This window comes from Streptomyces sp. NPDC056987 (genome assembly GCF_042673865.1).
Classification (GTDB): domain Bacteria; phylum Actinomycetota; class Actinomycetes; order Streptomycetales; family Streptomycetaceae; genus Streptomyces.
Genome location: NZ_JBHURV010000023.1, coordinates 1 through 57,671, shown reverse-complemented (window position 1 = coordinate 57,671; position 57,671 = coordinate 1). Strand labels below are relative to the sequence as shown.

Here is a 57,671-nt window from a genome sequence, read left to right as displayed (position 1 = left end):
CGGCGTGCGCCGTACCCACCGGCGCGCGCTGTCGCGTCCGGCGCACCCGCCGGTGGGTACGGCGCACGCCCGGTGCGTCCGGCCCCTCCCGCCCGGCGTGCCCGGCGCCCGTCCGGTGTCGGGCGCCGCCCGGTGTGTCCCGCACGCCCCACGGTGTGTCCGGCGCAGGGGTGTTGTGTCCGGCCCGCCCGCCGGCGTGTCCGGCGCGCACCACGGTTCCGGCGCGCACGGTGTTTCCGGCGCGCGGTGTGTGTCCGGCGCGCCCGCCCAATGCGTCAGGGGCGCGCCTGTCGTGTCCGGACCCCGGTCAGTCCGCGCGGGCCTTCGCGTCCTCGCTCACGGCGCCGCCGTCCTCGCCGTCCCGCAGGATCCGCGCCTTGAACCGGCAGACGGAGCCCGTGGTGCGCTGGCACTCGACGCAGCTGTCGCGCACCGGGACCCGCAGCCCCTCGAACCATCCGGCCCGCAGTTCGAGGCACGGGCACTCGTACCCCTCCAGCGTCCCGGCGGCCCGCAGCATGAGCAGCGGGAAGCTCTTGCCGACGACGGTCTCCCACTCGTCGTCGTCCAGCACCTGCTGGGCGACCTCCGAGCGGCCGTTCGACCCCATCAGCGCCAGCAGGTCGGCCACCTTCGCGGCCAGTTCGGCGGCCGACGGCTCCTCCTTCGCAGGGCGCGACCGGCTGTACCAGGAGGCGACCCGGCGGCCCACGAACCGGACGGCCTCGGCGTTGATCTCGTTCGCCGCCTCCTGCCCGAAGCGGTTCAGCACGCCCTGGTACCAGCGCGCGTCATGCAGCCACCAGAACTGCTGGATCTCAGCACCGGTCGGCTCGACGGCCTCGTACGCCGGGGCGCCGGCGTCAGGAATGGCTTCCACGGTCAACGGGCTCCTCGCGATCGGATGAATAAAACTAAACGCACGGTCGTTTATATAACATCTCCGAGTCCACCGAAACCCGTCCGGAATACCTCCCTTGCACCCCTTGCGCTCACCAGGCACGCGGTGTTTCATGGGGCAGGCACAAAACTGCACGATCGTTCGTCCATCCAGCGCGGCGCACCTCGCCGGCCGCCGCGGTCCCCACACGGAAGGAATCCACGGATGACGGCCACCCCATCCCCGTCGCCCGTCGACGAGGCGGCGGGCGCTCCGCCCGGCGACACGGCGGGCAAGGCCGCACGGCTCGCCCTGGTGGCCGCGTCCGGTGCCGCCTTCCTCTCGATCCTCGACACCACGATCGTCAACATCGCCTTCGCGGATCTGCAGGAGAGCTTCCCGGACGCATCGTTGCCCAACCTGACCTGGGTCATCACCGGGTACGCCGTGGTCTTCGCCGCGCTGCTCGCGGTGGCCGGCCGGATCGCGGACGTCATCGGACAGCGGCGGCTGTTCCTCTGGTCCACCTCGCTGTTCGTCCTCGCCTCCGTGGTGAGCGGGCTCGCGCCCAACCTGAACACACTGATCGCCGCCCGCGCCCTGCAAGGTGTCGCCGCCGCCGGGATGACACCGTCGGCCCTCGGACTGGTGCTGACCCACACCCCGCCCGCCCGGCGGGCCGTCGCGGTGGGCGTGTGGGGCGCGGTCGGCAGCATGGCCGCCGCCGTGGGCCCCAGCCTCGGTGGGCTGCTGGTCGACGTGTGGGGCTGGCGCAGTGTGTTCCTGATCAATCTGCCCATCGGGCTCGCCATCGTCCTGGTCGGCGCCCTCGGCCTGGCCACCGACCCGCCGAGCGGACGCACCCTGCCCGACCCGGTGGGTACGGTGTGCCTCGGCCTCGGCCTGGGCGGCGTCGTCTTCGGTGTGACCCAGGGCAGCGACTGGGGCTGGGGCAGCGGGTCGGTACTCGGTCTGCTGATCGGTGGCGCCGTGCTGAGCGCCGTGGCCCTGCTGCTCTCCCTGCGGCACCCCTCCCCCGCGGTGGAGTGGCAGCTCTGGCGCAGCCGGCCCTTCGCTGCGACCAATGTGACCGTGCTGTTCTTCGGCGCCGCGATGTACGCGTACCTGCTCAGCACCCTGCTGTTCCTCAACGCCGTCTGGGGCTACTCGGAGCTGAAGGCCGGACTCGCGGTCTCGCCCGGGGCCTTCAGCGCGGCGGCGGGCGCCGTGGTCGTCGGCCGCCGCGTCGGACCGGCCAGGCAGTGGGCGGCCGCGCTGACCGGCGCCGCACTGTTCGCCGGATCCTGCGCGGCGATGTTCTTCCTGCTCGACAGCGAGCGCCACTACCTCTCGCTCTGGCTGCCGATCGGCATCGTCGCGGGCGCGGGCATCGGCATGGCGCTCACCGGGATCTCCAACGCGGCGGCGGCCTCGCTGCCGGAGGACCGCTTCGCCTCCGGTACGGGGCTGCTGATGACGGCCCGTCAGGTCGGCGGGGCGTTCGGCATCGCCGCGCTCGCCGCGATCCTGGCCCGGCACAGCGTGCTGGCGGACACCGGCTACCTCCAGGTCTTCCTGGCCTGCGCGGCGGGCTCCGCGGTCGCCGCCGTGGCGGCGGTGGGCATCCGCGGCCGCGCCGCCTGAACAGCCTTCCGGCGTCCCCCGCCCCGCACAGGGACGGCGAGCGGGGGACGCGGAAACAGACAGATCCGACACGCAAGTGAAAGAACATGAAGGGTAGCGAGACCTGTGCCTCCACGCCTGTCCGACCGATCCGCCGAGCGCGCCGAATCGGCACTGCTGTACGAGCTCCAGCCCGTGGTGGAGGCCAACCTCCACCGGCACCTCGCGGTGGCCAAGGAGTGGTTCCCGCACGAGTACGTGCCGTGGAGCCGGGCGCGTGACTTCGAGGGCCCGATGGGAGGTGAGGCCTGGACCGAGGAGGAGGCGACGCTCCCCGAGGTGGCCCGTACCTCCCTCATCGTCAACCTGCTGACCGAGGACAACCTGCCCGGCTACCACTTCGCCATCGCGCAGTTCGGCAAGGACGGCGCCTGGGGCACCTGGGTCAACCGCTGGACCGCCGAGGAGGCCCGCCACGGCATCGCGCTGCGCGACTACCTCCTCGCCACCAGGGCGGTCGACCCGCGTGCCCTCGAACGGGCCAGGATGGTCCACATGTCGGCCGGGTACGACCGGCCCGACGGCTTCAGCGCGCTCCACGCCATCACCTACGCGGCGTTCCAGGAACTGGCCACCCGGATCTCGCACCGCAACACGGGCCGGGTCAGCACCGATCCGGTGTGCGACACACTGCTGGCCCGGATCGCCGCAGACGAGAACCTGCACATGGTCTTCTACCGCTCTCTCGTCGACGCCGCGTTCGAACTGGCCCCGGACACCACGATGCGCGCCGTCGCCGATGTCGTCACCGGCTTCGAGATGCCCGGCTCCACCATCAAGGACTTCGGCCGGAAGTCCGCGCAGATCGCCCTCGCGGGCATCTACGACCTGCGGCTCCACCACGACAGTGTGCTGATGCCGATCCTGCGCACCCTGCGGGTCTTCGAACGCGAGGGGTTCGGCCCCGAGGGCGAGGCCGCCCGCGAGGAACTCGCCGCCTTCACCGGCCGGTTGGACACCAAGGCGACGGCCTTCACGGACCGGCGCGCGGCCATCAGGGCCGCACGCGCCAAGCAGGCGGCCACGGCGGCCGGCTGAGCGGCCCCGGCGCGGCCGCCTCGGTCCGGTCACGCCGAGCCCACCGCCGCGCGGCCGGACTCCGCCTCCCGTCCGGCCGCGCGGCACACCGGCCGAAGCGGTACGACCGAGCCCGCGCAGCCGCCAGGGGCGCCAACCACACCGGCCCTGACGGCTGTCGATGTCACACGCGGCCGGCGTACTCGTAACCGGCCTCGTCGAGCGCCTTGGCGATCAGGTCGTCCTCGACCACGCCACCGGTGGTGACGGTGACCAGGCCGGTGCCGATCTCGGTCTCGACCGAGAGCACTCCGTCGACCCCGGCGATCGCCTGGGTGACCAGACCCTGGCAGTGGGCGCTGCCCACCCCGTTGACCTGGTGGACCACGGTCCGGCTCTCCGGGGCGGCCGCGGTCTTTGCCTCCGAACCGGTGTGGCAGCTTCCCTCGGGTGTACAGCACGACGACGACATGGGTTTCCTCCTGGAGGGATCCATACCCCTGAGGGGTATGTCTGGGGCGCCTCCATGTATACCCCCATGCCGTATCTCCTCACAAGGGGCGGCCTCCTCCGCGTGCGGCCAGGCGGAGAACCGGCGCAGCCCGTAGAGCAGGGGCGGCTGCCGCGGGACCGTGCGCACCGCCGTGACCTCGCCCAGGACCACGGCATGGTCGCCGACGACCTGCTCGCCGACGACGGAGCAGTCCGCGACGGCGCGGGCGTCCTCGGTCAGATGCGGTCCCGCGGTGCCGGCGCCGCCCCGCCAGGTGACGCGGTCGAACCGGTCGGGCGCGCCGGACGCGAACAGTTCGGCGGTCCGGCGGCCCTGCGTGTGCAGCAGGTTGACGGCGAAGGACCCGCTGCTCCGTACCGCCTTCAGGGTGTGACTCGCGGTTCCCAGACACACCAGCACGACGGGTGGGTCCAGGGAGACACCGCACAGGGAGGTGCAGGTCATCCCCCAGGGTGAGCCGTCCTCGGCGTACGCGGTGACCACACCGACGCCACTGGGGAAGCTCGCCATGAGCGGCCGGATGTCGGCGCCGTGGTCACGCGCGGGGCAGGTGTTCTCCGGTGACTGAACGGGCGAGGGCTGAACGGGCGGGGAGGGAACGGGCACGGACAGGGCGGACGGAGAACGGACGGGCACGGGCTCCTGGCTCACGGCGGGTGACCTCCTGACGTCGGCGGGCCGGTGTACGGGCGGGCGCGGGGAGCATCGGGCGCCGCCCGGGCAGCGGCGGCCCGCGCCGCCGCCCGGGTCTCACCTCACGACAGCCGCGCCCGCAGGACCGACTCGCTGTCGGGGAAGTTCGACCAGCCGGTCACCTCCAGATCCACCTGCGCGAACAGGTCCTGGTACTCCTCGTACGACCGGAGACGGGCCCCCAGCAGGGCGAACATGTACAGGTCGAGCTGCTGGGGGTAGTGCGTGCGGTCGTTCTCGCTCGGCATCTGTCCCACCACGACCAACTGGCTGTCCGCGCGCATCGCGGTGCGCACCGTCCGCAGGATGCGCAGCGAGTCCTCGTCGTTCCAGTTCCCGATCACTCGGGAGAGCAGGTAGACGTCCGCGTCCCCGGGGATCGGCTCGAAGAAGCTGCCCGGCTGCAGCGTGACCCGGTCCGCCACGCCGGCGGCGGCGAAGGTCTTGCGCGCGTTGCCCACGACGTGCGGCAGATCGACCAGGGTCCCCCGCAGGGTCGGGTACCGCTTGAGCACGGCCGCCAGCATGGTGCCGCGACCGCCGCCGACATCCACCACGTGGCCGACCTCGGGGAAGTCGAATCCGGCCAGCAGGTTGTCCACGGCGGCGGAGGACTGCATCGCCTTGTCGAACAGGGTCGCGAACTCCTGGTGGGACGCCATGTACTCGAAGAAGGACGAGCCGTGGGAGACGGCGAAGCTGGGCCCGCCCGTACGGGCCGTGTGGAGGGAGTCCGACCAGGTGCGGCTGAACTCGTCCCGGCAGGTCAGGGAGCACATGGCCTTGATGCTGTGCGGGTCGTCGGCCCGCAGCACCTGGCCCAGCTCGGTCAGTTCGAAGCTCCTGCGGGACGGCTCGGCCAGCACGCCCGCCGCGCAGGCCGCCCGCAGGAACGGCAGCAGGCCCTCCGGGTCGGCGTTCACCTCCTTGGCGAGTTCCACGTGCGAACGCGGGGTCTCCAGGACATCGGGTACGCCCAGATCGCACAGGACCGAGATGGCGTGCGACAGCAGGCCCGCGGTCATCAGCTCCCGGACGCGCAGTACGGCCGGAACGGGCTCGACGGGAATCTGCGAGGTCACTGTGTTCTCTCCTTCAGCACGGTGGCTATCCCGGAAACAGTCAGACGGTCGTTGATGTACAGCTGCCGGATGGACATGTTGACGGCGAACTGTTCGCGCAGTTCGGCGATGACGCGCATGAGCAGCAGGGACTCACCGCCGAGTTCGAAGAAGTTGTCGTCCACTCCGATGTCGTCGAGGCCCAGTGCCGTGCGCCAGATCTCGGCCACGCGCCGTTCCACGTCGTTGCGCGGCTTCGCGTACCGGGTGCCGAGCGCAGGACGTGCCCGCCCGTTGTCCCGGGACGGAAGTGTCCGGTCGTCCGCCCGCGGTGGTACGGGGGCGGTGGCGCCGGTGGCGGGAGCGCGCCCCCCCGCCGTCGTGCCGGGGACGGTGACCGTGACGGTGAGGACGGGGTGGCCGCCGGTGCCCAGCGCGGCCGCCAGGGCCGCGGCACCCCGGCGGACGGCGGCCTCGGCCGGCTCGCCGTCCGGCTGCCCGGCCCCGGGCCGGTGCCGCCAGCGCACCAGCCGCCAGGGCAGCCCCTCGGCCGCCGCCGCCTCCACACACGCCTCGGCGAAGGAACTCAAGCCGGCGCGCTCGACCGACGGCCGGTCCTCCGGCGGATCGATGAACACGACGGCGCTGAACGGCTCGTCGGCGCGCCGCTGCCACAGCTCGGTCAGCCACGCCAGGGTGGCCGACGCGTCGGAGCCCGCCACGGGGCCGAGCGAGCGGAGCAGACCGGGGCGGTCGCCGTCGGCCGCGACGACCGACTCGCTGACGGTGACCGCGCCGTCGAAGGCGGCGGACAGGTAGGACGCGTAGGGCAGCGCGGGCATCCGCAGCCCGCCGGGGACGACCCAGGCGCGCGGCAGCGACGCCAGGCCGGCCGGTGTCCCCGTCACCTCCGCGGTGCCGGCGACCCATCGGCGCCCGCCCCGGTAGGCCACCGTCACGGGGGGCTCGGCGGCCCGCAGTTCGCCGAGGAGCAGCGGCCACAGGGCGTCGTCGGTGTCCGGGGAGAACGGGGCGTCGAGATCGACGGCGGTGGCGACGACCCGGGCGCCTTCCTCCCGCCAGTGGCCGACCAGGCCGTGGACCAGCCGGTGTTCCGGCGAGGAGTGCGGGCCCGTCAGGGCGAAGGCACCGTGACCGACCACGACCACCCTCGGCGGCCGCACCCCTTCGCCGAGTCCGGTGAGCAGGGCGTCGATGAACCGCCCCGACTCGGTGACCTGCCGCAGCGGTCCTGGCTCGCCGCCCGCCGAGCCGAGGTCGAGCACCTGGATCCTGGCGTCGTCGGCGCCCCCGGGCCACAGGCGCTCGCGGAGCGCGCGCACCTCGTCCGCGGCCGCCGGGTCGAGATGGTACGAGCCGGTCCCCGAGGTGCCGAACCCGTCCGCGAAACGGATCGTCACGCACCGGGCGCCGTCCGCGTCGAGGAGCCCGGCGGGCGGATCCGGGAGCTCGGAGCGTCCCAGGACGACGAGTACGGTGTCCGAGGGCGTCCCGGGCTCCGCGCCGACCGGCGGCCGGGGCTGCCCGGAACCGCTCCAGACGCACGAGGTGAGCGACACCTCGTCGGCCCGCTCCGGCGGGGGCGGCGCCGACCGGTCCATCCGCTCCACCCAGAAGCGCCGGCGCTGGAACGGATACCCGGGCAGCGGAACGGTCCGTCCGGGGCGGCCTTCCCGTACCGCCTCCCAGTCGACCTCCACGCCGTGCGTCCACAGCCGCGCCACCGCGTTGAGCAGCACCCGGTCGTCGGGCTCCTCGGCGTAGGCGTGGCGGATGCCGGTGGCGGTGACCACGGTGTCCCCGAGTGTGTACTGGGCCAGTTTGGCCAGTCCCCCGCTGGGCCCCGCTTCGAGCAGGACCGGCGGACGGTCCGTCGGCAACGCCTCCAGGCAGGCCCGGAACCGTACGGTGCCCCGCGTGTGCCGGACCCAGTACTCGGGGTCGCGGGCCTGTTCGGGGGTGAGCGGCTCACCGGTGAGGCCGGACAGGACGGGAAGGGTCGGCTCGCGCAGCGTCACCCGGCCCACCAGCTCACGGAATTCGTCCAGTACCGGGTCGAGCGCCTCGGAGTGGGCGGCCCCGGGGATGCGCAGCCGGTGCTGGTCGATGCCCTTCTCCGTGAGGTTCTTCTCCAGTTCGAGAATGGCCGCGGGGACACCGGAGACCGTGCACATGCCGGGGGCGTTGACAGCCGCCAGGGAGGTGCCCGGGAGGAGGTGGCCGACGATGTCCGCCTCGTCCAGCAGGACGCTGAGCGTCATCCCGCCGGCCTCCCGCATCAGCCGCTCCCGTTCCATGACGAGCGGGAGGGCCTCCTCCAGATCCATCACCCCGGCGACACAGGCGGCGGTGTATTCGCCGAGGCTGTGCCCGATCATGACGGAAGGACGGATTCCCCAGGAGGCGAGCAGGGCCGTCAGGGACCACTCGGTGGCGACGATCGCCGCGTACCGGCCCCGGGGCACGTCGATGTTCTCCCGGTTGGGAGCGGTGTCGCCCGGAGGGTAGAGCGCCTCGAACAGGTCCAGCCCGCAGGCCGATTCGAGGATCCGCGCGCAGCGGTCCATCTCGCGCCGGTAGACCGGATGGATCCGGTGGAGCCGCTGTCCCATGCGCTGGTACTGGGAACCGCCGCCGGGGTACATGAAGACGACGTCGCGCGGGGCTCCGCCGGCCTCGCCGTAGGCGCCGGACGTGGCGTCCTGGAGTGCCTCGGCGAGTTCGGCGGTGCCGCTCGCGACGAGTGCCCGCCGGGCCCGCAGGGGGCGGCGGCCCCGCTGGAGGGTGTGCGCGACGTCGGCGACATCGGTGCCGGGGTCCTGCAAGATCCCCTCGCGGAGCTGTTCGCCGAGGTCGGCGAGGGCGCCGGGGGTGGCCGCCGAGAGCAGGACCACTTCGGGCCGGCGCTGCGGCTCGGCCGGGGTACGCGGCGGGGCCTCGGCGAGCACCACGTGCGCGTTGGTGCCGCCGACGCCGAACGAACTCACGCCCGCCAGCCGGGGGGTGGCCGACCGTGGCCAGGCGCGCGCCGTGCCGGCGACCACGAACGGAGAGGCCTCGAAGTCGATCAGTTCGTTCGGTCCGGCGTAGTGGAGCGTCGCCGGGATCATCTCGTTCTCCAGCGCCAGTACGGTCTTGATCAGACCGGCGATCCCGGCCGCGGCGTCGAGGTGCCCGAGGTTGGACTTGACCGATCCGAGTGCGCAGAACCCGGTCCGGTCCGTGCTCGACGCGAACGCCTTCGTCAGCGCGCTCACCTCGATCGGGTCGCCCACCGGGGTGGCGGTGCCGTGGCCCTCGACGTAGCTGATGGCGTCCGCGCTCACCCCGGCCATCGCCTGGGCCGCCACGATGACGTCCCGCTGGCCCTGCACGCTGGGCGCGGTGAAGCCGATCTTCCTGGCTCCGTCGTTGTTGACCGCCGATCCCTTGATGACGGCGCGGATGTGATCGCCGTCGGCGACGGCGTCGGCCAGGCGCTTCAGCAGGATGACGCCGACCCCGTCGCCGGGCGACATGCCGGCCGCGTCGGAGGAGTAGGGACGGCAGTGCCCGTCCGGGGAGAAGGGGCCGTCCGGTACGTACTGGTAGCCGAGTCCCGCGGCGGGGTTGACGGTCGAGCCGCCCGCCAGGGCCAGGTCGCACTGGTGGTTGAGCAGGTCCTGGCAGGCGAGGTGCACCGCGACCAGGGAGGTGGAGCAGGCGGTCTGCACCGCCACGCTCGGACCGGTCAGGTTGAGCAGATACGAGACACGCGTGGCGAGCGCGCTGGTGGCGTTGGCGACCGAACCGATGAAACCGTCGACGGACCCCGGTCGGACGGCGAGCGCCGGATAGACGTGGTCGAGGTAGTACTGGCTGGTGGAGGCCCCGGCGTAGACGCCGACCGTGCCCTCGTCGCCGCCAGGGACGTACCCGGCCTGTTCCAGCAGGTGGTAGGCGCATTCGATGAAGATCCGGTGCTGCGGGTCGAGCAGTTCGGCCTCGGCGGGCTGGATGCCGAAGAACTCCGCGTCGAAGAGGTCCGCGCCCTCCAGCGTGCACGCGACCCTGACGTGGTTCGGGTCGCTCAGCTTGCCCGGGGCGCCCCCGGCGGCGAGGAAGTCGCTGTCGGCGACCGGGCGGATGGAGTCCCGCCCGCTGCTCAGCAGCGACCAGAAGTCCCGCAGCGAGGGGGCTCCCGGGAACCTTCCGTCCATGGCGATCACCGCGATGTCGCAGTCGCCTTCGCCGGTGTCCGGGCCGGTGCCGGGGTCCGGGCCGGTGCCGGCGACCGGTCCGCTGTCGGCGCTCATGTCGTCTCCCTCGCGTTGTCCGCTCGGCCGCGTCCGGCCCGGATGCGTCGCTGCCGGGCGGCACGGTCCCGGACGCGTCTCAGCTCCCGTGCCTCCTCGTCGCCGGCGGCCGGGCCCCGCTCCAGGAAGCGGGCCACCGACGCGACGGTGGGGTTCTCGAAGAGGGCGACGACGGAGACGTCGTACCCCAGCGTCCGGTGGATCTCGTTCTGCACCTTCACGACCAGGAGGGAGTGCCCGCCCAGATCGAAGAAGTTCTCCTCGGCGCCCACCTGTGCGACGCCGAGGGTGCGGGCCCAGATGTCGGCGATCGACCGCTGGAGCACGCCCGTCGGCGGCGCCACGGCCGCGGTGGCGCGCGGGGCCTCGGGGACCGGGGCGGCTGCCAGGGCCGTCCGGTCGAGCTTGCCCGAACTGCGCAGGGGCAGCTCGTCCAGGAGGACGACGGTGGGCGGCACCATGGCGGACGGGAGGCGCTCGCCCAGCCAGGTCCGCAGCTCGTCCGGGGTGACCGCGGCCTCCCGCGCGGCGACGAAGGCCACGAGCCGGGGGCCCCTGGGGCCCTCGTTCCGGATGAGGACGGCGGCCTGCCGGACCTCGGGGTGGGCGGCGAGCTTGGCCTCGATCTCCTCCAGCTCGACACGCCTGCCGTTGATCTTGACCTGGTTGTCCGTCCTGCCGACGAACTCGATCTGCCCGTCCGCGCGGTAGCGGGCGAGATCGCCGGTCCGGTAGAGCCGCTCGCCGGTCCGGAACGGGTCGCGCACGAACAGTTCGGCCGTCCGTTCCGGGTCGTTGAGGTATCCCCGGGCCAGGGGCAGCCCACCGATGTGGATCTCCCCGGCGACCCCGGCCGGAACCGGGTTCCCGTGGCGGTCCAGCAGATGGATCCGGGTGTTCGGATTGGGCCTGCCGATGGTGATGTCCCGGACGTGGTCGGCGCTCTCGTAGACCCGGCAGGTGACCCCGACGGTCGCCTCGGCGGGCCCGTAACCGTGGTACATACGGGCGTCGGACCGCTGCCGGAACCGGGTGTAGAGGTCGGCGGTGAGCACCTCGCCACCGCACCAGACATGGCGGAGGCGGCGCAGCGCGGGTTCCGCGTCGTTCCGTTCGACCATCAGATCGAGCATGGAGGAGACCAGGTAGACGAAGGTCACCTCCTGTTCGGCGATCACCGAGAGGAGGTACGAGACGTCTCCCTCGCCGCCCGGTCTGGCGAGGACGAGGCGGGCGCCGCTGGTCAGTGGCAGGAAGATCTCGTTGATGGAGATGTCGAAGCTGAGCGGGGCCTTGTGCAGCACGGCGTCCGACGGGGAGAACTTCAGCAGGTCGGCCTGCCAGGGAAGGCGGTTGACGATCCCCTGGTGGATGATCATCGCGCCCTTGGGCACACCGGTGGAGCCGGAGGTGTGGATGACGTACGCGATGTCGTCGAGCGCGGTCGCGACCTCGACCGCCTCGCGGCTGTGGCCCGCGATGGTGGCGGCGTCGGCGGTCAGGTCCACGTGCGCGGTCCGCGGGGAGACGGCCGCCAGATCGCTCCGGGTCAGCAGCGTCGCGGTGGTGACGCAGGCGGCGAGGCCTGCCGCCGAGATCAGTTCGCCGGTGCGCAGCGCGGGCCAGGCCGGGTCCAGCGGGACGAAGGCGGCTCCCGCCTTGAGGACCGCCAGCATGGCGACGACGAGTTCCGCCGACCGTTCCAGCAGCACTCCGACGTAGTCGCCACCGCGGACTCCGTCCGCGATCAGCTGCCGGGCGAGCTGGTTGGCCCGGCCGTCCAGTTCGCGGTAGTCGAGCCGTCGGTCCCCGTCGACGAGCGCGCAGGCGTCCGGCCGCAGCCGTACCTGTTCGGCGAAGAGTCCGGGGAGCGTGGTCCTGGGCAGGTACTCCGGCCGGTCGGTCGCGTTCCACTCGTGGACGACGCGCGCGTACTCGTGGGCGGGCATCAGCGGCAGTTCGCCGAGGCGCCGCTCGGGGGCGGTGGCCACCGCGTCCATCAGGGTGGCCACATGGCCCAGCAGCCGGTCGAGGCTCTCGGCGCCGAAGAGCCGGTCGGATCCCGTCGCGGTCACCGTGAGTCCGTCGGGGCCGGACACGACCTCGACCGCGAGGTCGAAGCGCGTACTGCCGTTGAACACCGGGTATTCCCGCCACTGCTGGCCCGGGAAGACCACATCGGACGGCAGGGTCTGTCCCCGCTGGGTGAACATCACGTTGAACAGACCGGCCCCGTCGCGCCGGCGGGGTGGCCGGCCGGCCTCCACCACCTGGTCGAAGGGGACTTCCTGCTGTCCGAAGGCGTCGAGGCACACCCTGCGGACCTCGGCCAGCAGGTCGAGGAAGCGGGGATTTTCGCGGGCGGGGATCCGCAGCATGACGGTGTTGCCGAAGTTGCCGATCAGGGGTTCGAGTTCGGGCCGTGACCGGTTCACGGTGACCGTGCCGACCGCGATGTCCTCGGCTCCGGAGTACCGGCCGAGGACGGCGGTCACACAGGCCAGCGTCGTCATGAACAGGGAGGTGCCGGAGTCCTTCGCGAGCGCGGCGATCCCCGCGCTGGTCCGGGGGGACAGCGGTACGCTCCGCCGTACGCCCTCCCCGTGCGGACCGTCCGCCGCGGCCTCGCCCGCGTCCGGCAGGGGGACCGGCTGCGGCCAGGGGGTGAGGGTGCGCCGCCAGTACTCCAGCGAGTCCCCGAAGTACCCGGACGACGCGCGTTCCTGCTCCCGGCGGGCGAACTGCGCGTACCGCACCCGGGGTGCCGGGGCCAGAGGCCCGGGGGCGTCCGCGCGGTAGTGGGCGGACACCGCGTGGAAGAGCGGAGCCCAGCTCAGATCGTCGACGGCGATGTGATGGACGACGAGGACCAGCACATGCTCGTCGGGGGCCGAGGAGATGAGCAGCAGCCGCAGGGGGCAGTCGACGGCCAGGTCGAAGGTCTCCCGGCCGAACCGCGACGCCAGCCGGTCGACCTCGTCCCAGAGGATGTCGCCGCCGGCGCCCCGGCAGTCACCGTTCGGGATTCCCCCGCAGTCGGCGGTCTCCCAGGGCAACTCGACCGAGGGAAGGACGAGTTGTACGGGCATGCTGTCGGCGTCCGTGCGGTAGACGGTGCGCAGGATGTCCTGTTCCGCCACGACCGTCTCGAAGGCCCGGCGGAGCCGGTGCGGGTCCAGGTCGCCGCTGATGACGAATCCGGCGCAGATGTTGTACGCGGCGCTCTTCGGGTCGCGCTGCTGCGCGAACCACATCCGCCGCTGGGCCGGGGAGAGCGGGTGGGGTCCGGGCCCGAGCGGCGGGAAGTCCTCCGCCGTGGCGGTACCGCTCGTGGGTCCGAAGCCCCGTGCCTCCAGTGCCCGGCGGATACGTTCCTGCCTGGCCGAGGCCGCCGCCGCGGCCGTGTCGGCCGGCCGGCGGGACCCGGCCCCGTCCCCGTTTTCCTCAGTCACCGCTACCCTCGCCTCGCGCCGCCGGGGCAGGGTCGGCCGTCTCCGGGCGGAAGGGACAGCGCCCGAGCTTCTCCGCGTTGTCGTCGAGGAGGAAGTACTGACGCCACTCCCGGTTGTCCGGGTCCCCGTAACTCCCCAGCTCCGGTGAGGGTTCCTCGCTGTCGAAGGCGCGCAGACGCTTCCGGATCACCCGCCTGGCCGCCGCGCCCCGGGCGGTGTTGGAGTCCAGTTCCTCGAAGACCCAGCGCGGCTGAAAGGTGATCATGAATCCGGGATTCGACCGGCTCGCCCGCCTCTTGTGCGCGGGGGTGTTGCACACGACGAAGATGGGCGTGCCGGCGAAGCTGAACTCCCAGCGGCTGTCGTCGGGGTTCTCGGGGATGCCGGCCGGCCAGGACCGGGGGTCGTTCTCGTGCAGGAACCGCAGGACGTCCCAGAACTTCCCTTGGTAGTGCGCGACATCGCCGGTCTCCCGGTCGGGGCGGAAGAGAATGATGAGGGAGGTCTCCCTGGCGATCGTCCGGTAGATCTCCAGGTACGACGCGACGATCCCGGGCAGTGCCGCCCAGCTGTGCTCGTCGTTCAGATCGTCGATGAAACCGAACCGCAGCGAGGCCTTCTTTGCCGCGGAGACCGCGAAGGTACAGGGGAATGGCATGGTGGAGGAGGTCAGTTTGCCGATCAACTCCCTCGCGCTGAGAATTCCCCACTCGGGAAGATCACCTATCACCTGGGAGGTCAGACTCCCATCGGCTGGCAGAGTGTCCGCCGACAGCATACGAAAGCTCCATCTCTCGCCCGGAATTCGACTCGGAGGACTCAGAGGATTCTGGCGAGCAGGTCGTCAGGAATGATCGGCTGGTGGTATGTGCACTCCCCGGACAGCACGGTGGATCCATGGAGCCGGGAGACCGGAATCAGCAGCTTTTCGCCCTGATTGAGTTCGATCTTGTGCGTCACGTTGTTCCAGAAGTGCATCTGCCCGGACTCGATCATGACGAGCCGGTGTTCGTCGTGGACATGCGTGGTGGAGGTCTCCTCGTTCGACTCCACGAAGGTGTCGAGATCGACCTCGATGTTCTCGTCCGTGAGGTACTTGTCGATCCTGACGGCCCTGTCCTGGTATTCCTGGATGCTGTCCGCCCAGGTCACCTGCGTCTCCAGGTCGGTCTCCCAGAGTTCGGCGTAGCGCGCCGCGTCCGTGAACCCCCGGTGGAATTCCTGTACGACGCGGTCCCCGTGGACGGCGGCCAACGGCGTGAGCAGACGCTCGACGAGTTCCCTGAGGCCGTCCTCCGCGACGGCGCCGACGCCGTCGAAGTAACCGGTGTCAGCGGTCAGCGAAGTGGCGAAGACCTCTGCGAACCCTTCGCGGGTAAGGCTTTCGTCTATCTTCTTGTGGACGAGGGCGCCGAGGAAAGCGAACAGATTCTCACGGTTCACCGCGAGATGGTGGAGGTGATTTCCGCGTGCCAGCGACGTGTTCAGGTACAGCTGCCAATAGGCCGCTGCGGACGTCTTCAGGCCGGCACCGGCGAGCAGTTTCCCGTAGGCCGCCGAGGAATTCACCCAGGAGCGGTACTCGTCGAGCAGGAACGGCCGCAGCGAGGTGGAGGCCAGCTCGTACTCACCGAGTGCGGCCCGGCCCACCGCCGTGTTCATGGCCGGGAGAAAGGCGCTCAGCTGGAGCATCAGGAAGGTGCCGGCCTCCCGCTTTCCGGCGGTTTTCGCAACGGCGTCGAGCGCCCTGTTCGGCGCTGCCGCCCGCTGCTCGAAGGAACTGAGTACGTGGCCGGTCGCGGCGGCGACGGTCGGCCGTTCCAGCGGCGTGCGCCCCTCCTCCAGGAAGGTGAAGAGATGGTGCTCCAGGACCGGCTTCGCGAGGGCGCTCAGCACCCTGTTCTCCTGCGAGTAGAACGCTTCCTGGTCCGCCGTGACCGCCGGTTTCGGGGCGGGCGCGACATAGAGCGCGTCGAGGTCGTACACGTTGCGCAGCATGCGGTGGCCGAGGAGGCCGCTCAGCTTCAGGGCGTCGGCCGCCGGCAGGGCGCCGGAGTAGTCGAGCCAGGCCAGGTCGTCGGGGCGGACCGGCCGTCGGTAGGGGTTGTCCTCGGTCGTCAGCTCGGCCCATTCGGCGGCCCGGAAGGCCCGGTTGGCCGCGAACGCCTTCACGACGGCGTTGGGATCGTCCCCGGGGAGAGCGGGGACGGCGGATCGACTCGGAGAAGTCACCTGGACATGTCCTTCCAGTCGGGAGGGGGGAGTGAAAGCCGGGCTCACCGCTCGGGGGGCGGGCTCGGGGGCCGGCGCCCGGTCATGATTCGGCCAGCAGTTCCGCCTCGGACATCGAGGCGACTTCGCGGTAGATCTGTGCCGCCTGTTCGATGCGGCCCGGAACGCTCTGCCGCTCGGCCAGGCGTACGGCCAGTTCCCGCACCGTCCGGGCGGCGAAGAGGTCCGTCACGGTGGGCTCGGAGGTGTCCAGCCACTGCCTGATCTGGGCCATCACCTTGGTGGCCAGGACCGAGTCGCCGCCCAGGGCGAAGAAGTCGTCCTCGGCACCGACCCCGCCGGTGCGGAGCACCGCGCCCATGAGGTCGGCGAGCACGGTCTCCAGGTCGCCGCTCGGCGGTGTGTGGGGCCGCTCGCCGGGGGCTCCCGCCTCGAAAACGGCCCGGACGGCCTTGCGGTCGAGCTTTCCGTTGGGGGTCAGGGGGAAGGCGTCGAGCGTCTCGATCCTCTCGGGGATCATGTGCGGGGGCAGGTGCGCCGCCAGAGCCTCGCGCACTCCCGTCTCCTCGGAGCCGTCCGTGAGCGTGACCGCCGCGACGAGCTGCCGCGTCGTGCGCCCCACCACGTCCGCCACGGCGCGCCGCACGGTGGGCAGGGCGCGCAGGGCGGCCTCCACCTCGCCGAGTTCGATGCGGTAGCCCCGGAGCTTGATCTGGCTGTCGCGCCGGCCAAGGAATTCGAGGGTGCCGTCCGGCCGGTAGCGGGCCATGTCCCCGGTGCGGTACCAGCGTTCCCCGTCGTGGGTGACGAACCGGTCGGCGGTCCGTTCGGGATCGTTCCGGTAGCCGCGCGCGACACCGCGGCCGCCGATCCAGAGTTCACCGGGGACCCAGTCGGGGCAGTCCGCCCCCGCGTCGTTGACCACCCGGCACCGGACATTGCCCAGCGGTACGCCGTACGGCACGGCCTTCCACTCCGGCGGAACGGGGCCCGTCACCTCGCAGACGGTGGAATGGATCGCGGCCTCCGTCGTGCCGCCGAGCCCGGCGAACCGGCACTCCGGCACCAGTTGCCGCAGCCGTCCGGGCAGGTCGGCGCCGACCCAGTCGCCGCCGAGGACGACCACGCGCAGGCTGTCGCCGAGCCCCTCCGGCCCGCTTCCCGCGAGGATGGCGTCGAGCAGGCTCGGCACGCAGTTGAGGACGGTCACACCCCGCGTGCGGACGAGTTCGGCGGCCCGCTGTCCGTCCCGGCGGCTCTCGTCGTCGGGCAGGACCACGCACCCGCCGACGGAGAGCAGGCCGAAGATGTCGTACACGGAGAGGTCGAACTCGAACGGGGACACCCCGAGCGACCGGTCACCGGTGGAGATCCCGAAGTGCTCGTTCAGGCAGTCGACCGTGTTCATCGCCGCCGCGTGGGCCACTTCGACGCCCTTGGGCAGTCCGGTCGAGCCCGAGGTGAAGATGACGTACGCGATGCCCTCCGCGTCGACGGTGACCGGGCTCTCCAGCGGCTCGGCCCCGTGCTGGGCCGCGTCGAGGCCGAGGACGGTGATCCCGTCCGCGCCCGGCGCGCTCCCCTCACCGCGCAGGGCCAGCACCACATCGCCGGTCCGCTCGATCCGGTCGCGCCGGGCGTCGGGCTGCTCGACGCCGATCGGTACGTAACTCGCCCCCGCGGCGAGCACCCCGAGTGCGGCGACGACCTGGCCGGGCCCCTTGGGCAACTGGACGGAGACGGCGTCACCGGGCCGCACTCCCCGGGCGACGAGTGCGCCCGCGACGCGCAGCGCCCGGTCACGCAGCCCGCCGTAGCTCATCAGCCCGTCGGTGCCCCACTCCAGGGCGGGCAGGTCCGGCTCCGCCCCGGCGATGTCGAAGAAACCCTCGTGCAGCAGCCGTCCGGAGACCGGCCGGTCCGTGGCGTTGGCCCGGGCGCGGACGGCGGCCTGGGCCGGCGGCAGGCTCCTGGACGCGGCGCGGTCCCAGTCGGCGTCGTCGGCGAGCAGTTCCTCCAGCAGCTCGCGGTTGCGCCGGAACATCGTGTCCATCATTCCGGCGGGGAACGCCTGCTCCCGTACGTCCCAGTTGAACAGCAGACCGCCGCGTAACTCCACGACCTGGGCGTCGAGTACGACCTGCGGACCCTGCGAGATGATCCACACCGGCTCGCCGAACGCGTCGACGACGGTGTCCCTGAAGAGTTCCCCCAGGTTCAGCCCGCTGGTGTAGACGACGGACGCCAGCACCGGCTCGCCGCGCAGACGCCCGAGGTCCCGCAGTACGTCGAGGCCCGGAAAGGCCCCGTGCGACGCCTTGGTGTGCAGGTTCCGCTGGAACTGCCGGGCGCGGTCGAGCACCGACAGGGGCTCGGTGACGTCCACGTCCAGCAGTACGGAACTGCTGAAGTCGCCGACGAGCCTCTCCACATCGGGGTGGAGGGGTTCCCGGTTGAACAGGGGCAGGTTGAGAAGGAACCTCTGCTCGCTCGACCACCTGCCGACGACTTCGGCGAAGACCGAGGCCAGGACCGTGGCGGGGGTGACGCCCCGCTCGTGGGCACGGTCGATCAGCCGTCGCTTGTGCTCGGGGTCGAGCCAGTGCTCGTAGCGGACCGTACGGAGCGGATCCTCCCGCTCCGACTCGGGTACCAGCGGCAGGGCGGGCGCGTCCGGCAGTTCGGGAAGGACCTCCTGCCACCACGCCCGCTGCTCCTCGCGTGCCGAGGCGTTCATCGTGTCGTAGTCGGCGAGATAGCTCCGGTAGTCGTACGAGAGCGGTGCGGGACCAGACCCGTCCCCGGCGTAGAAGTCGGCGAGATCCGCCAGCAGCAGCCGGTAGCTCAGGGCGTCGGCGGCGAGCATGTCCACATCCACGTGCAGCCTGGTCCGGCCCTCGGGCAGCAGCGTCAGCGAGATGTCGAGGACCTGCCCGAGATCCGCGCGCATGCGCTGGTGCGTCTTCCGCTCGCGGATCTCGTCCAGCCGGCCCGCCAGGTCCGGCGCGGCCACCTCGCGGAGATCGGTCAGCGACCACACCGGCACGCCGGGCCGGCCGAGGACCCGCTGGGTTCCGTCGTCGAGGAACTGGCTGCGCAGCATGGCGTGCCGGTTCACCAGCTCCGCGACCGCGCGTTCCAGCCGCCCCGGATCGACGCCGTGGCCGTCGAACTCCGCGTACAGGTGGGCCGCGACGCCGCCGAGGGCCTGACCGTCCGCGCGGCCGATCCAGTAGCCGTGCTGCATGGTCGCCAGCCCGAACGGCTCCCCGGCGGCGCCGGGGTCGCGCTCCTCCCGCGTCACGGGGCCGGGCGGGCGGCCCGTCTCCCCGCCGAGGCGCTCCGCGATGAGTTCGGACCATGCCCGGACCGTGGGCCGCAGCGCGAGGTCCGAGAAGTTCACCCGGACCCCCCGCCGCCGCAGACTCGCGGCGATCTTGATCATCCGCATCGAGTGGAGCCCCAGCGTGACCAGGTCGTCGCCGGGACCGATGGCGGCCGGGTCCATGTCGAGCTGGCCGGCCACCAGGGTGCGGACTTCTTCCTGCCCCAACACGACATCTCCCACGGATCCTCCACGATTCGCACGGTGTTCCCGGAACATGGGCACCCAGGCCCGAAGCTCGGAGCTATATCCGCTGATCACCGGTGCCGGAATTTCCCTCCCGCGACAGGGAGGTCGGCAACTTGCTTTATGAGAAGGGTGACAGCGATCCGGCCGCCTGAACGTACGACAGCGCCTTTCATGGTGTCAACAGGCTACCCGTCAGCCCCATGGGAAAGCGTGCGGAGTTTCCCTTAGGTGTTTACCGGCAAGGGTTTTCTCTGCAGTGTTTTCTCTGCACTTCACTCTCAACCCGCCACCACAGGGACGTCGTTGACCTCGGCTTGCGGCGTGCGCTACGGTCGGCCGGCGGAACAGTCCGCGTGACTTGGTCCTGGCGCACACCTGGCGCCGTCCGAGATTTCCGCCGATTGACGGCCGAAGCGGCAGAACGAACAGGTGCCGTAAATTCACCGTCCCCGCGCACTCGACACCGATAAGGACGCGGCATCGCCTCCCGCTCCACGGAGAGTTGTCCACGAATGAATGCACCGCCGAAATGACGCCCCGAAAGGAGTTTCATTCATGACCGCCGATGTGGTGGGCTGGCCGGCCGCAGACGCCGAGAAATACCGGAACGCCGGGTACTGGCGAGGGGAGACCTTCGCCCGGTTCCTGGGCGTACGGGCCCGTGCGCACGGTGACCGGCTCGCCGTCGTCGACGACCGGACCCGGCTCAGCTACGCCGAACTGGACGACCGGTCGGACCGGGTGGCGCGCGGACTCACGGAGCTCGGAATCACCTCCGGAGACCGCGTCCTGGTCCAGCTCCCCAACCGGGTGGAGTTCCTGCTGCTCTGGTTCGCCCTGATGAAGACGGGCGCGGTGCCGGTCCATACGCAGCCGGGCCACCGCAGCAGCGAGATGACCCATCTGGCGCGGCTCTCGGAGGCGGTTGCCTATGTCATCCCCGACGTCCACGCCGAATTCGATCACCGGCTGCTGGCCCAGGCCGTACGGAGCGAGAGCCCGGCCCTCAAACACATCGTCGTGGTCGGCGATCCGGGCCCGGGAACCGGGTTCACCTCCTTCGCGGACCTGCTGACGACCGGTCCGGCACCCGCGGCGCCGGCCTCCCGCGCACGGGGCGGGGACCTGGCGCTCCTGCTGCTCTCCGGCGGCACCACCGGACTGCCCAAACTGATCCCGCGGACCCATGACGACTACCTCTACAACGGGCGCGCCGCGGGCGAGGTCTGCGCGCTGGCAGCGGACTCGGTCTATCTCGCGGCGCTGCCGGTGGCGTTCAACTACACGATGAACTGCCCGGGGGTCCTGGGGACGCTCGGAGTCGGCGGCACCGTCGTCCTGGCGAGCGACCCCGACCCCGACTACTGCTTCGGGCTGATCGAGCGCGAAGGCGTCACCATCGCCGCCATCAACCCGCAGATGGCGTCGGTCTGGCTGGACGAGGTGTCGATGACCGACGCCGACCTGTCCACCCTGCGGGTCCTCCAGGTGGGCAGCGCGCGGCTGGCCGACGACATGGCCGAGCGGATGATCGACGGGTTCGGCTGCACGATCCAGCAGGTGTTCGGGATGGCCGAGGGGCTGCTCTGTCTGACCAGGCTGACCGATCCGCCCGAGATCATCGCGACGGCGCAGGGCAGGCCCATCTCCCCCGCGGACGAGGTACGGGTGGCCGGCCCGGACGACCAGGAGGTGGCCGAGGGGGAGGAGGGCGAACTGCTCACGCGTGGCCCGTACACACTGCGGGGCTACTACCGCGCGCCCGAGCACAACACCAAGAGCTTCACCGCGGACGGGTTCTACCGCAGCGGCGATCTGGTGCGGCGGCTGCCGTCCGGGCATCTCGTCGTGGTGGGACGGTCGAAGGACCAGATCAACCGGGGCGGCGAGAAGATACCGGCGACCGAGGTCGAGGGCCACCTGCTGGCCCACCCCGGGATCCGGTCCGTCGCCCTGGTGGCCGCGCCCGACGAGGACTTCGGCGAGCGGTCCGTCGCCTTCCTCGTGCCGACCGGCACCCGCGCCCCGGACCGCGCCGAACTCGCCGTGTTCCTCGCGGACCGGGGGCTGGCCGCCTACAAGGCGCCGGACGAGGTGCGGGTGCTCGACGTGATGCCGCTGACCCCCGTCGGCAAGATGGACAAGAAGGCGCTGACCGCCTCGCTGCGGAACGGGTCGGCCGGATGACTCGGCCCCCCGTACCGCCTCGCCTCGACGAACTGCTGACGCGTGCGGCGCGTGACCATCCGGACCGGCCCGCGCTCGCCGCGGACGGACGGACCCTCACCTACGCGGAGCTGGAAGGGACCGTCCGCCGCCTGGCCGACGCCCTCACCGCCGCCGGTGTCCGCCCCGGTGACCGTGTCGGGATCCATGTGCCCAAAAGCGTCGAGGCCGTACTGGCCGTCCACGCGGTCCTGCGGTCCGGAGCCGTCGCGGCGCCGCTCGATGTGGCGGTGCCGCCCGAGCGGACCGCCCGGATGGTCAGGAACGCGGGCATCACCTTTCTGATCGCCCCGTCGGCGAGAGCCGCCGCCACCCAGCTGGTGAAGGAGTGCGTCGACGACAGCCCGGCGGCCCTCCGGCTTCTCGGGTCGGGCCTGGGAATCCTCCCCGTCGACTGCCCGGCGGCACCGCTCGGCCATCTTCCCGGCGCGGGGTACGTGCTCTTCACGTCGGGCAGTACGGGCTGGCCCAAGGGGGTGCTCCTCTCCCACGAGAACGTTCTGCACTTCGTGCGGTGGGCCGTCGGGCAGTTCGGCGTCACCTCCTCGGACCGGATCGGCTCCCAGTCGTCGCTGACCTTCGATCTCAGCACCTTCGACATCTTCGGCAGCGCGCTCTCCGGCGCCTGTCTCGTCCTGCTGCCCGACGAGCTGAAGGGGTTCCCGCGCGATGTGGTGGGCTGGCTGCGGTCCGAGCGGATCTCCGTCTTCTACGCCGTGCCGACGCTGTACCGGTCGATGCTGCGCCAGGGCGGAGCGAGCGGCGCGGAACTGCCCGAGCTGCGGATCATCGCCTTCGCCGGCGAGCCGTTCCCCGTGGGCGACCTCAAGCGGTACACCGAGGTGTTCGAGAAGGCCGAGTTCTACAACCTGTACGGCCCGACCGAGACGAATGTCTGCACCTTCGAGCACGTCTCCCGGCGGTGGGACCACCGGGACGGTCTCTCGATAGGCCGGGCGATCGACGGGGTCCGGGTCGAACTCGTCGACGACAGCCACCGGGTCACCCGGGACGAGGGAGAGATCGCCGTCGTCGGCCCGACGGTCTTCCTGGGCTATCTCGTCGACGGCGAGCCGCGGGCGCTCACCACCCGTGTCTCCCCGGACGACGGCGGCGGGCCCGCGTACCTCACCGGCGACCTCGGCCACTACGGCGAGGACGGAAAGATCTATCTGCGCGGACGCCGCGACCACCAGGTGAAGCGCCGGGGATACCGCATCGATCTCCTGGACATCGAGAGTGTCGTCCAGGAGTTCCCCGCGGTGCGCACCTGCGCCGCGGTGTGGCGGCCGCGGGGCCCCGGTGAGGGAAGCATCCTCCTCTACGCCGTCGCCGACGGCACGACCGAGGCAGGTCTGCGGGAGGCCGTCTCGACGGCGCTGCCGCGGCACATGATGCCCGACGACATCCATCTCGTCGACCGGCTGGCACTCACCGACCGGGGAAAGATCGACCGCGAAGCGCTGGCTTCGGCGGCGCCGACCCAGGAAAGGGATCATGGAAGACGTCGATGAGCTGTGCGCCCTGCTCCAGGGAATCATCTCGGAATCCCACGGCGCCCTGGACGAGAAGGTGGAGCACGACACACCGCTGCTCGTCTCCGGGCTGCTCGATTCCCTCACCATCATGCGGATCGTGGCCCGGGTCGAGGCGACGACCGGGGTCTCCTTCCCGGAAACCGCGCTCGTCGCGGCCAACTTCCGTACGCCCACGGCCCTCTGGACGGCCATCGAGAGGTACCGGGCCGCCGCCGGCGACGGGAGCACGGTGTCATGACGGACGGGGACCCCCGGGCCGGCGTCGACGCCGTCGTCACCCACGCGACCCGGCTGGCCGAATCCGCGCTCGCCGGGGCGGACCAGGCCGACTTCCGTACCCGGTGGAAGGCGTTCACGGCCCGGGGGGTGTGGGACGAGGCACCTTCGGACGAGGCGCCTTCGGACGAGGCGCCTTCGGACCGGCCCCCCGGAGCCGCCCGGCTGGGGCCGGTGACCAGGTCGGTGGCCACGATCGAGGGAATCGGCCGCGCGGGCACGGACGCCGGGCTCTGCTACGCCATGGCGTCCCAGCGGTTCGGAATCCAGTTCCCGCTGCGTTCCGTCCTCGGCGACACGGAGACCACGGAGAGCGGAGACGTGCTGCTCTGCCACGCGCTGACCGAGGAGGGCGGGGGCAGCGACCCGCTCTCGATGGCCACGCGGGCCGAACGGCAGGAGGACGGCGGCTACCTGCTCACCGGGACGAAGTCGTTCGTCACGGCCGCCCCGGTGGCCGACACCGCCCTGGTCTTCGCCAGGACGGCGGCCGAACGCACCCCCTTCGCCCTCTCCGCCTTCCTGGTCGACCTGAGCGCCCCCGACATCGAACAGAGCGCCCCGTTCCCCAAGACCGCCCTGACCGAGGTGCCGATGGGCTCCCTCACCTTCCACGGGGTCCGGCTGGCCCCCGGCAGCATGGTCGGCGAGGAGGGCTCGGGCCTCGGCCTGCTGACACTCACGACCGCGTGGGAGCGCGCGCTGCTCCTGTCGTACGCGCTCGGCCCGATGCGCAGGGTGCTGGACCGCACGGTGGAGTGGTGCGCGACCCGGGAGCACTTCGGGCGCAGGATGGGAGCGAGCCATGTCGTCGCGGCCCGGGTCGCGGACATGGCCCTGGCCCTGCACCGGTCCCGGGAACTCGTCTACCGGATGGCCGCGCGCCTGGACGCGGGGGAACGCCCCCGCCAGTTGGCGGCCGACGCCGCGCTGACCAAGATCTCCGTGGCCGAGGACTACCTGATGTTCAGCCGGCAGGCCGCCCAGCTCGGCGGGGTGCGCTCCTTCATCGAGGACTCGGGCCTCACCGCCGATCTGACCAGCCCCATGGCGGCGTCGGTCTACGCGGGCCCGAACGACCTGTTGCGCATCACCGTCGCCCGCGAGCTGGGACTTCCCGTCGAGAACTGACCTCCGACCGGACGGAAAGGATCACATGCACGCCTCGGACACCCCGCACATGGAAACCCTCCTCGACCGGGTCCGGTCGGCCGCCGCCGAACTGAGACTCGGCTCCGCGGCGGTCGACCAGGGGCGGCTCTCTCCGCACCACGGCTACCGACTGGTGCGGGACGCGGGTCTGCTGACCCTCCTGATCCCCCGGGAGTCCGGCGGCGAGGGGCTCTCGTTCCTCGACTACACCAAGGTCCTGGAGGAGATCGCCCTCGGCGACGGGGCCACCGCCCTCGGCTTCAACATGCACAACGTGGCCATCGGCTCCCTCTGCGAGACGGGCGGCGCCGCCCTGCCCGAGAGCGCGTCCCGGTTCCGTGACTGGGTTTTCGGTGAAGTCGTCGAGCACGGAAGGATGTTCGCGTCGGCCACGTCCGAGACGGGTTCGGGAGCGAAGCTCCGCCGTATCCAGGCCACCTACCGGGCGGCGGGCGACGGCTATGTCCTGAAGGGCACCAAGGCGTTCGTGTCGCTGGCGGGCATCGCCGACCACTACGTCGTCGCCGCCCGCGAGGACGGCACCTCCGAGGCCGACGAGGTGTCGCACTTCGTGGTCTCGAAGGACGATCCCGGTGTCGCCTTCTCGGGCGTCTGGGACGGCGCCGCACTGCGCGGCACCCAGACCGCGACCATGACGATGAACGGTGTCGAGATCCCCCGGCACCGGTTGTTCCTCGGCGTCGAGGGGCTCTCCCTGTTCAAACTCGTACGGGAGCCCCACTGGATGGTCTCCGGCTACATGGGCGCGTACCTCGGGATCGCCGAGTCGATCCTGCGGCTCATGGTCCGGCTGCTCCGCGACAACGAGGGGCGCCGTTCGTCCCCCGTCGTCCAGTCGGAGGTGGGCCGCCTCGCCGTGGAGCTGCGGGCCGCGCGGGCCCTGGTCCACTCCGCCGCACGACAGGTCGACGAGGAACGCGGCAGCCTGGAGGCCAACACCGCGGTCCACGCGGCGAAGTACTGCATCGGCGAACTCGCCCCGCGGCTCGCGCTCGGCGCCGCGCGGATCTGCGGCTCCGGCGCGCTGCGCACCAGCGTCCCGCTGGAACGGCTGCTGCGGGAGGCGTCGTTCTGCGCCGTGATGCCCGCCAAACCCGACGAGTGCCTGGAGTACGTGGGCAAGTCGGCCCTCGGATTCAACATGCTCAGTGCCCGGAACTTCGACTGGTAGCGGGAGGTGACGTCGCTGTGCCGGAGATCGAGCTGAGGCGCGGCCCCGTCGAGTACCGGCGGATAGCGGGGGACGCCGGCCTCGCCCCGCTGGTGTTCCTGCACGAGGGGCTCGGCTGTGTCGCCATGTGGTCGCGGTTCCCCGACGCGCTCGCACGGGCCACGGGCCGTCCGGCGGTGGTCTACTCCCGGCACGGCTACGGCGGTTCGGGCCCGGCGCGGACCCCGCGCCCGGTCGGCTACATGCGGGAGGAGGCGACCGAGGTCCTTCCCGAACTCCTGGACCGGCTCTCCCTGGAGCGCCCGGTCCTCGTGGGACACAGCGACGGGGCCTCCATCGCCCTGCTGCACGCGAACGAGCACCCCGTGGCCGCTCTGGTGCTCCTCGCGCCCCATGTCTTCGTCGAGCCGGAGACACTGGCCGGGATCACCGCCGCCCGGGCCGCCTACCGCGAGGGGCCGCTGGCCGTACGGCTGAGGGGTTTTCACAACGACGCGGACACCGCCTTCCACTCCTGGGCCGACGTCTGGCTCTCCCCCGCGTTCCGCGACTGGAACATCGAGGACGGGCTGCGCGCCGTCAGCGGCCCGGTCCTGCTGATCCAGGGAGAGCTCGACCAGTACGGGACCACCCGTCAGCTGCGCGCCGTCGAGCAGGGGGTCACCGGCCCGGTCCGGCGGGTCGAGATCGCCCGGTGCGGGCACTCCCCCCATCTGGAGCGGCCCGGCGAGACCCGGGAAGCGGTGGAGGACTTCCTGGAGACGGCCGGGTCCGCTCCGCGGGTGCCTACCCCTTCCCTGCTTCGGAGGAGTGCAGCCGCCACCCCTGGACCCGGCTCCGCTCCTGCCAGAAGCGCCGGTAGGTCCCGTCCGCCGCGAGCAGATCCTCATGCGTCCCCGACTCGGTGACCCTCCCGTCCCGGAGGACGAGGATCCGGTCCGCGGCGACCACCGTGGGCAGGCGGTGCGCGATGACCAGCAGGGTGCGGCGCCCGGCCAGGGCGCGCAGGGTGTCGGAGATCGCCATCTCGTTGACCGGGTCGAGGGCTGAGGTGGCCTCGTCCAGGATCAGTACGGGCGCCTGCTTGAGAATGGCCCTCGCGAGGGAGATCCGCTGGCGCTCACCGCCGGAGAGCGACGTGCCGCCCTCCCCGACGGGTGTGTTCCATCCGTGGGGCAGCCGGTCGACGATCTCGTCCACCCGGGCCAGCCCGGCCGCCTCCGCGACCTCCGCGTCGGTCGCGCCGGGGCGGCCGACGCGTACGTTGTCCTCCATGGTGCCCTCGAAGAGATAGACGTCCTGGAACACCATCGCGACCTGGGAGGCCAGCGTGTCGGCGTCGATGTCCCGTACGTCCACCCCGCCGATGCGTACCGATCCCTCGTCCACGTCCCAGAAGCGGGCGATCAACCGGGTCACCGTGGTCTTGCCCGAGCCGGAGGGGCCGACCAGCGCGGTCATCGTGTTGGCGGGCAGGACGGCTTCGAGCCGGTCCAGAACCGGTTCGGCCCCGGGGGAATCGGGATAGCGGAACCGGACACCGGAGATCTCGACGGTCGCGTCGGCCGGCCGGCGCGGCTCCGCCGGTTCCGGCAGCGAGGGCGTACGGAAGATCTCGTCCAGCTGGTCGAGCCGGTTCCACACCGCACGGAGGGCTCCTCCCGCGTCGCTGAGGGCCGCGACCGGCTCGCTGAAGCGTACGAGGAGCACCGCGAGCGCGATCACCTCGGCGGCGTCGATCGAACCGCCGAGGGCCAGCGCCGTGGCGATCCCGAGCAGCGCGGTCACCGAGAGCTGGACCATGGCGCCGAAGGCGCCGCGGGCCACGGTCGTCCTGCGCAGCCGGCTGAGCCCGATGTCGTGCTGGCGCCGCATCTCCCGGTCGAGCAGGTCGTTCTGCGCGTGCGCGCGGCCGAAGGCCCGGATGACGGGCTGGCACTGGGCGAACTCGAAGATGCGGTCGTCGGCCCGGGCCATGGCGCCGTCGACGATCTCGTCGGTGCGCCCGATCGCCGATGCCGACCAGCGATAGGCCAGGTACAGCAGCGGCAGCGTGGCCGCCATCGCCGCGGCCAGCCTCCAGTCGAGGAAGAACATGACGACGAGCACGGTCAGCGGGGTGACGACGGAGGTGATCAGCGGCGCCAGCAGATGGGCGAAGAGCTGGGTGACCTCGCCCACGCCCGCCGTGGCGAGCCTGGTCAGCGGGGCGAGCCTGGCCCGTGAGAACCAGCCGACGCCGAGCCGGCCCAGCCGCTCGCCCAGGCGGTGGTGGAGGAGGCCCGTGGTGGACACCGCGGTCCTGAAGCCGAGCAGGGCCTGGACGTAGTAGGCGGCGCCGGTGGCGGCGGTCACCGCGGCGAGCAGCCCCAGCCAGGGCGCCGCCTTGCCCGCGTCGCCGTCGAGCAGTGCGCTCAGTACCGGTACCAGCAGGGCGAACGCGGCGCCCTGGAGGACCGCGTAGACGGTCACGGCCGTCAGATGTCCCGCGATCGGCCGCAGTTGTTCCTGGCCGAGGACACGGACGAGTTTGCTGTGCATGAGGCTCCCTCCCGGGTCAGCGGTTCAGCTGCTCGGCCGCACCGGCGCCCGATGCGGCGTAGGCGGACCACAGCTCCTGGTAGAGGCCTTCGCGGTCCACCAGTTCGGCGTGGGTGCCGCGCTGGGCGACACGCCCCTGTTCCAGTACGAGGATCTGGTCGGCCTCCACGATGGTGTGCAGCCGGTGCGCGACGAAGAGCACGGTGCGCCCGGCGACCAGGACCGAGAGCGCGTCGTAGATGCTCGCCTCGGCCTCCGGATCGACGAACGCGGTGGCCTCGTCGAGCACCAGGACCGGTGTGTCGGCGAGCAACGCCCGTGCGATGGAAAGGCGTTGGGCCTCGCCGCCGGAGAGCCGGGCATCCTCGCCGACCACCGAGTCGTAGCCCCGCGGCAGTTCCATGATGCGATCGTGGCAGCGGGCGGCCCTGGCCGCCGCCTCCACCTCGGCCGTCGAGGCGTCGGGGCGGGCCATCCTGATGTTGTCGGCGACGGTGGCGCGCAGCAGACGGACGTCCTGGAAGACGAAGCTCACGTGGCGGTACAGCTCCTCCGGGGCCATCTCGCGTACGTCGACTCCCCCGATGGAGACCGATCCGCGCTCCGGGTCGAAGAACCGCGGAAGCAGCGCGGCCATGGTCGACTTGCCCGCGCCGGAGGGGCCCACCAGAGCGGTGACGGTGCCCGGTTCCAGGCTGGCACCGACACCCCGCAGGACCGGCTCCCCCGGGGTGTAGCCGAAGGTGACGTCGCGGAAGTCCACCCGGTGCCCGGACGGCCGCCGGGGAACCTCCGGCTCGGGCAGGACCGGTGTGTTCAAGAGGTCCGTGACCCGGGCCGCGGCCTGCCTGGCCTGGCCGAGGGCCTGGGGCGCGTAGGTCACGACGACCAGCGGCGCGGTGATCGCCAGCCCCAGCAGGACGAAGGGCAGCACGTCGACCGGCCGTGCCCAGCCGGCGGCGACGAAGAGCGTGCCGCCGCTGAGCGAGGCCAGCAGCATCGTGGCCGGGCAGACCAGGGCGTACGCGATCGAACTCAGCCGCAGAATGGGGCCCTTGACGTCGCTCAGCGTGGCCATGTAGTCGTCGACGGCACCGGTGTACCGGCCCCAGGCCCGGTCCCGCTGGCCGAACGTCTTGATCACGGCGATGCCCTGCACGAACTCGATGACCGCCGTGTTGACCCCGACGATGGCACGGCCCAGCCGCTCGCCCTGCCGTCCGCTGCGGCGGCCCGTCATCCGGAACAGGACACCGAACAGCGGCATGGTGACCAGGGTGATCAGGGTCAGCCGCCAGTCCAGGGCGAACAGGTAGGCCAGGGCGGCGACCGGAGTGACGACCGCCATCGTGAGGTCCGGCATCGAGTGTGCGACGAGGTAGTGCAGCGACTCGACGTCGTCGGCGAGGGTCTTCTTGACCGTCGCGCTGTTGCGGGAGGTGAACCAGCCCAGCGGCAGCCGGCCGAGCCGCCGCGCGATCCGCCGCCGGAGGCGGAGCTGGAACTCCATGTCCGCGTCGTGCATGAGGAGATAGCTCAGGGCCTGGGCGACGAACCGCACCATCAGGGCGACGGCGGCGACCAGGACCACCCGTCGGGCCCGGTCGCCGTCACCCGACAGCAGCGCGGTGGCCAGCGGATAGATGGCGATGAACGAGCCCAGTGAACTGATCGCGGCGACGCCTTGCAGCACGACGCCGAGGATCAGCCGACCGCGTACCGGCCGGAGCAGCACGCCCAGCGCGCCGCCGGTCCGCCCGGGTCCGTCCGTGACCGGGCCGTCGTTCTCCATGGTCTCCCCGCCGCTCGTTGCCACCTGGCTGCCTCCTCGTAACCGTGGCCGCCTCCGGCGGCGCGCTGACCCCTGACCCGCTAACCCGCGGTGGTGCGCCGCGGCCTGCTCATGACGACGATCAGTGCCGCCAGCACCATCAGTCCGCCTCCGGCGAGGAACGCCGCGGCGTAGCCGTCCGTGACGGCCTCGTTGCCGCGGCCGCCGTCGGCGACGGAGATCGCGACCACGTTGAGGGCGGAGATGCCGATCGCGCCGCCGATCTCGCGGGTCGCGTTGGTCAGCGCGCTGGCCACCCCGCTCTCCTCCGGCGCCACACCGTCCAGCGTGAGCCGCATGACCGTCGTCATCGCGGCACCGATACCGAGACCGATCAGGACCTGCGAGGGGAACACGACGGTCCAGAAGCCGGTGTCCGGCTGGATGGTGCCGGACAGGGCGAACCCCGCCGCGCTGAGCAGGAGTCCGCCGATCATGACGGAGCGCGCGCTCATCCTGGCGAGCAGCCGCCCGGTTCCCAGCGCTCCGAAGAGGACTCCGGCGCCGATCGGCACGAAGGCCAGTCCGGTCATCAGCGCCGAGTATTCCCGCACCAGTTGGAGGAAGTACGTGAGGAACAGGTAGTACGCGTAGAGCCCGCTGGCGATGAGAACCACCACGACGTAGCCGCTGCCGCGCACCCGGTTCAGGACGATACGCAGGGGCATCATCGGTTCCGCGGACCGGCGCTCGATCCAGACGAAGAGGGCGAGCAGGAGCAGACCGGCGCCGCAGAACACCAGCGTGGTGGTACCGAGCCAGCCGACCTCGATGGCCTCGGAGATGCCGTAGATCAGCGAACCGACGCCGATCGTCGCCGTCAGGGTGCCGGGCAGGTCGTACCGGGCGGACCGGGCCGCCTTGCTCTCGGTGAGCCCGCGCATCGCGGGTCCGAGAATGAGCAGCACCACCGGGACGTTGAACCAGAGGCACCAGCGCCAGGACAGGTATTCGGTGAGCACGCCGCCGAGGATCATGCCCACGACCCCGCCCGTGCCGACCGCGGCCCCGAAGACGCCGAACGCCTTGGCGCGTTCCGCGTCCGTGGTGAACATCGTGGTCAGCAGGGCCAGCGCGGCCGGGGCCAGGAAGGCGGCGGACACGCCCTGCGCGGCACGGGCCAGGAGCAGCATGATCTCGTTCACCGCGAAACCGCCGACCGCGGAGGACACCGCGAAACCGATCAGCCCGGCTATGAAGAGTTTCTTCCGCCCCTTGAGATCGCCCACCCGTCCGCCGAGCAGAAGGAACCCGCCGAAGGTCAGGGAGTAGGCGGTGACCACCCATTGGCGGCTCGAATCCGACATCTCCAGCGCCGACTGCGCGGACGGCAGGGCGATGTTCACCACCGAGGCGTCGAGTACGACGAGTAACTGGGCCGCGACGATGATCCACAGTGCCCTCCAGCGCCGGGGATCACCCCCGTCGGCCGTCGGGTTGCCGGCGCCGGACGCGCGGACATCGGAGTGTGACATCGGACCTCACTTGAGTGGGCGGGCGGCGCCGCGAGCGTGTGTGCGGGGCGGCGCCGCGGGGCGGGCGGAGCCCGAAGACAGGGCCTAGGCGCCGACCCGGGGGTACAGGTCGTCCGGGAGCCTCTGACCGGGTGTCAGTTCTCCCGGGACGTCGACTCCGGACACCGGGCGGTAGGTCGCCTCGGCGTCGATGAGAGCCACGACGTAGGAAACACGTTGTTCGTCGGTGGTGTTGGCCGCGGCCATATGGCCCGTACGGCCGTGATGGAACGTGCAGTCGCCGGCCCGCAGCGGGACGGTGACCCGGGTGTTCCAGTTGAGCCCCGGCCAGTACTTGAGCATGTAACCGTCGGGGTCGGCACTCAGCGCCGGCAGTCCCACCCGGTCCGGACCCGGTCGGTCGTGGGAGCCGGCCAGGAAGGTCATACAGCCCCGCTCGACGGTGACGTCCACCAGCGCCACCCAGGCCGTCAGACTCACCCGGCCCTCGAAGGGCAGGAAGGTCTCGTCGTCGTGCAGGTTGGTGCGGGCGCTGCGACGCGGCTCCTTGAGGAGTACGTCGCCACGCCACACCCGCAGCGGCATGCCCGCCAGCCGTTCGGCGAAGGCGCCGATGCGCGGGTGCAGGGCCAGCTCCCGCAGCGGCCCGTCGGCGCGCCAGACATGTTCCGTGGAGATGATCCGGGTGGCGCCCGCGTCGTCGGACTTGCTGTGCGCGGACAGGGCGGCGAGCGAGGCCGTACGGAAGCTGTCCACTTCGCCCGCCGAGAGCATCCGGGGGACGTGGGCGAACCCGTTCTCCCGGAAGGACTCCACGGTCCGCCTCGGTATGTCGCGGGAAGCGGGGCAGTGTGCGCTCACGGTGTCGATCCCCTCCGGCCGCTGGGACGAACGAGGTCGTCAGCGGCCCAGCCGGGCCCAGTGCAGGCAAGTGGTCGGTGATGACACCGCCCCTGCGGAGACGGGTCAACCACCTTGTGACACTTACTTTATAACACGGTGTCGGAAAGTTGCCGAGCCCTGACCGCAGGGCGTCCGACGGCCCTGCGGAAGAGACGCGGAAGAGACTCAGCCGCGGCGGGCGGCCACCCCGTCCAGGAAGAGATCGAGCTTGCGCTCGAACCAGGCGGCGGGCGACCCCTCGACGGCCACGCTCAGCACGCCGCGCAGCCGCGAGTCGAAGGTGTGCATCCACGGGTCGATCAGCTCACGGCGGCGCCGCCGCACGGCCTCGATGGCCGCCGCGGCACCGTCGTCGGACTCGGACCCGTCGGTGCCCTGCGGCAGCACGGCGAGGAACGCCTGGGTGACCAGCTCCGCCAGCATGTCCATGACGAGAACGGAGTCCTCGGGCGAGAAGCCGTAGCCGAGCAGCGCGACCCCCGTCCGGTTGTCGCGCCCCACCAGCGCGGGGCCGGTGAGCCGGAGCGCCGTGATCTCCTGCGCCAGGCCGGGCCGCGCGGCGTACAACCGCCAGTGCGCCCACGCGGTCGCCGTGAGGAAGTCGCGCCAGTCCTCCTCGGGTTCGGGCCATTCGATCGCGTGGACGGCGTGGTCGGCGGCCGCCGCGGCGAGCGCGTCGCGGCTGGCGAAGTACCGGTAGAGCGTCGAGTGCGAGATACCGAGGCGCTCGGCGACGGCCGGCATCGTCAGACGCGCGAACCCGAGGCCCAGTGCGGCACCGATGATGGCCTCCCGGTCGGCCATGGGCGGGCGTCCCATGCGTCGCGGACGTGAGTCCCTGGTGGTTGCCCCGGTGTCCCGCGTGCTCATGAGGGGGGAGTCCCTTCTGTCGATTCCACCCATGGTAGGAAAACGGCCGCGGGATCCTCGCACCGCCGGGACAGCGGGCCGGGCCGGCGATGCCGGCGCCCCGCTCGCCCACCCGTCAGCGGCGTGTCACCACCCTGGCCCTCTCCCCGGCGGGCCGTCCGCTCACCGCAGGGGCCGCTGCCCGTCGGCCAGTCCGCCACCGGTGACCGATTCGCCCTCGTGCTCCCGGCGCCCCTCTCCGCACTGGCGACGCCTGCGCTGGTCGCACGCGCAGGCCTCCAGAAGGAGCGATGCCCCCAGTTGGCTGGAGCCCCGAGTGCCGCCCTCCAGAAGCCATTTCGCCACGATCGCGGCCCTGCTCCGGACTCCGTACCGGTCGTAGAGGCGCTGCAGGTGCGAGTCGACGGTCCGGACCGACATGCCCAGGCGCTCGGCTATCTGTTTGTCGCGGTAGCCCTCCGCGATGAGTAACAGTATTTCCATTTGCCGTGTACTGAGCTGCATCGTCGTCATCGTGATCCTTAGCTAGAAACACCGCAGGGATTGATCAGTGAATGGCGCTGATCCGTTTCTTGTCGCCCAGGTCTCGGAGCGGCTGACGCGCGACCGCCTGCATGGCGGAAAAATGACTTGTCCAGGCCGGAGGGGAACCGCCATGATTTCTCTACGCAGTTGACCCCTTCCTGGACGGGATGCCCCGTACAGCGGTCCGAATCATTGATGCCGTTGACGTCGTTGACGTACGGCGGAGGACTGTCACCGGAATTGGGTTCCCGCTGTGCGATGTCCGGCCAACCGGAATCCATTGCGTGCGACGTTTTCGGGCATGTGTAGGAACGTTAGGCTGCCCTACCTTCGAGGTCAAGATCTCGCCGCCACCGGGCGGCCGCCGCGGGTGCGAAGTCGCGTGCGGATCCGATCCGTTCACCGCGGAGAGCATCCACCCATGTTCGGACCGCCGCTTCGAACACCACGGAACTGGGTAATGAACATTCCCCCGCGGCACCACCGGATGTCCCTTGATCACTCGCCCCGGGGTTGCCCCGGCTCCGCGGCGCGGAGAGCCCGGGCTCCCCACGGCCGGGGTGACCGCGCGCCGGACCCCGGGCGCCGACGACGGCACCATGGCCGAAAACCAATGCCGCCGCCCACGGATCCCCCGCCACCGGCATCCCTCCGCCCCTGCCCCCGCCCCCGGACGTACGGCCACCGGAAGACCCGGCCCGCCGCTCCTCCGGCAGCGGATGCCCCGAGCACCCCGCGCCGGGGCCGCCGCCCAGACCGCGGGTAATACCCACCCCCCGTATTTGGCCGGGTAACGTATTGCGGCCTGTGACGGCCCTGCATAGCGTCGTAGGGTGCTGATCATTGACCCACGCCACCGGCGCCGCTGCCGCCGCTACCGCCCCAAATCGCCTACGGCAACGCGGTGTTGCCCGGACCGCTCGTGATGACAGCGCCCTCGGGCCCCGGGGCCCCCGACCACCGGCGGGCCGCCCTCGTCGTCCTGTGTTTCGTGCAATTCATGCTGGTGCTGGACGACACGGTCGTCAACGTGGCGCTCCACAGCATCCAGAGCGACCTCGGCTTCAGCACCGGCAACCTGACCTGGGTCGCCAACGCGTACTTCCTCGCCTTCGGCGGGCTGCTGCTGCTGTGCGGCCGCCTCGCCGATCTGGTCGGGCGCCGCCGGATCTTCCTCTGGGGCGTGGCGCTGTTCGGCGTGGCGAGCCTGCTCTGCGGAATCGCCCAGGAACCCTGGCTCCTCGTGACCGGCCGGTTCGCCCAGGGCGCGGGGGCGGCCATGGCCAGTCCGGCGGCCCTGGCACTGATCACCCTCCTCTTCCCCGGCCGGGAGGAACGCGCCAAGGCGCTCAGCATCTGGGGTGCCATCGCCGGACTGGGCGGAACGACGGGGGTGGTGATCTCCGGAGCGCTGACCGGGCTGGCGTCCTGGCGCTGGATCTTCCTGATCAACCTGCCGGTGGTCGCCGTGACCCTGGTCCTGCTGCCGCGCCTGGTCGCCGAGAGCCGTACCGACCGCCCGGCCCGGCTGGACGTCCCCGGCGCCGTTCTGGGCACCGGTGCCATCGTCTCCCTGGTCTACGGCCTGCTGCAGACCGACGAGTCGGGCTGGACCGAACTCACGGTACTGGGGCCGGTGCTGCTCGCGGTCGCCCTGGGCATCGCCTTCGTCGCCGTCGAGGCGCGCACGGCGGAGCCGCTCATTCCGCTGTCGTTCCTCGCCGTCAGAATACGTGCCGTCTCCAACGGCGCCGGCCTGCTCTTCACCGCGGCCTTCTTCTCCCTCTCCTTCCTGCTGATGCTGCATCTGCAGACCGTGCTGGAGTACGGCCCCCTGGAGGCCGGAGTCGGCTATCTGCCCTACGGCGCGGGCATCCTCACCGGTGTCTGGTGCTCCTCCCGGGTCGTGGTCCGGTTCGGGCTGCGGTGGACCCTCGTGCTCGCGTTCCTGATCGGCGCGGGCGGACTCCTGCTCCTGTCCGGGGTGTCGGCGAACGACGGTTACGTGACCGGCGTGCTGCCCGGCATGCTCGTGGTGAGCTTCGGTTCCGGTCTCGGTTTCCCCGCCCTGGCGATCGCCGGGGTCCACGGCACCGACGAGGAGAACGCCGGCCTCGGCTCGGCGGTCCTCAACTCGGTCCAGCAGATCGGTGGCGCCGTGGGACTGGCCGTCCTGGTCACCGTGGCCACGCGGCGCACCGAGGAGCTGACCGGGTCCGTCGGTCCGCTGCGCGCGGCGACGGAAGGGTTCTCGCACACGCTCACCATCGCCGCCGGGCTGCTCGCCCTCGGCGCGGTCCTCATCGCCGTACTGCTCGCCGGGGACAGCGCCGCGCGGCCGGAGACCGACAGGAAGGAGGCCTCACGGGAGCCGGCGTAGCAGCGGCGCGGATGGCCGGACCCCGCCCCTCCCGCGGGCCGGTCCGGTCGGCGCCCGAAGGCAGCGGGAGCGGTGGAAACACGAGAGCTCCGACAGGTGGCCGGTGGGCGGGAGTCCACCGAAAGGCGGTGGGATCCGGGAAAGAAAAAGGCGCCCGTCGCGCCCGGTCGGCGGCGGTCACGGTCGTACGGGAAAGGCCGAGGCCACTCCCCGTTGTCACCCCTCGCATATCGCGCCGTGCTCCACCGAATTCGGCTGGGCGAGGTGACGGAGCTTCCGGGAATCCGCCCGCGCCGCTCCGGTCGCCGTACGACTCCGCGCGAAGAGCCGGCGGAATGGGATGGGCGTTCCGCGTCCGGCCGCGGAACAGCGATTCCGGGTGCCCGTGGGCCGCGTCTCGAAGATGCCCCGACCACGGCCATGGCCGTCACGGCAAAGGGCGATTCGACGCGGAAAGCCGGAGAACGACGGTCTCACCTACCGACGCCGCCCAGATCGAGGAGGCACTTCCCATTCCCCCGCGGGCGGCCGATCGGAAACAGCTGCGCACAGGGCGCGGGAATCAGACGGACAGACGGCATCTCCCGTATCGCTTCGGCGCCGGGCAGTCGCGCGACATGGCAAGGGCGCGGCGCGGAATTCCCTTCGTTCTTCGACCCTTGAGCACGCGCCGGAGAAGTCCGCGTGCCGAGAATCAGCGGCTTCTCCCGCTCGCCCGGCGTCACGCGCACAGCGAGAGCGCGCGTGTCGCGACCACTCCCCCGCCGGAACCCGTTGGAGCCTGACACCATGAACAGCCCGCTTCAGGACCCCCGTTTCCTGCGAGACCCCTACCCCGTTTACGCGGAACTGCGGTCCACGTGCCCGGTGCAGCACATCCCCACCGGCTTCGGTGGACAGGACAGTTACCTCGTCACCGGATACGCCGAAGCCCGGCAGGCTCTCGGTGACCCGCGGCTCTCGAAGGACACCGCCGCGTTCTTCGCCGACAAGCCGTCACCACGCCGTCTGCACCCCGCGGTGGCGCAGACCATGCTGGCCGTCGATCCGCCCCGGCACACCCGCCTGCGCCGGCTGGTGACCAAGTCCTTCACCAGCGGCGCGGTGGCCCGGTTGCGCCCGTACATCGCCCAGGTGACCGACGCGCTGCTGGACCGCTGGCCGGCCGGCGGTGAGGTCGACCTCGTCGCAGGCCTCGCCGTACCGCTGCCCGTCACCGTGATCTGCGAGCTGCTCGGAGTACCGGAAACCGGCCGGCCGGACGTCCGGCGCTGGTCCGCCGAGCTGTTCGCGGCCGGGGAACCCGACCTGATCGACGCCGCCTCGCACGCCCTGGCGAACTACCTGACGGAGCTCATCGCCTTCCGGCGACGGCAGCCCGGCGAGGCACTCCTCGACCGTCTGATCCCGGCCCGCGACGGCGAGGACCGGCTGAGCGAGGACGAACTCGTCTCCCTCGCGGTGCTGCTCCTCGTCGCGGGACACGAGACCACCACCCACTTCCTCGGCAACGCGGTCCTGGCCCTGCTCCGGCACCCCGCCGAGCTGGCACGCCTGCGCGCGAACCCCGACTCCGTCCCGGCGGCCCTGGACGAGCTGCTCCGCTACGACTCCCCCGTCAGCATGGCCACCTTCCGCTACGCCACCGAGGACCTGCTCCTCGGCGGCACTCCGGTCCCGGCCGGGACACCCGTGCAGGTCTCCCCCGGGGCGGCCAACCGCGACCCGGAACGCTTCCCGGCACCGGACCGACTCGACCTGGACCGGGACGCGAGCGGCCACGTCGCCTTCGGCCACGGCATCCACCGGTGCCTGGGCGCACCCCTGGCGAAGGCGGAGGCCGAGATCGCGCTACGGGCGGTCCTGACCCGCTTCCCCCGGCTCCGGCTCGCCGTCCCGCCGGATCACCTGCGATGGCGGCACAGCCGCCTGATGCGCGGGCTGGTCTCCCTCCCTCTGCTCACCTGAGCCAGAGACGGAGGATGGTGCCGATCACTGTGGCGACCGGACCGTGGAGCATCGGGACGGCGTCGTGCCGTCAGCCCGACTTCGGCGGCTTCCGCACATCGAAGGCGAAGAGAGTGTTCTCGGCCGCGGTCACGACCACCGCACGCCCCGCGAGGGTCACGCGCGGGCTCGCGCCGTCCTCGCCCGTCAGACCGTCGACCTGCGGATCTGTTGTCCACAGGGGTGTGCCGTCGCGCGGCGACAGCGCGACCACGCGGCCGGTGGCCGAGCTGAAATACAGTGCGCCGGCTCCCGCCACGGGGCCCGACGCACCCTCCACGCCCGTCTGCCGGGACCACTTCTCCCGGCCCGTCGCAGGGTCGAGCGCGGTGACGAGACCGATCTGCCTGCTCACGTAGAGGGTGCCGTCCGCCATGCCGGGCGTCCCCGGGTATGTCCTGGCCAGCCGGGAGTACGTGACCTTGCGCGAGGCCGGATGGACCTGCGCCACCCCGTCGTAACCGGCCCACCCCGTTCCCTCCATGCGCACCTGGAAGAGGACGAGCCTGCCATCGGCGAAGCCCATCGGCACGGCGGGGCCGTCGACCGCGATGGGCCTGCCCAGGGTGCCCGAGGCCCGGTCGACCGTGTACAGGGTGGGGTGGCGCACCTCCGAGGCATCCACCTCCGCATCCGTCGCGCACATCGCGAGGAGCTGCGGGCCCGCCAGGACGGGAGCGCACTGTGTGCCCGCGGGGAAGGGCGTCTTCCAGGCAACCCTTCCGCTGTGGGCGCCCCGGGCCTCGAAGCGGGAGTTGGTGGCGTCGACCGTCACCACGGTGGAGCCGATCACCACGGCGTCCTGCGTCCGGCCCGTGACGGCCGTCGACTGGGCGCCGGACGGCACGGACCACAGCTCCCGGCCATTGTTCGCGTCGAGGGCCACCACCTCATGGGAAGGGTCCTGCGGGGCGTCCTCGGCGGCGAAGCGGTGACCGAGCACCGTGTCGTCGGTGGCGCCCACCAGGTGCATCCCCTGGACGGGGACGCCCGGGCTCTTCGCCGTCCACACCCGCGAGCCGTCCGAGGCCCTGACACGGGTCGCGACCACACCGCCGCCCCCGCAGAACAGCGCGTCGCCGCGCGCGACGCAGCGCAGTTCGTCGGGAATGTCCGCACGACCGCCCGGCACCGTCTCGTGCCACGGCTTGAGGACGTCCTGGAGTGCGGCACTCGGCGCCGCGGCGCTGGTGCCCTTGGGGCTGCCGCCGTCCACCCCGAAGCCGCCCGACGTCAGCACCGCGACGCCTCCGCCGATCGCGGCCACCGCGACCGAGGTCGCGAGCACGGGCCGCCACCGACGACGCAGACGGCGGCCGAGGGGAGCACCGGTACTCCGCGTATCGGGACCGGCCGGGGCGGTGGTCGCGGCAGTCGGCGCCGGGGTGGCCGCCGCCGCGAAGTGATGCTGGGTGTCCATGTCGCGGGTGCAGCCCGCGCCGGCCCCGTTCGTGTCGGTCCCGCCGAGGTCGGACGGCAGGTCCCGCAGCAGCACGAGGAGTTCGTCCGCCGAGGGGCGCCCCTCCACCTCCTTGACCAGGCACGACTCGACGACGGTGCGCAACGCCGCCGGCACGGCACCCAGCGAAGGCTCCTCGTGCACCACCTGGTACGCCGTCAGGTAGGGGCTGTCCGCGTCGAAGGGCCCGTGACCGGTCGACGCGTACACCAGCAGCGTCCCCAGCGAGAAGACGTCGGAGCGCGGCCCCACACCACGCGGCGCCTGCAACTGCTCCGGCGACATGAAGGGCGGCGTACCGATGACCCGCCCTGTCATCGTCAGCGTCTGCTGGTCCACGGCGCGCGAGATGCCGAAGTCGATGACGCGTGGCCCTTCGGGCGAGAGCACGACGTTCGAGGGTTTCAGGTCCCGGTGGACGACCCCCACCCGGTGGATGTCGCGCAGCGCCTCCGCCAGCCCGATGGCCAGCCTCCTCAGCTCCGCTCCGTTCAGCGGGCCGTCCGTCGCGATGTACTGGGCGAGGGTCGGCCCCTCGATATAGGTCGTCGCCATCCACGGCTGCTCGGCCTCGGGGGCGGCGTCGACCACGGCGGCGGTGAACGCTCCGCTCACCCGCCTCGCCGCCGCCACCTCCTGCCGGAAACGGATGCGGAACTCGTCGTCCCCCGCGAACTGCTGGTGGATCAGCTTGATCGCGACAGGCCGCCCCGAACTCGTACGGGCCAGGAAGACCGTCCCCATGCCCCCCGAGCCGAGCCGCGCCTCCAGCGGATAACCGCCGATCTCGGCTGGATCGCCTCCCCGCAGCGACACTCTTCCCGACCTCTCGTCCCCCGTGCACCTATGTCGCCACGGGTCCGCGTACCTGTCCTGCGTACAAACTAGTCGCAGGTCGGTACGGCAGAGCAAAGAGGGTGCCGGAGCGGGAGGACCGCGGCCGCTCACCCCCGCCCGTCGACCAGGCCGGATTCCCAGGCCCAGGCGGCGATCTCCACCCGGTTACGGGCGGGCAGTTTGACCTGCACGTTGCCGAGATGGGTCTTCACCGTGCCGACGGAGATGGACAGTTCGGTGGCGATCTCGGCGTTGGTCAGCCCTCTGGCCACCAGACGTACGAGATCCTTCTCCCGTGCGGAGAGCGCGGTGTCCGGCTCTCTGGGCGCGGGTACGGCGCTGGTGAGGCGCCGCAGCAGCCGTACGGTGATGGCCGGGCTCACCAGTGCCTCGCCGGAGGCGGCCGCCCTGATGGCCTCGACCAGCAGAGCGGGCCCGGAGTCCTTGATCAGGAACCCGGAGGCGCCTTCGCTCAGGGCGCGCTGGACGTACTCGTCGTCGTCGAACGTCGTGACCACGACGACCTTCGGCGGATTCACGGTGCCGGGGCGCGTCAGCCTGCGCAGCGCCTCCAGCCCGTCCATGCGGGGCATGCGGATGTCCATCAGCACCACGTCGGGCCGGTGGCGCTCGGCGAGTTCCACGGCATGCACCCCGTCCTCGGCCTCCCCGACGACGTCGATGTCGTCCTCCGCGCCCAGGATCATCGCGAACCCGGCGCGGACCATGGCCTGGTCGTCGGCTATCAGCACCCGGATCGTCATGGGACCGCCACCCCGGCCGTGGACACCGGGAGCGTCGCCTCGACGCCCCAGCCGCCGCCCGTCACCGGGCCCGCCCGGACGCTTCCGCCGATCAGGCCCACCCGCTCGGCCAGGCCCTTCAGCCCGAAGCCGCTGTGCGAGACGTGGCCCGGCTGTCCGTCGTCGCTGACCCGTACGGTGACCCGGTCTCCCGAGCGGTCCACGCGTACCCGCACCTCGGTGCACCCGTGGGCGTGTTTGCGTACGTTGGTGAGCGCCTCCATCACCACCCGGTGCGCGGTGGTGGTCACCTCCACCGGCAGGTCGTCGAAGGCGCCTTCCAGATCGAGCCGGGCCCGGGCGCCGCTTACCGCCGAGAACTCCTCGACCAGCGAACGTACTTCGCCGATGCCCGCGAGCGGCGTCAGCGCCACTTCTCCATCGGCATCGCGCAGCATCCCCACCATGTTCCGCATGGAGGTCAGCGCCTCCGAACCCGCCTGTTCGATCCGCCGCAGCGCGGGCGGCACCAGTTCGGGCCGCCGGCCCGCCATCACCTGGGCTCCCTGCGCCTGTACGACGATACCCGTCACATGGTGGGCGACGAAGTCGTGCAGGTCCCTGGCGAACTCCGTCCGCTGCTCCAGCCGGAGCGCCGCCGCCTGCCGCCGCCGGTCCGCCAGCAGCAGACGCATCCCGAGGCCGATGCCCAGCGCCGTGACCGCTCCCAGGGCGAAGAGCAGCGCCATGATGGTGGTGGACTGCCGCGCCGAGATCGACACCGGCCGCAGCACGATCGCCAGGAACAGGGCGGGGACGGCCACCGCCGCCCACGACGGCACCCCGCGTCGGGCGATGACCAGCAGGAGCCACGCCAGAGCCGCCGGTTCGGCGAATCCCAGCGCCTGCGAGCCGGCCGACAACTCCAGGTGCAGCACCACCGAGAGGCACAGCGACCCGACCGCCAGTGTGCAGCCGGCCGCCGGCAGCGCCCGGCCGCCGAGCCGTGGAGAGGCTACGACGAGAGCGATGCCCAGCAGGGCGCCTCCCAGCTTGGCGGGGCCCAGGGCGGAGGGGCCGTGGTCCCGGATCGAGTAGAAACCGCCGCCCACCCCGTCCAGCACGACGAGGCCGGCCAGAGCCACCAGCAACAGCAGCCGGACGGTGACGGGCAGCACCCGCGGATGACCGTTCTCCCGTGTGGCCGCGGTGGTGGCCGCCGCTGTGTCGGCCGTTCCCAGCACCTCTCTCACCGTCCTCCCGCCGACCGGCCGAAAGTCTGAGCCGGCCGCCCATGATCTGTCTTTCGCCCGATCCGCCGCGGGGCGCGGCGGCGAAGAATCGTCTCCACCGGGCGGCGTTCGCCGTTCATCACACAAGGAGCATGTCACGATCACGGCCGACCCCACTTCGATGCGCCCCCGGCGGCAGCGCCCTCCTCGGTGACAGCCGCGCAGGCCGCCCGCGTAGGCGATACCGCGTCCCGGCGGTCGACCGCACGCACAGCCGGCCCCTCCCTCCACGCACAGGGCCCACCCCTCCCCCACGCAAAGGATCCACAGGTGAATCACGCAGAGTCGCACTACGGAAGCGGAACGGAGTTCGCACACCCCGCCGGCCGGAACGCGATCGAGGCCCAGGGCCTCGGCAAGAAGTACCGGCGCGGCTGGGCCTTGCGTAACGTTTCCTTCCGGCTGCCGGCCGGGCGGGTATGCGGCCTCGTCGGCCCCAACGGCGCCGGCAAAAGCACCCTGATGGGCCTGGCCAACAACATGATCCGGCCGACGACCGGCGCCCTGCGGGTGTTCGGCGCGGCACCGGGGTCGACGGAGGCGGTGCTGCGCACCGCGTTCCTCACCCAGGAGAAGCCGCTGTTCCGGCGCTTCACCGTGGCCGAGACCCTGCGGCTGGGCCGCGAGTTCAACCCCCGCTGGGACCAGGAGGTCGCCGAGGGCATCGTCCGCGCGGGCCAGGTCCCGCTGGAGGCGAAGGTCGCCACCCTGTCCGGCGGTCAGCGCACCCGCGTCGCCTTCGCCCTGGCTTTCGGGAAGCGCCCCGATCTGCTCGTCCTCGACGAGCCGATGGCCGATCTGGACCCGCTGGTCCGCCGCGAGCTCATGAGCACACTGACGGCGGAGGCCGCCGAACACGGCACCACGGTGCTGGTCTCCTCGCACATGCTCGCCGAGCTGGAGCACATCTGCGACTACCTCCTCGTCATCGCGAACGGCGGGCTGCGGCTCGCGGGCGAGGTGAACGAACTGCGCGCCGCACACGCCCTGATCGACGCCCCGGGAGGCGGCACCTCCCCCGCCGTCGCCCCGCACCAGGTCATCGATTCCCGCCGCGGCGACGGCCGGCCGGGTGTCCTGGTGCGCCTCGGCGCCCCGATCCAGTACGGCGGGCAGGCCGAGCCGCCCACCCTGGAGGAGCTTCTGCTCGGCTATCTGCGGTCACCCGACGCGCCCCCGCTGATCACCCCCGGTGCCCGGGCCGGCGACATCCACGACATCATCACCCGCGACCGTACGAAGGCTGTGACGGCATGACCACGCTCACCCGCGACCCGGCCCGTACGACGCCCGCCGGATCCCTACGGGACAACTGGATCCCCCGGCTGGGCGGTCCGGTCTGGCTCGTCTGGCGCCAGCACCGCGCCGCGTTCTGGACGCTCATCGCCGTCACCCTCCTCGGTGTGCTCGCCATGCTCTACCTGCGCGGGCAGATGATGGACTTCCTGGCCACCCAGGCCCCGACCGCACGGAGGTCCGGCGGCCTGCCGCCCGAGTTCGAGACCTATGTCGACCGCCTGCTCAGCATCGGGAGCTACCTCAGCTACGTCCCTGTCCTGACCGGCGTCCTCCTCGGGGCTCCGCTCATCGCGGGCGACCTGGAGTCCGGCACCGCCAAACTGGTCACCTCGCAGTCCGTCAGCCGACTGCGGTGGCTCACCGTGAAACTCGCCGTTCCCGCCACGATGCTCGCCCTGTCGACCAGCGTGCTCACCGCCGTCCTCACCTGGTGGTGGAACCCGGTCAAGGGACTGTCCAGCGGCCTCATATGGACCGCCTTCTTCAGTGTCACGGGGGTCGTACCGGTGGCGTACGCCCTGCTCACGTTCACCGTGGGCGTGGCGGCCGGCCTGCTCCTGCGCCGCACGCTGGTATCGATGGTGGTCACGCTCGGCATCGTCGTGGCGATCGGGTTCGTCTGGAGCGAACTCTGGCGGAACCTGGGACAGGTCATGTCGATCAGCACCGACAAGGGCGTCGGCCCCGGCAACGTACCGCCGGAGCTGCCCGACCAGGCGGAGCAGCTGGGACAGGGCACCTACTTCCTCACCAGCTCCGGAGACCGCCTGGACTGGACCACCTGCCTCGACCGGATCGACAACGACCGGGCGCACACCGCCTGCCTGGAGTCCCAGCACGTCGTCGGCTGGTCCATCGACTACCTCCCGGTCGACCAGATGCAGACGATGCAGTGGCTCGGAGCGGGCATCATGCTCGCCATCACCGCCGCCCTCGTCACCTTCATCATCACCTGGGGCCGCAAGCGACTCCTGTGACGTCCCGGCAGGGAAGGGCCAGGGCCCGACTCCGGGGAGTCGGGCCCCGTCTGCGGCAACACCGGCCGGGCAGGCTAGTTTGCTCGGATGAGTCTCCTTGATGATGTGGCCGCGCGCGACAACTGGCGGTGCTGGGTGTGTGACGAAGCGGTCGACCCCGACGAGTCGGTGAACGACCCGCGGGGTCCCAGCGTCGACAGCCGTACCGCCGACCGGAAGGCCAAGGTCGCCGAGCGGCTCGCGCACCGCGGATGCAACACCCGCAAGGGCGCGGTCAAGGTGGTCATCGCCTGGCCGGACCGCCTGTACGTGGTCGAACCCGCGCCGCTGATCAGCGTTGCGGGGAGGCTGGAGCGCAAGGGGGGCCGCGAGATGGTGGGCCGTTGTCCGACCAGGCGGGACGCCCAAGAGGCGGCGGATTGGCTGGTGGACCGGTTCTCCCGACTGGTACCGGGGCTGCCGTTGACCGCCGACATCGAGGCGGGCGGCGGCCAGTTCCTCGTCATCCTGTCCACCGGCCGCCGCTGACCAGGGATCACCGCGCACACGCGCGCAGAGCTGAGCGGTCGGCCCACACCGACCTGTCCTGGCACGAGCTGACCCACATCGCGTGCTCCGCGGCCTGGAGCTTTGAAGGAGCAGCTACGGCGCAACCGACGGCCATAGGAAGCTTTGCTGCGTCCTCCCGTCCACAGGGCCACCGACGCGACTGCTAACCGAAGAAGCTCAACCGGACTTTCCGGTTGGTATTGCTGGTGTTCGTGTCGACCAGGCAGACCGACTGCCAGGTGCCCAGCTCCAGGCGTCCCTCGATCACCGGCAACGTGGCGTGGGGTGGTACGAGGGCGGGGAGGACGTGGTCCCTGCCGTGACCCGGGGTGCCGTGGCGGTGGTGCCAGCGGTCGTCGGCGGGGAGCAGGGTGCGCAGGGCGGCGAGGAGGTCGTCGTCGCTGCCCGCGCCCGTTTCGATGACCGCGACCCCGGCGGTGGCGTGCGGTACGAAGATGTTCAGGAGGCCGTCCCGGCCCTGCGCCGCCTCCCGGAGGAATGCGGCGCAGTCGTGGGTCAGATCGGTCACCGTCTCCTCGGTGCCGGTGGTGACGCTGAGGACTCTGGTCGTGAACGCGTGAGACATGCGTCCATCGTGCCAACCGTCGGGCGGGAATGCGCGTCCGCGTGCCGAGACAACCATTGACCGGATCCGGAATCTCTCGCTACGTTCTGCGACATGTCGCGATCAGCTCTGCTCACCACGCGCGGTCACATCGACCTGCTGCGGGTGGCCTCCGCCGCGTGTTGCCGCGGCCGCTGACCCCTTCCCGGCTCCGGCGCCTTTCTTTCCCGAGCCCACGCGTCATCCCGCCTTCCCCGTCGTCCACCGGCTGACCGTGCCGTAGCACCGACGTGCGCGAACGGCCAGGGCGGGGTCCTGACGCCTTCCCCTCCCTCGCTCCCCTCCCCCTGCTCTGTCGCTGCCCGTGGAGCCGCCATGACCGTCGATCACGTACCGCCGGACATATCCACTGAATCAACTCATCCACCGCCTGTTCCGGAGGCCGTGACCCCGGTTGCCGCACAGGGTTCACGACTGCGCTCCGTCCCCCGCCGGCTGCGCCGTGCCGTCGGGCCGCTGCTCGGCGGGGTCGTCGGCGTCGCGCTCGCGCTGGTGTCGGGGCTCTCCCGGCTCGGCGAGGACCTGGTCGTCCACGTCCTGCTCGGCCGGTTCGCCGACGCCGTCGTCCGTTCTCTCGAAAGGCTGCTGCCGCACTGGCGACCGACCTTCGAGGGCCGGTGAACGCGACGCCGGACCGGGGCGGCGCGGCGGCCGTACGGGTCGAGGGGCTGACCCGGTCCTTCGGCGGGCGTCCGGTGATCGACGGGCTCGATCTGACGCTGCGGCCCGGGGAGTTCACCGCCCTGCTGGGCCGCAGCGGCTGCGGCAAGTCGACCCTGCTCCGGGTCCTCGCCGGCCTCGACCGGGAGATCGAGGGCACCGTACTCGTGCCGAAGCGGCGCGCCGTCGCCTTCCAGGCGCCGCGACTGATGCCCTGGAAACGGGTCTGGCGCAATGTGCTGCTCGGGCTCGACGGCAAGCCCGAACGGGCCGTGGCGGAGAGTGCGTTGGCCGAGGTCGGCCTCGCCCACCGATCGGGCGCCTGGCCCAGGACGCTCTCCGGCGGCGAGGCTCAGCGCGCCTCGCTCGCCAGGGCTCTGGTACGCGAGCCGGATCTGCTGCTGCTCGACGAGCCGTTCGGAGCGCTGGACGCGCTGACCCGGCTGATGGCGCAGCGGCTGGTCGCCGAGTTGTGGCAGCGGCGCGGCTGCGCGGTCCTGCTCGTCACCCATGACGTCGAGGAGGCCCTGCTGCTCGCGGACCGGGCGCTGGTGATGCGGGACGGTGCGATCGCGTACGACACACCGGTCGCGCTGGACCGGCCGCGCACCGTGGGCGATCCGGGCCTCACCGCTCTCCGCGCGCGGCTGCTGGCCGAGTTGGGGGTCGACGAACACCCGGTCGGTCCCGATGGCTCAGCGGCGTAGCCCGGTGCACTCCCTCCCCCCACCTGAGAGGCCACTCATGAAACGCTTTCTGCCCACTGTCCTGTGCTGCTCCGGCAGTTCGTCCGCCGACACCTTCGCCGGACTGGGGCTCATCCCCCGCCGCTTCGACTTCGCCGACTGCGTGGACGACCGCTTCAACAAGGATCTGCCGCCGTCGGCCTCACTCGCGCGCAGCTATGGAAAGGCTTCCTCCCGATGAGTGTTCATCTGCACTGGTTCCTGCCGACCGGCGGCGACGGCCGCACGCTCGTGGACCGGCACGCGTACGCCGACGGCGGTGTGAAGCGGTCGAGGATCACCCCGGTGAGCGGGGTGCGGGCGCCCGACATCGGGTATCTGGCCCAGATCGCCAAGGCCGCCGAGCACCTCGTTTTCGAGGCGGTACTGACGCCGACCGGCACCTGGTGCGAGGACGCCTGGCTGACGACGATGGCGCTCACGCGGCAGACCGAGCGGCTGAAGTTCCTGGTCGCCTTCCGGCCGGGGCTGATCTCATCGGTCCTGGCGGCGCAGATGGCGGCCACGTACCAGCGGATCACCCGGGCAGGCTGCTGCTCAACGTGGTGACCGGCGGCGACGCTACGGAGCAGCGGCGCTTCGGGGACCATCTGGACCACGACCGGCGGTACGCGCGGACCGCGGAGTTCCTGTCGGTGGTACCGGGTGCCTGGGAGGGGCGTCCGTACGACTTCGACGGGGAGCACTTCCAGGTGGAGGGCGGGCTGACCGCCCTGCCGCCCGACCCGCTGCCCGAGATCTTCTTCGGCGGTTCGTCGGCCGCGGCGGGGCCGGTCGCGGCGGAGCACGCGGATGTCTATCTGACGTGGGGCGAACCGCCGGAGCAGGTGGAGGAGAAGATCGACTGGGTCCGCTCGCTCGCCGAGGAGCGCGGGCGCCGGGTCCGGTTCGGCATCCGGATGCACACCATCTCGCGGGACTCGGCGCGTGACGCGTGGGCCACGGCCGGGCGGCTGCTGGACGACCTCGCCCCCGGGACGGTGGCCGCGGCCCAGCAGGCGCTGGGCCGGAGCGAGTCGGTGGGCCAGCAGCGGATGCTCGCCCTGCACGGCGGCTCCCGCGACGAGCTGGAGATCTCGCCCAACCTCTGGGCGGGGGTGGGTCTGGTACGGGGCGGGGCGGGCACCGCGCTGGTCGGCAGCCACGCCGAGGTGGCCGACCGGATCGAGTAGTACCACGAGCTGGGCATCGAGCACTTCGTGCTCTCGGGCTATCCGCATCTGGAGGAGGCGTACTGGTTCGGGGAGGGGGTGACGCCGGTGCTGGCGGAGCGCGGGCTGCTCGCGCGGGTCCCGGCGTCCCCGCTGCTCGGGGTGGCGGGGACCGGCGGCAGGCCCGCGGGCGGTGGCGGCGCGCCGCTGCTGCCGGCCGGGGGCGCTGAGTCCGGGAGGTTCCCGTACGGTCCCGTACCGTCCGGGCCGGGAAGATTGCCGGGGCCCCGGCTGTTGGTAGAAACGTGAACGACTTCGGGGTACGCGACATCGATGTGGTGGTCATCGGCGCCGGGCAGGCGGGCCTGTCCGGCGCCTATCATCTGCGCCGCTCGGGGCTGGAGCCGGACCGCGACTTCGTCGTCCTGGATCATGCCCCGCGACCGGGCGGCGCCTGGCAGTTCCGCTGGCCCTCGCTGACGTACGGCAAGGTCCACGGCATGCACGCGCTGCCCGGCATGGAGCTGGTCACCGGCCCGGACGACGACGACCGGCCGTCGTCCGAGGTGATCGGCGCCTACTTCACGGCGTACGAGCGGCGCTTCGGCCTGCGGGTCCGCCGGCCCGTCGATGTCCGCGCCGTACGGGAAGGCATGGGCGGGCGGCTGCTGGTGGAGTCCTCGGCGGGGAACTGGTCGGCCCGGGCGCTGATCAATGCCACCGGGACCTGGGACCGCCCGTTCTGGCCGCGCTACCGGGGCCAGGAGAGCTTCCGGGGGCGGCAGTTGCACACCGCGACCTATCCGGGGCCCGAGGAGTTCGCGGGGCTGCGGGTGATCGTGGTCGGCGGTGGGGCCTCCGGCACCCAGCACCTCATGGAGATCGCGCGGGTGGCGGCGGACACGACCTGGGTGACCCGGCGTCCGCCGGTCTTCCGTGAGGGCCCGTTCACCGAGGAGTGGGGCCGGTCGGCCGTGGCGCTCGTCGAGGAGCGGGTGCGCCGGGGGCTGCCGCCGCGGAGCGTGGTGTCGGTCACCGGGCTCCCCCTGACCGAGGCCGTCGCGCGGGCGCGCGCCGAGGGGGTGCTCGACCGGCTGCCGATGTTCGACCGGATCACGCCGGACGGTGCGGCCTGGGACGACGGCCGGACGGTGGAGGCCGATGTCATCCTCTGGGCGACGGGGTTCCGGCCCGCCATCGACCAGCTCGCCCCGCTCGGGCTCCGGGAGCCGGGCGGCGGAATCCGGATCGAGGGGACGCGCGCCGTACGGGACGAACGGGTCCACCTGGTCGGGTACGGGCCGTCCGCCTCCACGATCGGCGCCAACCGGGCCGGCCGGGCGGCCGTCCGGGAGATCCGACGGCTGCTGGCACGCGGCTCCGGTGACCGTAACGGCGGTGACATTGGCGGGGGCACGACGGCCGGGGAGGAGAAGGCGGCGGCGCTGACTGCCTGAGGGCCGCGTACGGGAGGGCTGAACACCTCCCCCGGACGAGAGCGAACGGGCCCTACGCGTCCCTGCGGTGCTTGTTGAACTCCTCGACGTTCTTGCGGTGTTCGGCGTACCGGTTGGTGAAGCGGGTGTCCCCGGGCCGCACGGTGACGAAGTACAGCCAGTCGCCGCTCGCGGGGGCGACCGCCGCGCGCATCGCCTCCTCCCCCGGGTTCCCGATCGGGGTGGGCGGCAGTCCCTTGTGCTCGTAGGTGTTGTAGGGGCTGTCCGTCCTGGTGTCCGCGTGGCTGGTGTCCAGGGTGGCGCGGTTCAGCCCGTAGTTGAGCGTCGAGTCCATCTGGAGCGGCATGCCCAGGGCGAGCCGGTTGTGCACGACCCGGGCGACGCGGGCCATGTCCGCCGTCGTGTCGGCCTCCGCCTGCACGATGCTGGCGATGGTGACCGTCTGGTAGGCCGACACCCCGTGGGCCCGCGCGCCGGCGGTGATCCGGTCGCCCCCGAACCGCTGGTTCGCTGTCCTGACCATGTAGCCGAGCAGCCCGGCCGGGGAGGTCGTGGAGTCGATGGGGTACGTGGCCGGGAAGAGGTAGCCCTCCGGGTTGGACCGGGCGGCCTCGGGCAGTTCGAGCCGGGCGTCCACCGCGGCTTTCCGGGTGGTGCCCGCGGGTACGTCCAGCGCCCGGTCGACCGATGCGTACACCTGGGTCGCGCGCCGCCCCTCGGGGACGATCAGGGTCGTCGCCCGCCGGGCGCTGTCGTCCCCGCCGGACAGCAGGGTCAGCGGCACCAGCACCGCGGCCGTGACCGCGAGGGCGGCGCCGGCGATCAGCACCAGCCGGCCGCGGCGGGTCAGCCGGGTGCGACGCCCGGGTCGTGCCACCGGAGGCTCGTTCGTCATGCGGGCACGCTAACCCGGAGTGATCACCGATCCCGGCACCTCGCGCGCGACGACACGGATGGTACGCGTTCGGCCGTTCCCGTCCCCGGGAACGGCGGCACCGCGGTCACAGAGCGACGGGCGCCAGGCCGTCGACCGGCTCGGGGTCGGCCGGGTCGGCGCCCGCCGCGTTCACATCGGCGTCGGTGTGCGCCGGGCGCTCGTCCCTGCGGACGAGGGCGGCGTAGCGGCCGTCCTGGCGGAGCAGCTCCTCGTGCGTGCCGCGCTCGGCGACGGCGCCCGCGTGGAGGACGACGATCTGGTCCGCGTCCCTGACGGTGGAGAGCCGGTGCGCGATGGTGATGGTCGTACGTCCTTCGGAGAGGGCGTCGATGGCCTGTTGCACGGCGTGTTCGGTACGGGTGTCCAGCGCGCTCGTCGCCTCGTCGAGGATCAGTACGGGCGGGTCGCGCAGGATGGTGCGGGCGATCGCGAGGCGCTGCTTCTCGCCACCGGAGAAGCGGTATCCGCGCTCACCGACCAGGGTGTCGTAGCCGTCGGGCAGCGAGGCGATGTGATCGTGGATCTGGGCGGCCTTCGCGGCCGTCTCCATCTCCTCGTCCGTGGCGTCCGGCTTGGCGAAGCGCAGGTTGTCGGCGACCGAGGCGTGGAAGAGGTAGGTCTCCTGCGAGACGACGCCGACGGCCCGGGCGAGGGTGTCGAAGTCCAGATCGCGTACGTCGACGCCGTCGAGGAGGACCCGGCCGCCCGTCACGTCGTACAGCCGGGGCACGAGATAGCTGAGGGTCGACTTGCCGGAGCCCGTGGGGCCGACGACGGCGAGGCTGCCGCCGGAAGGAACCGTGAGGTCGATGCCGCTGAGGGTGCGCCGGTCCTTGTCGTCGTAGCTGAAGTCGACGCCGTCGAAGCGGACTTCGCCGCGGATCCGCTCCAGCCTGACCGGCCGCTCGGGCTCGGTGATGTCGACGGGGAGGTCCAGGTACTCGAAGATGCGCTGGAAGAGGGCGAGGGAGGTCTGCATGTCGACCCCGGTGGAGAGCAGGCTCACCGCGGGCCGGAAGAGCCCCTGCTGAAGCGAGACGAACGCGACGAGCGTCCCGATGGAGACGGGCGTGCCGCCCGCGCCGAGCGCGATGCCCGCGGCCCAGTAGATGACGGCGGGCATGGCCGCCATGACGATGCCGATGGTCGACATCCGCCAGCGGCCCGCCATGTTGGAGCGGACCTCCAGGTCGACCAGTCGCTCGGACTCGTCGGCGAAGGAGCGGGTGAGCGAGTCGGCCCGGCCCATCGTACGGCCGAGGAGTATGCCGCTCACGGAGAGCGATTCGGTGACCGTCGCGGCCATGGTGGCCATCTGCCGCTGGCGCTCCGTGGTGATCTTCTTGCGCTCGCGGCCGACCTTGCGGCTGATCCAGACGAAGACGGGGAGCAGCACCATCGAGACGGCGGTGAGCCGCCAGTCCAGGGCGAGCATCGCGACCACCGAGGCGATCACGGCGGTGAGGTTGGAGACCAGGGAGGTCGCGGTGGACGTCACCGTCGCCTGCATGCCGCCGATGTCGTTGGCGATGCGCGACTGGACCTCTCCGGTCCTGGTCCTGGTGAAGAAGGCGAGCGGCATCCTCTGGAGCCGGCTGTAGACGCCGGTCCGCAGGTCGTGCATGACCCGCTGGCCCACGGTCGTGGAGATCAGCGTCTGGAGCACGCCGAAGATGCTGTTGACGACCGCCGTCAGGATCATGCCGAGGGCCAGCAGGCTCAGCAGGCCGGTACGCCCCTGAGGGATCGCCGTGTCGAGGATCTCTCGCAGCATGAACGGCGAGGCGACCGTGACCAGCGAGGACGCGGCGACGAGGAGGCCGACGAGCGCGAGTCGGCCGCGGTAGGGCCGGAAGAGGCCGAAGATCCGCCGCAGTTGGGCGGGCGGCTCCGGCGCCTCCGTCCCGTCGGGACCGCCGGGGGCGCGGCCTTTCGGGGGCGCGACGGATGGTGCAGATGCCGGGGGTGTCCAGGTGGATGGTTCGGGTTTCATGGGCTCCTTCGATGACGCGTGAGGGGTGACGTATGAGGGTTCGGGTGCCCTCCGCCGAGCGGAGGGCCGACAACGAGCACCGGTACGGGCAGCGGTGGAAGCACCCGTACAGGCATTCCCGTACAGGCATTCCTGCACAGGCACCTATACCGATACCAGGACCGGGAGCGGGACCGGTGGGCTTTATCGACCCTAGCTCACTGTTACCTATACTCACAATTACCTTGGTCCTGATATTATTCCGTGTATGAGCACCCCCGATGTCGACGGCATGCTGGCCGAGCAGCTTCTGCGGCTGACCCGCCGGCTCCACCGCATCCAGAAGCAGCAGCTCGAACCGATCGGCATCACACCGGCCCAGGCGCGGCTGCTGCGCGCTCTCACGCTCTACGACACGCCGCCCCGGATGACCGATCTGGCCACGCGGCTCGAAGTGGTGCCCCGCGCCGTGACCACCCTGGTCGACAGCCTGGAGGCGAGCGGCTGGGTGCGCCGCGCCCCCGACCGGACCAACCGCCGGGTGACCCGTATCGAGCTGACCGACACCGGCCGGGCGACACTGCGCGCCCTGCGCGGCGCGCGCCGGTCCGCCGCCGAAGATGTCCTGGCACCGCTCACGGCCGAGCAGCGCGAGGTGCTCGGCGGGCTGCTGTCGACACTGGTCGACGGGGCCACCGAACGTCCCTGTTGAGGGTGGTGCGGCTGGCTCGAACCGGCCTCCTCCACGGAAAACCCTTTGCCTCGTGGCCTCCAGCACAGCGAACCTTGCACGGTTTGGGCCATCCACGAGTCATGGGACATCATGCAGATTCGCGACCTTCCGTATCCCGATCCGGGGATTCCCGATGTCCGGTCAGGCCCTCGGTTCCTGCTGTGGCTCGGGCGCAACCAGCTGGGCGGACAGCTCACCTCACTCGCCTGGGGCCTGCTGCACCAATTGGGCATCGCCGGGCTGCCGATCGGCGCCGGGGTCGCCGTCCAGGCCGTCATCGACCGATCCGGGAGCCGGCTCGCGCTGGCCGGCGGTCTGATCGCCCTGTTCGGCCTCGCCATCACCGTCGGCGACACGATGCTGCACCGCACCGCCATCACCAACTGGATCACGGCCGCCGCGCGCCTCCAGCAACTGCTGGCGCGCAAGACCGCGGAGCTGGGCTCCGCGCTGACCCGGCGGGTCGCCGCCGGTGAGGTGGTCGCGGTCTCCACCGGCGACGTCGAGAAGATCGGATGGTTCGTGGAGGCGCTCTCCCGCTTCCTGGCCGCCGTCATCGCCATCGTCCTGATCTGCGTCGGCCTGGTCCTGTACCTGCCGGAGCTGGGCCTGCTCGTCGCCGTCGGCGTGCCGGTCCTCGCCCTCTCCGTACTGCCGCTCCTCCCCCGCGCCACCCAGCGCGCCGACATCCAGCGCGAGAAGGCCGGCCGGGCCACCGAGCTGGCGTCCGACACCGTCGCCGGGCTGCGGGTGCTGCGCGGCATCGGCGGTGAGGAGCTGTTCCTCGGCCGCTACCGCACCGCCTCGCAGGAGGTGCGCGAGGCCGCCGTGCGCAGCGCCCGTATGTGGGCCCTGATCTCGGCGATCCAGGTGCTGCTGCCGGGCGTTCTGCTGGTCACGGTGGTCTGGTACGGGGCCCGGCTCGCCCTGGACGGGCAGATCGAGGTCGGCGCGCTGGTGACCGTCTACAGCGCGGTGACGCTCATGCTCTTCCCCTTGCGGCACTTCGAGGAGATCGCGATGGCGTACTCCTTCTCCCGGCCGTCCGCGAAACGTGCGGCCCGGGTGCTGTCGCTGGAACGTACCGCGTTCGAGGACGAGCGCGGCGGGCTCGCCGAGGCCCGGCCGACGGGCGATCTGTACGACCCCGCCACCGGCCTGCTCGCGCCGTCCGGCCTGCTGACGGCCGTGGTGTGCGGGGACCCGGACGCGGCCGGGCGGCTGGCCGAGCGGCTCGGCGGCCACGCGGCCCAGACGGAGAAGAACCCGTCCGTGCTGCTCGGCGGGGTGGCGCTGGACGATCTCCCGCTGGACTCGGCGCGGGCCAGTGTGCTCGTACAGGACAAGGACCCGGTGCTGCTGTCCGGGACGCTGGCGGAGCTGCTGGACATCCCGGCCTCCGGCGCGGTCGCCCCGTCGGCGGCGCTGACCGCCGCGCAGTGCGGCGATGTCCTGGACGCGCTCGTCCTGGCGTCGGTGGACGGCAGCGGGGACCCGATGCGGTCGCGGATCACGGAGCGCGGGCGCTCGCTCTCCGGCGGGCAGCGGCAGCGGCTGGCGCTGGCGCGCTCGCTGGTCACGGATCCGGAGGTGCTGGTGCTCGACGAGCCGACGTCCGCCGTCGACTCGCACACGGAGGCGCGGATCGCGGGCGGTGTGAAGGAGCTGCGCGCCGGGCGCACGACGGTGGTGTTCGCCTCCTCGCCGCTGCTGCTGGACCACGCGGACCGCGTGGTCTTCGTCCACGAGGGCGAGGCCGTGGCGGTGGGTACGCACCGGGAGCTGCTGGCCGGCGCCACCGGCTACCGGGCGGTCGTGACCCGCGAGACGGACGAAGCCGGTACGGACGAAGCCGGTACGGACGATGCGGCGGCGGCCCCCGGTGAGGCGGACGGCCCGGCGGCAGGCGCCGAGGAAACGGAAGATGTCATGGCCCCCGTCCCGTCACGGGCGGCAGGGGCAACGAACGAGATGGAGGAATCGGCGTGATCGGCTTGGCGCCCCCGGCGTACGACCCGGCGGCCCCGGAGTCGGCGACCACCCTGCCCGTCGGGACACCGGCGACCGTACGGACCTATGTGAGCGAGCTGCTGCGGCGCCACCGGACGGCGTTCGTCGTCCTCGTCACGGTCAACGCCGTCTCGGTGATCGCCTCGATGGTCGGCCCGTACCTCCTCGGCACCATCGTCGAGGACCTGTCGAACGGCGCGCGCGAACTGCGACTGGAGTGGGTCGTCGCGGTGTTCGTCGTCGCGCTGGTGATCCAGACCGTGTTCGTACGGCTGGTACGGCTGCGCGGGGCGATGCTCGGCGAGGAGATGCTCGCCGACCTGCGCGAGGACTTCCTCGTCCGGTCCGTCGGGCTGCCGCCCGGCGTGCTGGAACGGGCCGGGACCGGCGATCTGCTCTCCCGGATCACCACGGACATCGACCGGCTGGCGAACGCGATGCGCGAGGCGGTGCCGCAGCTCGCGATCGGTGTCGTCTGGGTGGTCCTGCTGCTCGGCGCCCTGACGGTGACCGCGCCGCCGCTGGCGCTCGCGGTGCTGGTGGCGCTGCCGCTGCTGGTCGCCGGGTGCCGCTGGTACTTCCGGCGGGCGCCCTCGGCGTACCGCTCGGAGGCCGCCGGGTACGCGGCCGTCGCGGCGATGCTCGCCGAGACCGTCGACGCGGGGCGGACCGTGGAGGCGCACCGCCTCGGCGGGCGCCGCGTGGCGCTCTCGGAGCAGCGGATCCGGGAGTGGACCGCGTGGGAGAGGTACACGCTCTCGCTGCGGTCGGTGCTGTTCCCCGTCATCAACCTCACGCATGTGACGATCTTCCTGGCCTCGCTGGTGCTGGGCGGGATCTTCGTCCTCCAGGGCTGGCTGACCGTCGGGCAGCTCACGACGGGCGCGCTCTTCGCCCAGATGCTGGTGGACCCGGTCGGGCTGATCCTGCGCTGGTACGACGAGCTCCAGGTGGCCCAGGTGTCGATCGCGCGGCTGGTCGGCGTGCGGGACATCGAGCCCGCCGCCGGAGACGCGTCGGTCGTGCCCGAGGGCCGCGACGTAGCCGCCGACCGGGTGCACTTCGGCTACCGCGAGGGCGTCGACGTGCTGCACCGGGTGACGCTGGACGTCAGCCCCGGCACCCGGCTGGCGCTGGTCGGCCCCTCGGGCGCCGGGAAGTCGACGCTGGGGCGGCTGCTCGCGGGCATCTACGGGCCGCGCCAGGGGCGGGTCGCGCTGGGCGGCGCGGAGCTCTCCCGGATGCCGGCGGAGCGGGTGCGCGAGCAGGTGGCCCTGGTCAACCAGGAACACCACGTCTTCGTGGGGTCGCTGCGCGACAATCTGCTGCTGGCCCGCACGGGTGCGGCGGACGCGGAGCTGTGGGAGGCGCTCGGGGCGGTCGACGCGGACGGCTGGGCGCGGGCGCTGGACGGCGGTCTCGACACCGAGGTCGGTTCGGGCGGGGTGCCGCTGACGCCCGCCCAGGCGCAGCAGATCGCGCTGGCGCGGCTGGTGCTGGCGGACCCGCACACGCTGGTGCTGGACGAGGCGACCTCGCTGCTCGACCCGCGCGCGGCCCGTCATCTGGAGCGCTCGCTGGCCCGGGTGCTGGACGGCCGCACGGTCATCGCGATCGCCCACCGGCTGCACACCGCGCACGACGCGGATGTGATCGTGGTGGTCGAGGAGGGCCGGATCAGCGAGCAGGGCAGCCATGACGAGCTGGTGGCGGCGGACGGCGCGTACGCCGCGCTGTGGCGCTCCTGGCACGGCTGACGGCGCCGGGGCCTCGCGTAACGGCTGACGGCGCCGGGGCCTCGCGTAACGAAGGACCCCAGGGCCGGGCATGCGACGGGGCCTCGCGAAACGAAAGACCCGGGGCCGGGCACGCGACGTCGCGTGCCC

General features: G+C 71.8%; 39 protein-coding genes and 3 pseudogenes. 22 read left to right on the top strand and 20 right to left on the bottom strand.

The features are described 5' to 3' along the window. Positions 1-307 precede the first annotated feature (307 nt). Positions 308-880: a hypothetical protein gene (locus tag ACFTZC_RS25015; protein ID WP_382893302.1), complete on the bottom strand. Its 573-nt coding sequence runs from the start codon at positions 878-880 to the stop codon at positions 308-310. Between the two features lie 225 nt (positions 881-1,105). On the opposite strand from ACFTZC_RS25015, the gene ACFTZC_RS25010 reads away from it, so the two are divergent. Continuing rightward, positions 1,106-2,524, top strand: a complete 1,419-nt coding sequence (locus ACFTZC_RS25010; protein ID WP_382893300.1) for a DHA2 family efflux MFS transporter permease subunit — start codon at positions 1,106-1,108, stop codon at positions 2,522-2,524. Between the two features lie 105 nt (positions 2,525-2,629). After that, entirely contained in the window at positions 2,630-3,601 is a 972-nt protein-coding gene (locus tag ACFTZC_RS25005; protein WP_382893298.1) for an acyl-ACP desaturase, read from the top strand. Between the two features lie 163 nt (positions 3,602-3,764). Here ACFTZC_RS25005 and ACFTZC_RS25000 read toward each other — a convergent pair whose 3' ends face one another. From ACFTZC_RS25000 to ACFTZC_RS24970, 7 genes are all read right to left on the bottom strand, one after another. Further along, positions 3,765-4,745, bottom strand: a complete 981-nt coding sequence (locus tag ACFTZC_RS25000) for a flavin reductase (protein ID WP_382893296.1) — start codon at positions 4,743-4,745, stop codon at positions 3,765-3,767. A gap of 104 nt (positions 4,746-4,849) precedes the next feature. Next, a complete protein-coding gene (locus ACFTZC_RS24995) occupies positions 4,850-5,869 on the bottom strand; it encodes a methyltransferase (protein ID WP_382893294.1) in 1,020 nt (339 codons plus the stop codon). Continuing rightward, positions 5,866-10,164 (bottom strand): beta-ketoacyl synthase N-terminal-like domain-containing protein, encoded by a 4,299-nt coding sequence (locus tag ACFTZC_RS24990; protein ID WP_382893292.1) that lies wholly within the window; start codon positions 10,162-10,164, stop codon positions 5,866-5,868. Before ACFTZC_RS24990 ends, ACFTZC_RS24995 begins: the two co-directional genes overlap by 4 nt. Further along, positions 10,161-13,616 (bottom strand): amino acid adenylation domain-containing protein, encoded by a 3,456-nt coding sequence (locus ACFTZC_RS24985; RefSeq protein WP_382893290.1) that lies wholly within the window; start codon positions 13,614-13,616, stop codon positions 10,161-10,163. Before ACFTZC_RS24985 ends, ACFTZC_RS24990 begins: the two co-directional genes overlap by 4 nt. Continuing rightward, positions 13,609-14,274, bottom strand: coding sequence for a YqcI/YcgG family protein (locus ACFTZC_RS24980; RefSeq protein ID WP_382893288.1), 666 nt, complete (start codon positions 14,272-14,274; stop codon positions 13,609-13,611). Before ACFTZC_RS24980 ends, ACFTZC_RS24985 begins: the two co-directional genes overlap by 8 nt. A gap of 161 nt (positions 14,275-14,435) precedes the next feature. Next, a complete protein-coding gene (locus tag ACFTZC_RS24975; protein WP_382893286.1) occupies positions 14,436-15,848 on the bottom strand; it encodes a hypothetical protein in 1,413 nt (470 codons plus the stop codon). 82 nt (positions 15,849-15,930) lie between these two features. Further along, positions 15,931-19,416: an amino acid adenylation domain-containing protein gene (locus ACFTZC_RS24970; protein WP_382893284.1), complete on the bottom strand. Its 3,486-nt coding sequence runs from the start codon at positions 19,414-19,416 to the stop codon at positions 15,931-15,933. Positions 19,417-19,977: 561 nt separating this feature from the next. On the opposite strand from ACFTZC_RS24970, the gene ACFTZC_RS24965 reads away from it, so the two are divergent. The 6 genes and pseudogenes from ACFTZC_RS24965 to ACFTZC_RS24940 all read left to right on the top strand — a co-directional run. Beyond that, entirely contained in the window at positions 19,978-21,609 is a 1,632-nt protein-coding gene (locus ACFTZC_RS24965; RefSeq protein WP_382893282.1) for a (2,3-dihydroxybenzoyl)adenylate synthase, read from the top strand. Then, a complete protein-coding gene (locus ACFTZC_RS24960; protein ID WP_382893280.1) occupies positions 21,606-23,162 on the top strand; it encodes an amino acid adenylation domain-containing protein in 1,557 nt (518 codons plus the stop codon). The genes ACFTZC_RS24965 and ACFTZC_RS24960 overlap by 4 nt, the downstream gene beginning before the upstream one ends. Further along, positions 23,146-23,424, top strand: coding sequence for an acyl carrier protein (locus ACFTZC_RS24955; RefSeq protein ID WP_382893278.1), 279 nt, complete (start codon positions 23,146-23,148; stop codon positions 23,422-23,424). Before ACFTZC_RS24960 ends, ACFTZC_RS24955 begins: the two co-directional genes overlap by 17 nt. After that, positions 23,421-24,593, top strand: coding sequence for an acyl-CoA dehydrogenase family protein (locus ACFTZC_RS24950; protein WP_382893276.1), 1,173 nt, complete (start codon positions 23,421-23,423; stop codon positions 24,591-24,593). The genes ACFTZC_RS24955 and ACFTZC_RS24950 overlap by 4 nt, the downstream gene beginning before the upstream one ends. Before the next feature lie 25 nt (positions 24,594-24,618). Beyond that, positions 24,619-25,806 (top strand): acyl-CoA dehydrogenase family protein, encoded by a 1,188-nt coding sequence (locus ACFTZC_RS24945; protein ID WP_382893275.1) that lies wholly within the window; start codon positions 24,619-24,621, stop codon positions 25,804-25,806. Further along, a pseudogene (locus ACFTZC_RS24940) lies at positions 25,737-26,534 on the top strand (alpha/beta fold hydrolase); the annotation flags it as partial. The gene ACFTZC_RS24945 and the pseudogene ACFTZC_RS24940, both read left to right, overlap by 70 nt. Before the next feature lie 58 nt (positions 26,535-26,592). On the opposite strand, the gene ACFTZC_RS24935 reads toward ACFTZC_RS24940, so the two are convergent. From ACFTZC_RS24935 to ACFTZC_RS24910, 6 genes are all read right to left on the bottom strand, one after another. Beyond that, the gene (locus tag ACFTZC_RS24935) at positions 26,593-28,347 is read right to left on the bottom strand and encodes an ABC transporter ATP-binding protein (protein ID WP_382893273.1); all 1,755 of its coding nucleotides are present in this window, start codon (positions 28,345-28,347) and stop codon (positions 26,593-26,595) included. Between the two features lie 16 nt (positions 28,348-28,363). After that, positions 28,364-30,163: an ABC transporter ATP-binding protein gene (locus ACFTZC_RS24930; protein WP_382893271.1), complete on the bottom strand. Its 1,800-nt coding sequence runs from the start codon at positions 30,161-30,163 to the stop codon at positions 28,364-28,366. A gap of 56 nt (positions 30,164-30,219) precedes the next feature. Next, positions 30,220-31,653 (bottom strand): MFS transporter, encoded by a 1,434-nt coding sequence (locus tag ACFTZC_RS24925; RefSeq protein WP_382893269.1) that lies wholly within the window; start codon positions 31,651-31,653, stop codon positions 30,220-30,222. An 84-nt stretch (positions 31,654-31,737) separates the two neighbouring features. Further along, positions 31,738-32,514, bottom strand: coding sequence for a phytanoyl-CoA dioxygenase family protein (locus ACFTZC_RS24920; protein WP_382893267.1), 777 nt, complete (start codon positions 32,512-32,514; stop codon positions 31,738-31,740). Positions 32,515-32,721: 207 nt separating this feature from the next. Then, positions 32,722-33,360, bottom strand: a complete 639-nt coding sequence (locus ACFTZC_RS24915) for a TetR/AcrR family transcriptional regulator (RefSeq protein ID WP_382893265.1) — start codon at positions 33,358-33,360, stop codon at positions 32,722-32,724. Positions 33,361-33,588: 228 nt separating this feature from the next. Beyond that, positions 33,589-33,930, bottom strand: coding sequence for a response regulator transcription factor (locus tag ACFTZC_RS24910; RefSeq protein WP_382893264.1), 342 nt, complete (start codon positions 33,928-33,930; stop codon positions 33,589-33,591). Between the two features lie 946 nt (positions 33,931-34,876). On the opposite strand from ACFTZC_RS24910, the gene ACFTZC_RS24905 reads away from it, so the two are divergent. After that, positions 34,877-36,331 carry an MFS transporter gene (locus ACFTZC_RS24905; protein WP_382893262.1) on the top strand — a complete coding sequence of 485 codons (1,455 nt, stop codon included), beginning with the start codon at positions 34,877-34,879 and terminating at the stop codon, positions 36,329-36,331. Positions 36,332-37,120: 789 nt separating this feature from the next. Next, a complete protein-coding gene (locus ACFTZC_RS24900) occupies positions 37,121-38,299 on the top strand; it encodes a cytochrome P450 (protein ID WP_382893260.1) in 1,179 nt (392 codons plus the stop codon). 70 nt (positions 38,300-38,369) lie between these two features. On the opposite strand, the gene ACFTZC_RS24895 is transcribed toward ACFTZC_RS24900, so the two are convergent. The 3 genes from ACFTZC_RS24895 to ACFTZC_RS24885 all read right to left on the bottom strand — a co-directional run bounded on the left by ACFTZC_RS24895 (position 38,370) and on the right by ACFTZC_RS24885 (position 42,621). Then, the gene (locus ACFTZC_RS24895) at positions 38,370-40,613 is read right to left on the bottom strand and encodes a protein kinase (protein WP_382893258.1); all 2,244 of its coding nucleotides are present in this window, start codon (positions 40,611-40,613) and stop codon (positions 38,370-38,372) included. A 128-nt stretch (positions 40,614-40,741) separates the two neighbouring features. Continuing rightward, a complete protein-coding gene (locus ACFTZC_RS24890; protein WP_382893256.1) occupies positions 40,742-41,398 on the bottom strand; it encodes a response regulator in 657 nt (218 codons plus the stop codon). Next, positions 41,395-42,621, bottom strand: a complete 1,227-nt coding sequence (locus ACFTZC_RS24885) for a sensor histidine kinase (RefSeq protein WP_382893254.1) — start codon at positions 42,619-42,621, stop codon at positions 41,395-41,397. The genes ACFTZC_RS24890 and ACFTZC_RS24885 overlap by 4 nt, the downstream gene beginning before the upstream one ends. 318 nt (positions 42,622-42,939) lie before the next feature. Between ACFTZC_RS24885 and ACFTZC_RS24880 the strand changes: the two genes are divergently transcribed. From ACFTZC_RS24880 to ACFTZC_RS24870, 3 genes are all read left to right on the top strand, one after another. Then, positions 42,940-43,926 (top strand): ABC transporter ATP-binding protein, encoded by a 987-nt coding sequence (locus ACFTZC_RS24880; protein ID WP_382893252.1) that lies wholly within the window; start codon positions 42,940-42,942, stop codon positions 43,924-43,926. Then, a complete protein-coding gene (locus ACFTZC_RS24875) occupies positions 43,923-44,945 on the top strand; it encodes an ABC transporter permease (RefSeq protein ID WP_382893250.1) in 1,023 nt (340 codons plus the stop codon). The genes ACFTZC_RS24880 and ACFTZC_RS24875 overlap by 4 nt, the downstream gene beginning before the upstream one ends. An 87-nt stretch (positions 44,946-45,032) precedes the next feature. After that, a complete protein-coding gene (locus ACFTZC_RS24870) occupies positions 45,033-45,473 on the top strand; it encodes a hypothetical protein (RefSeq protein ID WP_382893248.1) in 441 nt (146 codons plus the stop codon). Between the two features lie 184 nt (positions 45,474-45,657). Here the strand turns inward: ACFTZC_RS24870 and ACFTZC_RS24865 are convergent, their stop codons facing one another. Beyond that, positions 45,658-46,080 (bottom strand): secondary thiamine-phosphate synthase enzyme YjbQ, encoded by a 423-nt coding sequence (locus ACFTZC_RS24865; RefSeq protein ID WP_382893246.1) that lies wholly within the window; start codon positions 46,078-46,080, stop codon positions 45,658-45,660. Between the two features lie 93 nt (positions 46,081-46,173). Here ACFTZC_RS24865 and ACFTZC_RS24860 point away from each other — a divergent pair, with 93 nt between their 5' ends. From ACFTZC_RS24860 to ACFTZC_RS24835, 6 genes and pseudogenes are all read left to right on the top strand, one after another. Next, positions 46,174-46,257 carry a putative leader peptide gene (locus ACFTZC_RS24860; protein WP_382893431.1) on the top strand — a complete coding sequence of 28 codons (84 nt, stop codon included), beginning with the start codon at positions 46,174-46,176 and terminating at the stop codon, positions 46,255-46,257. A gap of 246 nt (positions 46,258-46,503) precedes the next feature. Then, complete coding sequence (locus ACFTZC_RS24855; RefSeq protein ID WP_382893244.1) at positions 46,504-46,740, top strand: hypothetical protein; 237 nt, start codon at positions 46,504-46,506, stop codon at positions 46,738-46,740. Next, entirely contained in the window at positions 46,713-47,486 is a 774-nt protein-coding gene (locus tag ACFTZC_RS24850) for an ABC transporter ATP-binding protein (protein WP_382893429.1), read from the top strand. Before ACFTZC_RS24855 ends, ACFTZC_RS24850 begins: the two co-directional genes overlap by 28 nt. Positions 47,487-47,571: 85 nt before the next feature. Then, positions 47,572-47,706 (top strand): annotated as a pseudogene (locus ACFTZC_RS24845) (ABC transporter substrate-binding protein); the annotation flags it as partial. After that, positions 47,703-48,901: pseudogene (locus ACFTZC_RS24840) on the top strand (LLM class flavin-dependent oxidoreductase); the annotation flags it as partial. The pseudogenes ACFTZC_RS24845 and ACFTZC_RS24840, both read left to right, overlap by 4 nt. A gap of 80 nt (positions 48,902-48,981) precedes the next feature. Beyond that, positions 48,982-50,133: an NAD(P)-binding domain-containing protein gene (locus ACFTZC_RS24835; RefSeq protein ID WP_382893242.1), complete on the top strand. Its 1,152-nt coding sequence runs from the start codon at positions 48,982-48,984 to the stop codon at positions 50,131-50,133. A 52-nt stretch (positions 50,134-50,185) separates the two neighbouring features. Here ACFTZC_RS24835 and mltG read toward each other — a convergent pair whose 3' ends face one another. Both mltG and ACFTZC_RS24825 read right to left on the bottom strand, forming a co-directional pair. Further along, positions 50,186-51,028 carry an endolytic transglycosylase MltG gene (gene mltG, locus ACFTZC_RS24830; RefSeq protein WP_382893240.1) on the bottom strand — a complete coding sequence of 281 codons (843 nt, stop codon included), beginning with the start codon at positions 51,026-51,028 and terminating at the stop codon, positions 50,186-50,188. 106 nt (positions 51,029-51,134) lie between these two features. Then, complete coding sequence (locus ACFTZC_RS24825; RefSeq protein WP_382893238.1) at positions 51,135-53,063, bottom strand: ABC transporter ATP-binding protein; 1,929 nt, start codon at positions 53,061-53,063, stop codon at positions 51,135-51,137. Between the two features lie 247 nt (positions 53,064-53,310). Between ACFTZC_RS24825 and ACFTZC_RS24820 the strand changes: the two genes are divergently transcribed. The 3 genes from ACFTZC_RS24820 to ACFTZC_RS24810 all read left to right on the top strand — a co-directional run bounded on the left by ACFTZC_RS24820 (position 53,311) and on the right by ACFTZC_RS24810 (position 57,542). After that, positions 53,311-53,754, top strand: coding sequence for a MarR family winged helix-turn-helix transcriptional regulator (locus ACFTZC_RS24820; RefSeq protein WP_382893236.1), 444 nt, complete (start codon positions 53,311-53,313; stop codon positions 53,752-53,754). A gap of 111 nt (positions 53,755-53,865) precedes the next feature. Next, positions 53,866-55,764: an ABC transporter ATP-binding protein gene (locus tag ACFTZC_RS24815; protein ID WP_382893234.1), complete on the top strand. Its 1,899-nt coding sequence runs from the start codon at positions 53,866-53,868 to the stop codon at positions 55,762-55,764. Next, on the top strand, positions 55,761-57,542 hold the full coding sequence (locus tag ACFTZC_RS24810) for an ABC transporter ATP-binding protein (RefSeq protein ID WP_382893232.1): 1,782 nt from the start codon (positions 55,761-55,763) through the stop codon (positions 57,540-57,542). Before ACFTZC_RS24815 ends, ACFTZC_RS24810 begins: the two co-directional genes overlap by 4 nt. Positions 57,543-57,671: the final 129 nt, after the last annotated feature.

Excerpts from the sequence above, each read along its gene's own strand:
- ACFTZC_RS24910 (WP_382893264.1), bottom strand. The coding sequence starts at position 33,930 with ATGCAGCTCAGTACACGGCAAATGGAAATACTGTTACTCATCGCGGAG.
- ACFTZC_RS24815 (WP_382893234.1), top strand. The coding sequence starts at position 53,866 with ATGCAGATTCGCGACCTTCCGTATCCCGATCCGGGGATTCCCGATGTC.
- ACFTZC_RS24860 (WP_382893431.1), top strand. The coding sequence starts at position 46,174 with ATGTCGCGATCAGCTCTGCTCACCACGCGCGGTCACATCGACCTGCTG.
- ACFTZC_RS24820 (WP_382893236.1), top strand. The coding sequence starts at position 53,311 with ATGAGCACCCCCGATGTCGACGGCATGCTGGCCGAGCAGCTTCTGCGG.
- ACFTZC_RS24960 (WP_382893280.1), top strand. The coding sequence starts at position 21,606 with ATGACTCGGCCCCCCGTACCGCCTCGCCTCGACGAACTGCTGACGCGT.
- ACFTZC_RS24825 (WP_382893238.1), bottom strand. The coding sequence starts at position 53,063 with ATGAAACCCGAACCATCCACCTGGACACCCCCGGCATCTGCACCATCC.
- ACFTZC_RS24865 (WP_382893246.1), bottom strand. The coding sequence starts at position 46,080 with ATGTCTCACGCGTTCACGACCAGAGTCCTCAGCGTCACCACCGGCACC.
- ACFTZC_RS24915 (WP_382893265.1), bottom strand. The coding sequence starts at position 33,360 with ATGGCCGACCGGGAGGCCATCATCGGTGCCGCACTGGGCCTCGGGTTC.
- ACFTZC_RS24955 (WP_382893278.1), top strand. The coding sequence starts at position 23,146 with ATGGAAGACGTCGATGAGCTGTGCGCCCTGCTCCAGGGAATCATCTCG.
- ACFTZC_RS24965 (WP_382893282.1), top strand. The coding sequence starts at position 19,978 with ATGACCGCCGATGTGGTGGGCTGGCCGGCCGCAGACGCCGAGAAATAC.
- ACFTZC_RS24875 (WP_382893250.1), top strand. The coding sequence starts at position 43,923 with ATGACCACGCTCACCCGCGACCCGGCCCGTACGACGCCCGCCGGATCC.
- ACFTZC_RS24990 (WP_382893292.1), bottom strand. The coding sequence starts at position 10,164 with ATGAGCGCCGACAGCGGACCGGTCGCCGGCACCGGCCCGGACCCCGGC.
- ACFTZC_RS25010 (WP_382893300.1), top strand. The coding sequence starts at position 1,106 with ATGACGGCCACCCCATCCCCGTCGCCCGTCGACGAGGCGGCGGGCGCT.
- ACFTZC_RS24935 (WP_382893273.1), bottom strand. The coding sequence starts at position 28,347 with ATGCACAGCAAACTCGTCCGTGTCCTCGGCCAGGAACAACTGCGGCCG.
- ACFTZC_RS24900 (WP_382893260.1), top strand. The coding sequence starts at position 37,121 with ATGAACAGCCCGCTTCAGGACCCCCGTTTCCTGCGAGACCCCTACCCC.
- mltG (WP_382893240.1), bottom strand. The coding sequence starts at position 51,028 with ATGACGAACGAGCCTCCGGTGGCACGACCCGGGCGTCGCACCCGGCTG.
- ACFTZC_RS24925 (WP_382893269.1), bottom strand. The coding sequence starts at position 31,653 with ATGTCACACTCCGATGTCCGCGCGTCCGGCGCCGGCAACCCGACGGCC.
- ACFTZC_RS24905 (WP_382893262.1), top strand. The coding sequence starts at position 34,877 with ATGACAGCGCCCTCGGGCCCCGGGGCCCCCGACCACCGGCGGGCCGCC.
- ACFTZC_RS24890 (WP_382893256.1), bottom strand. The coding sequence starts at position 41,398 with ATGACGATCCGGGTGCTGATAGCCGACGACCAGGCCATGGTCCGCGCC.
- ACFTZC_RS24870 (WP_382893248.1), top strand. The coding sequence starts at position 45,033 with ATGAGTCTCCTTGATGATGTGGCCGCGCGCGACAACTGGCGGTGCTGG.
- ACFTZC_RS24950 (WP_382893276.1), top strand. The coding sequence starts at position 23,421 with ATGACGGACGGGGACCCCCGGGCCGGCGTCGACGCCGTCGTCACCCAC.
- ACFTZC_RS24945 (WP_382893275.1), top strand. The coding sequence starts at position 24,619 with ATGCACGCCTCGGACACCCCGCACATGGAAACCCTCCTCGACCGGGTC.
- ACFTZC_RS24980 (WP_382893288.1), bottom strand. The coding sequence starts at position 14,274 with ATGCCATTCCCCTGTACCTTCGCGGTCTCCGCGGCAAAGAAGGCCTCG.